The 57671-nt window shown below is 59.9% G+C and carries 46 protein-coding genes, 5 tRNA genes, 1 pseudogene and 2 riboswitches (2 of these 54 cut by a window edge); of the genes and pseudogenes, 35 read left to right on the top strand and 17 right to left on the bottom strand.

From position 1 onward, the window contains the following. The 3 genes from I6L37_RS21730 to I6L37_RS21720 all read right to left on the bottom strand — a co-directional run. On the bottom strand, positions 1–506 hold the 5' portion of the coding sequence (locus I6L37_RS21730; protein WP_216992947.1) for a tetratricopeptide repeat protein. It extends 364 nt beyond the left edge of the window; the window shows 506 of its 870 coding nt (coding positions 1–506); the start codon lies at positions 504–506; its stop codon lies off the left edge, out of view. A 109-nt stretch (positions 507–615) separates the two neighbouring features. Beyond that, complete coding sequence (locus I6L37_RS21725; RefSeq protein WP_042027187.1) at positions 616–951, bottom strand: hypothetical protein; 336 nt, start codon at positions 949–951, stop codon at positions 616–618. A gap of 113 nt (positions 952–1064) precedes the next feature. Beyond that, complete coding sequence (locus I6L37_RS21720; RefSeq protein ID WP_216992946.1) at positions 1065–1409, bottom strand: DUF2956 domain-containing protein; 345 nt, start codon at positions 1407–1409, stop codon at positions 1065–1067. Positions 1410–1676: 267 nt separating this feature from the next. Here I6L37_RS21720 and ushA point away from each other — a divergent pair, with 267 nt between their 5' ends. Further along, positions 1677–3401 (top strand): bifunctional UDP-sugar hydrolase/5'-nucleotidase UshA, encoded by a 1725-nt coding sequence (gene ushA / locus I6L37_RS21715; RefSeq protein WP_216992945.1) that lies wholly within the window; start codon positions 1677–1679, stop codon positions 3399–3401. A gap of 183 nt (positions 3402–3584) precedes the next feature. Here the strand turns inward: ushA and I6L37_RS21710 are convergent, their stop codons facing one another. Then, positions 3585–4442: a Tim44 domain-containing protein gene (locus tag I6L37_RS21710; RefSeq protein ID WP_216992944.1), complete on the bottom strand. Its 858-nt coding sequence runs from the start codon at positions 4440–4442 to the stop codon at positions 3585–3587. 363 nt (positions 4443–4805) lie between these two features. On the opposite strand from I6L37_RS21710, the gene dnaB reads away from it, so the two are divergent. The 3 genes from dnaB to I6L37_RS21695 all read left to right on the top strand — a co-directional run bounded on the left by dnaB (position 4806) and on the right by I6L37_RS21695 (position 7842). Next, positions 4806–6200 carry a replicative DNA helicase gene (gene dnaB / locus I6L37_RS21705; protein ID WP_041210543.1) on the top strand — a complete coding sequence of 465 codons (1395 nt, stop codon included), beginning with the start codon at positions 4806–4808 and terminating at the stop codon, positions 6198–6200. A 149-nt stretch (positions 6201–6349) separates the two neighbouring features. After that, entirely contained in the window at positions 6350–7423 is a 1074-nt protein-coding gene (gene alr / locus I6L37_RS21700) for an alanine racemase (RefSeq protein WP_216992943.1), read from the top strand. Next, positions 7423–7842: a secondary thiamine-phosphate synthase enzyme YjbQ gene (locus tag I6L37_RS21695; protein WP_216992942.1), complete on the top strand. Its 420-nt coding sequence runs from the start codon at positions 7423–7425 to the stop codon at positions 7840–7842. Before alr ends, I6L37_RS21695 begins: the two co-directional genes overlap by 1 nt. An 87-nt stretch (positions 7843–7929) precedes the next feature. On the opposite strand, the gene pepE is transcribed toward I6L37_RS21695, so the two are convergent. The 5 genes from pepE to I6L37_RS21670 all read right to left on the bottom strand — a co-directional run bounded on the left by pepE (position 7930) and on the right by I6L37_RS21670 (position 13087). After that, positions 7930–8655 carry a dipeptidase PepE gene (gene pepE / locus I6L37_RS21690; RefSeq protein ID WP_216992941.1) on the bottom strand — a complete coding sequence of 242 codons (726 nt, stop codon included), beginning with the start codon at positions 8653–8655 and terminating at the stop codon, positions 7930–7932. A gap of 164 nt (positions 8656–8819) precedes the next feature. After that, positions 8820–10187: an endonuclease/exonuclease/phosphatase family protein gene (locus tag I6L37_RS21685; protein WP_216992940.1), complete on the bottom strand. Its 1368-nt coding sequence runs from the start codon at positions 10185–10187 to the stop codon at positions 8820–8822. Positions 10188–10401: 214 nt separating this feature from the next. Further along, entirely contained in the window at positions 10402–11196 is a 795-nt protein-coding gene (locus I6L37_RS21680; RefSeq protein WP_216992939.1) for a heme ABC transporter ATP-binding protein, read from the bottom strand. Between the two features lie 11 nt (positions 11197–11207). Continuing rightward, positions 11208–12239: an iron ABC transporter permease gene (locus I6L37_RS21675; protein WP_216992938.1), complete on the bottom strand. Its 1032-nt coding sequence runs from the start codon at positions 12237–12239 to the stop codon at positions 11208–11210. Next, a complete protein-coding gene (locus I6L37_RS21670; protein WP_216992937.1) occupies positions 12236–13087 on the bottom strand; it encodes a hemin ABC transporter substrate-binding protein in 852 nt (283 codons plus the stop codon). The genes I6L37_RS21675 and I6L37_RS21670 overlap by 4 nt, the downstream gene beginning before the upstream one ends. Before the next feature lie 171 nt (positions 13088–13258). Between I6L37_RS21670 and hutX the strand changes: the two genes are divergently transcribed. Both hutX and hutZ read left to right on the top strand, forming a co-directional pair. After that, complete coding sequence (hutX, locus tag I6L37_RS21665; RefSeq protein ID WP_216992936.1) at positions 13259–13771, top strand: heme utilization cystosolic carrier protein HutX; 513 nt, start codon at positions 13259–13261, stop codon at positions 13769–13771. Beyond that, positions 13768–14325, top strand: a complete 558-nt coding sequence (gene hutZ / locus I6L37_RS21660; protein ID WP_216992935.1) for a heme utilization protein HutZ — start codon at positions 13768–13770, stop codon at positions 14323–14325. The genes hutX and hutZ overlap by 4 nt, the downstream gene beginning before the upstream one ends. Before the next feature lie 78 nt (positions 14326–14403). Here hutZ and I6L37_RS21655 read toward each other — a convergent pair whose 3' ends face one another. Genes I6L37_RS21655 through I6L37_RS21645 form a run of 3 tightly spaced genes read right to left on the bottom strand, consistent with a single transcriptional unit; the run spans position 14404 to position 16368 of the window. Further along, positions 14404–14787 (bottom strand): hypothetical protein, encoded by a 384-nt coding sequence (locus tag I6L37_RS21655; protein WP_026457790.1) that lies wholly within the window; start codon positions 14785–14787, stop codon positions 14404–14406. A gap of 36 nt (positions 14788–14823) precedes the next feature. Beyond that, positions 14824–15378 carry a cysteine hydrolase family protein gene (locus I6L37_RS21650; protein WP_216992934.1) on the bottom strand — a complete coding sequence of 185 codons (555 nt, stop codon included), beginning with the start codon at positions 15376–15378 and terminating at the stop codon, positions 14824–14826. Positions 15379–15402: 24 nt separating this feature from the next. Beyond that, entirely contained in the window at positions 15403–16368 is a 966-nt protein-coding gene (locus tag I6L37_RS21645; protein WP_216992933.1) for a ChaN family lipoprotein, read from the bottom strand. Between the two features lie 189 nt (positions 16369–16557). On the opposite strand from I6L37_RS21645, the gene I6L37_RS21640 reads away from it, so the two are divergent. The 15 genes from I6L37_RS21640 (at position 16558) to I6L37_RS21570 (ending at position 35780) form a co-directional block, all read left to right on the top strand. Further along, complete coding sequence (locus I6L37_RS21640; protein ID WP_216992932.1) at positions 16558–18663, top strand: TonB-dependent hemoglobin/transferrin/lactoferrin family receptor; 2106 nt, start codon at positions 16558–16560, stop codon at positions 18661–18663. A 424-nt stretch (positions 18664–19087) separates the two neighbouring features. Then, positions 19088–19606, top strand: a complete 519-nt coding sequence (gene hcp1 / locus I6L37_RS21635; protein ID WP_010634242.1) for a type VI secretion system effector Hcp1 — start codon at positions 19088–19090, stop codon at positions 19604–19606. A gap of 346 nt (positions 19607–19952) precedes the next feature. Next, complete coding sequence (gene tssI / locus I6L37_RS21630) at positions 19953–22013, top strand: type VI secretion system tip protein TssI/VgrG (RefSeq protein WP_216992931.1); 2061 nt, start codon at positions 19953–19955, stop codon at positions 22011–22013. 9 nt (positions 22014–22022) lie between these two features. After that, positions 22023–23264 carry a hypothetical protein gene (locus I6L37_RS21625; RefSeq protein WP_216992930.1) on the top strand — a complete coding sequence of 414 codons (1242 nt, stop codon included), beginning with the start codon at positions 22023–22025 and terminating at the stop codon, positions 23262–23264. A 58-nt stretch (positions 23265–23322) separates the two neighbouring features. Beyond that, positions 23323–24240 (top strand): IS5 family transposase, encoded by a 918-nt coding sequence (locus I6L37_RS21620; protein WP_216991975.1) that lies wholly within the window; start codon positions 23323–23325, stop codon positions 24238–24240. Positions 24241–24281: 41 nt separating this feature from the next. After that, positions 24282–25610 carry a hypothetical protein gene (locus I6L37_RS21615; protein ID WP_216992929.1) on the top strand — a complete coding sequence of 443 codons (1329 nt, stop codon included), beginning with the start codon at positions 24282–24284 and terminating at the stop codon, positions 25608–25610. 196 nt (positions 25611–25806) lie between these two features. Then, complete coding sequence (locus I6L37_RS21610) at positions 25807–26100, top strand: hypothetical protein (protein ID WP_216992928.1); 294 nt, start codon at positions 25807–25809, stop codon at positions 26098–26100. A gap of 432 nt (positions 26101–26532) precedes the next feature. Next, complete coding sequence (locus tag I6L37_RS21605; RefSeq protein ID WP_042025776.1) at positions 26533–27669, top strand: 3-phenylpropionate MFS transporter; 1137 nt, start codon at positions 26533–26535, stop codon at positions 27667–27669. 117 nt (positions 27670–27786) lie between these two features. Beyond that, positions 27787–31248 carry a PAS domain-containing hybrid sensor histidine kinase/response regulator gene (locus I6L37_RS21600; protein ID WP_216992927.1) on the top strand — a complete coding sequence of 1154 codons (3462 nt, stop codon included), beginning with the start codon at positions 27787–27789 and terminating at the stop codon, positions 31246–31248. A 200-nt stretch (positions 31249–31448) separates the two neighbouring features. Then, positions 31449–31536, top strand: a riboswitch (cyclic di-GMP riboswitch). Positions 31537–31638: 102 nt separating this feature from the next. Further along, positions 31639–34233: a glycosyl hydrolase family 18 protein gene (locus I6L37_RS21595; RefSeq protein ID WP_216992926.1), complete on the top strand. Its 2595-nt coding sequence runs from the start codon at positions 31639–31641 to the stop codon at positions 34231–34233. A gap of 951 nt (positions 34234–35184) precedes the next feature. Next, a tRNA-Ala gene (locus I6L37_RS21590) sits at positions 35185–35260 on the top strand. 28 nt (positions 35261–35288) lie between these two features. Beyond that, positions 35289–35364 (top strand) — tRNA-Ala (locus tag I6L37_RS21585). A 64-nt stretch (positions 35365–35428) separates the two neighbouring features. Beyond that, positions 35429–35504: transfer RNA gene (locus I6L37_RS21580), tRNA-Ala, on the top strand. Between the two features lie 62 nt (positions 35505–35566). After that, positions 35567–35642 (top strand) — tRNA-Ala (locus I6L37_RS21575). Positions 35643–35704: 62 nt separating this feature from the next. Then, a tRNA-Ala gene (locus tag I6L37_RS21570) sits at positions 35705–35780 on the top strand. A gap of 172 nt (positions 35781–35952) precedes the next feature. On the opposite strand, the gene I6L37_RS21565 is transcribed toward I6L37_RS21570, so the two are convergent. Then, a complete protein-coding gene (locus I6L37_RS21565) occupies positions 35953–38109 on the bottom strand; it encodes an ExeM/NucH family extracellular endonuclease (protein WP_216992925.1) in 2157 nt (718 codons plus the stop codon). A 295-nt stretch (positions 38110–38404) separates the two neighbouring features. After that, positions 38405–38491: riboswitch (cyclic di-GMP riboswitch) on the top strand. A 148-nt stretch (positions 38492–38639) separates the two neighbouring features. Here I6L37_RS21565 and I6L37_RS21560 point away from each other — a divergent pair. Both I6L37_RS21560 and I6L37_RS21555 read left to right on the top strand, forming a co-directional pair. Continuing rightward, the gene (locus I6L37_RS21560; protein ID WP_216994226.1) at positions 38640–41645 is read left to right on the top strand and encodes a glycosyl hydrolase family 18 protein; all 3006 of its coding nucleotides are present in this window, start codon (positions 38640–38642) and stop codon (positions 41643–41645) included. A gap of 139 nt (positions 41646–41784) precedes the next feature. Continuing rightward, positions 41785–42729: a chemotaxis protein CheV gene (locus tag I6L37_RS21555; protein ID WP_042025772.1), complete on the top strand. Its 945-nt coding sequence runs from the start codon at positions 41785–41787 to the stop codon at positions 42727–42729. An 89-nt stretch (positions 42730–42818) separates the two neighbouring features. Here the strand turns inward: I6L37_RS21555 and I6L37_RS21550 are convergent, their stop codons facing one another. Continuing rightward, a complete protein-coding gene (locus I6L37_RS21550) occupies positions 42819–43418 on the bottom strand; it encodes an arylesterase (RefSeq protein ID WP_216992924.1) in 600 nt (199 codons plus the stop codon). A 110-nt stretch (positions 43419–43528) separates the two neighbouring features. Between I6L37_RS21550 and I6L37_RS21545 the strand changes: the two genes are divergently transcribed. Together I6L37_RS21545 and I6L37_RS21540 are read left to right on the top strand one after the other, a co-directional pair. Continuing rightward, the gene (locus I6L37_RS21545; RefSeq protein ID WP_042025769.1) at positions 43529–44224 is read left to right on the top strand and encodes an ABC transporter ATP-binding protein; all 696 of its coding nucleotides are present in this window, start codon (positions 43529–43531) and stop codon (positions 44222–44224) included. Between the two features lie 55 nt (positions 44225–44279). Further along, on the top strand, positions 44280–46727 hold the full coding sequence (locus tag I6L37_RS21540) for an ABC transporter permease (RefSeq protein ID WP_216992923.1): 2448 nt from the start codon (positions 44280–44282) through the stop codon (positions 46725–46727). Positions 46728–46799: 72 nt separating this feature from the next. On the opposite strand, the gene I6L37_RS21535 is transcribed toward I6L37_RS21540, so the two are convergent. Next, on the bottom strand, positions 46800–47705 hold the full coding sequence (locus tag I6L37_RS21535) for a TIGR01777 family oxidoreductase (protein ID WP_216992922.1): 906 nt from the start codon (positions 47703–47705) through the stop codon (positions 46800–46802). A gap of 173 nt (positions 47706–47878) precedes the next feature. Beyond that, positions 47879–49060, bottom strand: coding sequence for a PLP-dependent aminotransferase family protein (locus tag I6L37_RS21530; protein WP_216992921.1), 1182 nt, complete (start codon positions 49058–49060; stop codon positions 47879–47881). 327 nt (positions 49061–49387) lie between these two features. Between I6L37_RS21530 and trmB the strand changes: the two genes are divergently transcribed. From trmB to I6L37_RS21495, 7 genes and pseudogenes are all read left to right on the top strand, one after another. Next, positions 49388–50101 carry a tRNA (guanosine(46)-N7)-methyltransferase TrmB gene (gene trmB / locus I6L37_RS21525; RefSeq protein ID WP_124239204.1) on the top strand — a complete coding sequence of 238 codons (714 nt, stop codon included), beginning with the start codon at positions 49388–49390 and terminating at the stop codon, positions 50099–50101. A 13-nt stretch (positions 50102–50114) separates the two neighbouring features. Further along, positions 50115–50447 (top strand): YggL family protein, encoded by a 333-nt coding sequence (locus I6L37_RS21520; protein WP_042025764.1) that lies wholly within the window; start codon positions 50115–50117, stop codon positions 50445–50447. A gap of 103 nt (positions 50448–50550) precedes the next feature. Beyond that, positions 50551–51471: a glutaminase B gene (glsB, locus tag I6L37_RS21515; protein ID WP_042025762.1), complete on the top strand. Its 921-nt coding sequence runs from the start codon at positions 50551–50553 to the stop codon at positions 51469–51471. A gap of 27 nt (positions 51472–51498) precedes the next feature. Beyond that, positions 51499–52791 carry a sulfurtransferase gene (locus I6L37_RS21510; protein WP_216992920.1) on the top strand — a complete coding sequence of 431 codons (1293 nt, stop codon included), beginning with the start codon at positions 51499–51501 and terminating at the stop codon, positions 52789–52791. 118 nt (positions 52792–52909) lie between these two features. After that, positions 52910–54090 (top strand): annotated as a pseudogene (locus I6L37_RS21505) (S8 family peptidase). A gap of 99 nt (positions 54091–54189) precedes the next feature. Next, positions 54190–54399, top strand: a complete 210-nt coding sequence (locus tag I6L37_RS21500; protein WP_026456840.1) for a YgdI/YgdR family lipoprotein — start codon at positions 54190–54192, stop codon at positions 54397–54399. Between the two features lie 186 nt (positions 54400–54585). Further along, a complete protein-coding gene (locus tag I6L37_RS21495; RefSeq protein WP_042025759.1) occupies positions 54586–54987 on the top strand; it encodes a DUF2541 family protein in 402 nt (133 codons plus the stop codon). Positions 54988–55058: 71 nt separating this feature from the next. On the opposite strand, the gene mog is transcribed toward I6L37_RS21495, so the two are convergent. Beyond that, positions 55059–55589 carry a molybdopterin adenylyltransferase gene (gene mog / locus I6L37_RS21490; RefSeq protein ID WP_061475634.1) on the bottom strand — a complete coding sequence of 177 codons (531 nt, stop codon included), beginning with the start codon at positions 55587–55589 and terminating at the stop codon, positions 55059–55061. 396 nt (positions 55590–55985) lie between these two features. Here mog and I6L37_RS21485 point away from each other — a divergent pair, with 396 nt between their 5' ends. The 3 genes from I6L37_RS21485 to I6L37_RS21475 all read left to right on the top strand — a co-directional run. After that, positions 55986–56318, top strand: a complete 333-nt coding sequence (locus I6L37_RS21485) for a DUF3135 domain-containing protein (protein WP_216992919.1) — start codon at positions 55986–55988, stop codon at positions 56316–56318. A 224-nt stretch (positions 56319–56542) separates the two neighbouring features. Continuing rightward, entirely contained in the window at positions 56543–57340 is a 798-nt protein-coding gene (locus I6L37_RS21480; RefSeq protein WP_042025757.1) for a threonine/serine exporter family protein, read from the top strand. Next, a protein-coding gene (locus I6L37_RS21475) for a threonine/serine exporter family protein (RefSeq protein ID WP_026456638.1) crosses the window boundary here: on the top strand, positions 57337–57671 show its 5' portion. 133 nt of this gene lie beyond the right edge of the window; the window shows 335 of its 468 coding nt (coding positions 1–335); the start codon lies at positions 57337–57339; its stop codon lies off the right edge, out of view. Before I6L37_RS21480 ends, I6L37_RS21475 begins: the two co-directional genes overlap by 4 nt.

The following is a 57671-nucleotide window of genomic DNA, read 5'->3' as shown; positions in this document are numbered from 1 at the left end:
AACAGGGTCCAGCCCTGATTGTTGTAGAGGGGGGCGAGCCAGCCGCGCACCCGCTCATCCTGGCTGCGCTCCGCCAGCTCCATCGCCAGCTGGTGCCAGCGGCTCTGCTCCTCCAGCGGGGCGGCGATGGCCACCATGTGGGCCGCATCGATGGCCAGATAGAGCTCCTTGTGTTTCAGCCCCTGTTGCCAGGCCTGTTCAAACAGCGTCCTGGCACTGGCCTTGTCGCCGGCGGAGTTGAAGGTGCGACCGCGCTCCAGCAGGACGCGAAGACGCGCCCGCGGGGTGGCATCGGTGAGGCGGGGTTCTATCTCGTCGAGCAGCTGGTGCGCCTCGGCAAACTGGCGTTGCAGCGAATGGGTGCGGGCTATCTGGGTGAGCAGCTCCAGTTCATACTGCAGGTCGGCGGCGGCGCGCGCCTCGGGCAGCAGAGCATGAAAACGCAGGGCACTGGCGGCGGGATCCTGATAATCCCACAGCGCCATGAAATCGGGCGGATTGTCCATTCGGCCTCCTTGCTGGCGATCCTGTCACCAAGATGCCTGTCGGCCATTGTTTGTACAAGGGGCGCCCGTCACAGAGCGCCCCTCGGGTCATATCGCCACAGCCGGTCTGTCAGTAGACCATGGCCAGGCTCATCAACATCAGGCCCAGAGCGGCGAAGGCGCCTTCCTTGATGGCGAGCCGGGGCACCAGCGCCTTGGGCAGGGCCGGGAACAGGCTGAGCGCAAATCCCAAACCTGGCATCAACCAGTGGAAGGCTGGATTGCGCAGGGTCGGATCGGCCGCGCCATTGATCACGATGAGCAGGATGAACAGGGTGAAGGCGGGCAGAATAAACCAGCGCACATTGCCGCTGGCCACCGCCCGCAGTGGCGAGATGCGATAGAGCAGCATGGTGACGAGAAACAGCACGAAGGGGGCGAGCAGGTAGAGCGGAGCCGGGTTCATAGCAGATGTCCTGAAAACGAGTGGCGGGATTTAATCAGCCCGGGGCGGCGATGACCAGCCATATGGGCCAGGGCTGTGAAGAAGATCCCAGGCAAAGGTTTGCAGCGCCGGGGTCAGCGCAGCCAGAGCCAGCCCGCGGCGAAACCCAGCCAGCTCAATACCAGCAGCGCCCAGGGCAGGGGATGCTGGCGGGTCACTTCCACCAGTTCGAGCGACTCGTCCTGTTCATCGAGCTGGTTTTCACTCTGCTGTTGTCTGGCTTTGGCCTGCTGCTTCTTCTGGCGATTGGCTTCGCGGGCACGCGCCTTCATCTGCTTCTTGTATTCATCTATGCCCTTCTGGATCCCCTGGGCGATCAGCTGGGTCTGCTCCTTGGTCTGCCCCGGCTTCTGGTTAGCGCGGGCAATCTTCATCGCCTCCTGCTGGGTTTCTGGGGAAATCTTGTCGTATTTGGCCATCTACTCTCTCCTCGGGCTCCGATGGGGTGGGAGAGTATGCCACAAAGGTGTGGCAAGAAGCGGCTTGCCATTCCCCGGTGCCGAATTTTGCGCGACCACTCATAAAAAGAGACGAAAAAACGGTGGAAATCCGGATGTTGAGCCAAGGATCACAATTAACGCATTTTGTGAGTCATTGATGAAAAATCGTCATCTGTTGTTTGTTATATTGGCGCCCGACCCGCCGGATCGGGTCATAAATAACAACATAATCAAGGTGATATGGATATGAATAAGAACTTCATCAGGGGCTCCGTGGCGCTGGCCGTGCTGGCTGCCCTGACTGGCTGTAATTCCTCTGGCAATGACACCGTTGCCCCCTGCACTGAAAATGTCTGCAAGCTGACTGTTTTGCACACCAACGACACCCATGGCCGTTTCTGGCACAACACCGAGAACGAATATGGCATGGCGGCCCAGAAGACCCTGGTCGAGCGGCTGCGCGCCGAAGCCAGGGCCTCCGGCAGCGAAGTGCTGGTGCTCTCCGGTGGTGACGTCAACACAGGGGTGCCCGAGTCGGATCTGCAGGATGCCGAGCCCGATTTCGTCGCGATGAACAGCATTCGCTACGACGCCATGGCGGTGGGCAACCACGAGTTTGACAACCCCCTCGATGTGCTGGAGAAGCAGCGTGAGTGGGCCCGGTTCCCCATGCTGTCGGCCAACATCTATGACAAGGCCAGCGGCAAGCACTACTTCGACCCCTACAAGGTGTTCAGGCTGGATAACGGCCTCAAGGTCGCAGTGATCGGCCTGACCACGGAAGACACCGCCCAACTGGTCGACCCCAACAACGTGAAGACCCTGGAGTTCCGCGATCCCACCACCGAAGCGGCCCAACTGGGTAAGCAGATCCGTGACAAAAATGAGGCCAACCTGGTCTTCGCCATCACTCACATGGGCCACTATGCCGATGGCCAGCATGGCAGCAATGCTCCGGGTGATGTGGAGATGGCCCGCGCCCTGCCGGCAGGCACCCTGGACGCCATCATCGGTGGCCACTCCCAGAACCCGGTCTGCATGGAGCCGGGGACGGCGAACAAGTATGCCGACTTCAAACCGGGTGATGACTGCCTGCCGGATCAGCAGAACGGTACCTGGATCATGCAGGCCCACGAGTGGGGCAAGTATGTGGGTCGTGCCCAGTTTGACTACCAGAATGGCAAGCTGACCCTCACCAGCTATGAGCTGATCCCGGTCAACCTCGTCAAACGCAATGCCAAGGGTGATCCCATCGACGCGACCGGCGCAGCCACCAAGGATCCGGCCAAGATGCAGTTCGTTCAGGACGAGATCACCAAGGATCCCGAACTCTACAACACCCTGCTCGGCTATCAGGAGAAGGGTCAGCAGGAGCTGAGCGTGGTGATTGGTTCCAGCGATGGTCTGCTGGTCGGCGATCGTGCCAGCGTGCGCAACATGCAGACCAATCTGGGACGCCTGATCACGACCGCCACCTCCAGCAAGCTGGCGACTGACTTCGGTATCGTCAACTCCGGCGGCGTGCGGGACAGCATCCCGGCCGGTGATATCACCTATCGCAGCGTGCTGCTGGTGCACCCGTTCGGCAACACGGTCAACAAGGCCGTCATGAATGGCAGTGAGCTGGCCAGCTACCTGGGGCAGGTTGCCACCAAGACTCGCAATACCGGCGGTTATGCCCAGTTTGGCGGCATCAACATGGCGGTGGATTGCCAGGCCAAGAGCGTGAACATCACCAGCATTGGTGGCAAGGCGTTCGATCCGGCGGCGATTTACAGCTTCGCCATTCCGAGCTTCAGCGCCGCCGGTGGCGATGGCTATCCCAAGATCGACACCATCAATGCCGGGCTGGTGGATGCGGCCGTGCTGAAGGAGTATATCGAGATCAAGAAGACCATCAATGTGGCTGACTATCAGCCTGCCGGTGAGGTGAGCTACCTGAACTCCACCTCTAGCGACGGTTGCAACTGATCGACGTAAATCCCGAGGCAGGGTCATCGTCATTACGCACAAAGGGCAGCCACTGGCTGCCCTTTGTTATGGTGGGGTCTGCACCTTTCGTGTCAGGCCGCGTCCCGAGGGACAGAGAGCAATAAAAAAGGCGACCCCAGGGTCGCCTCTTGATGCCGGTTTGCACTGATGGGCGATGACGCCTTACAGCTGCTCGATCCCGACGATATGCCAGGGGGCATTGTTCTTGGCCAGATCGCGCTCCAGGTGCCACACCTCCTTGATGTCCTCTTCGACCTGCTCCTGACGATCCATGTAGCGGCCGCTGAAGCGCACGCTCACCTGGGCCCAGTCGCTGCCGTAGTCGGCACGCACCAGCTGGGTATCCACATACATCACCTCGGTGTGCTGCTCACCGGTCAGCTCGGCACGCTCGGCCTTGAGCTGCTCGAACAGCTCCGGGCTCACGTACTCGCGGATCTTCTCCAGATCGTTCTTGTTCCAAGCCTCTTGCAGGGTGCGGTAGTGGTCACGGGCACCGGCCAGGAAGCCGTTCATGTCAAAGCCGGGCGGCAGGCGGAACGGCACATCGCTGTCGGCAAAGCCGGTGGCTTGCGGCGCGCTGTGGCTCTGCTCGAACTGCTGCGGGGCAGCCTGCGGAGCCTGATATCCCGCGTAGGCAGCCTGTTGCTGCTGTGGCGCCGCCATCTTGCCTTTGCGCAGGGCGCGGATCAGGAAGACAGCGCCCAGGGCCAGCAGGGCAATCAGCAAGAAGTCCATGCCCTGCATGCCTTCAAAGGCACCGCTGCCCAGCAGGTAGGCAAACAGACCGCCGGCCAGCAGGCCACCCAGCAGACCCCCCATCATGCCGCTCTTCTTCGGCGGAGTCTGGGCGTTCAGTGTCGGATTCTTGTTGTCGACCGGTTTGGCCGCAGGCTGGGCCGGCGCAGTTTTGTAACTTTTTCCAAAGGATTTGCTGCCGCCAAACTTCTTGGCCTCGGCATGAGGTGCCCCCAGGCCAATGGCCAGGATCACGGCAAACAGGGTCAGCATCTTTTTCATTTTGACTCTTTTCACTCTCGTCTGTGGGTGGGGCATGCTCCGCGTTGGCTAGCTCAGCAAGACGCATGGCAGGCTGCCTGTCCCTAAATGTGTCGCAGCTTGGGCCGATAAGTACCATGATTGGCATGAATTATTCATGAACGAGTGCCTGGCATCAGGCGTCAAGAATGGGAGCATGCAGCATGAAAAGCAGACGATTGAGTCGCAAGGAACGCAAACTGCGAAGCAAAACCAGAAGCAGCAAGGGGGAGCAGACCCTGGTCTGGCCCTTCATGATGGTGTGAATAAGCCAGAATAGGGCTCGCCGTGTCTGGCTTTCTTTTGTAAAATTCCCGTCCCCTTCCCGCTGCGGTTTTTATGTGTATGGCAGAGCAAGTGACGGCGAAAAAAGACGCCAAGACACAACAGCTGAAAGTACCTCCCCACTCTTTTGAGGCCGAACAGTCCGTACTGGGCGGCCTGATGCTGGACAACGACGCCTGGGATCGGGTTGCCGAGCGGGTGATCGACAAGGATTTCTATAGCCGTCCGCACCGCCTGATCTTCCAGGCCATGACCCGCCTCTCCAATGCGGGCAACCCAATCGACCTCATCACCTTGCAGGAGGAGCTGGAACGCTCCGAGCAGCTTGAAGAGGCCGGTGGCTTCGCTTATCTGGTGGAGATCGCCAAGAATACCCCGAGTGCCGCCAACATCAACGCCTACGCCGAAATCGTGCGTGAGCGTGCCGTGGTACGGGAGATGATCTCGGTCGCCAACGAGATAGTCGAAGCGGGCTACGAGCCCCAGGGGCGCACCTCGAACGATCTGCTGGATCTGGCCGAGAGCAAGGTGTTCCAGATCGCCGAGCAGCGCACCAGCGCCAACGAAGGGCCCCAGCCCCTCAAGCTCATCCTCGAGCAGACTGTCGACAAGATTGAAGAGCTGTTCAAGACCCCGCACAACGGGGTGACCGGCGTTTCGAGCGGCTACAACGATCTGGACAAGATGACCGCCGGCCTGCAGCGCTCGGACCTGGTCATCGTCGCGGCCCGTCCCTCCATGGGCAAGACGACCTTTGCCATGAACCTGTGCGAGCACGCGGCCCTCACCGCCGACAAGCCGGTGCTTATCTTCTCCCTCGAGATGCCCTCCGAGCAGATCATCATGCGTATGCTCGCCTCGGTGGGGCGCATCGACCAGACCAAGGTGCGGACCGGTCAGCTCGATGACGAGGACTGGGCCCGACTCTCCTCGACCATGGGGCTGCTGCTCGAGAAGGGCAAGATGTACATCGACGACTCCTCCGGCCTGACTCCGACCGAAGTGCGCTCGCGCGCCCGTCGGGTGGCGCGGGACAACGGCGGAATCAGCATGATCATGGTGGACTACCTGCAACTGATGCGGGTACCCAGCCTCTCCGACAACCGTACCCTGGAGATCGGTGAAATCTCCCGCTCCCTCAAGGCATTGGCGAAAGAGCTGCAGTGCCCGGTAGTGGCGCTCTCCCAGCTCAACCGAAGCCTGGAACAGCGGGCCGACAAGCGCCCGGTCAACTCGGATCTTCGTGAATCTGGCTCCATCGAGCAGGATGCGGACTTGATCATGTTCATCTACCGCGACGAGGTCTATCACGACGACAGTCCCGACAAGGGGATCGCCGAAATCATCATCGGCAAGCAGCGTAACGGCCCCATCGGTCGTGTGCGGCTCACCTTCCAGGGCCAGTTCTCCCGGTTCGACAACTATGCCGGCCCGGCGTTTGACGATGACTACTAAGTAAGCCGGACAGTGTTCCCGGTATCCAGAAACAGTTTTCCCGGTTCGACAATTCTGCCGGTCCGGCCTTAGACGATGACATTTGAGGGCTGACACCACCCGGTGCCTGACGCGTTGGCGCGTTATCATGCCCTCGTAAGGGAAAACAGATGAAAGCGGCTATCGCCCAAATCAATACAGCGGCCCTGCGCCACAACCTCGCCGTGGTCAAACGCCACGCTCCCCAATGCAAGATCATTGCGGTGGTCAAGGCCAACGCCTACGGCCACGGCCTGCTGCCGGTCGCCCGCACCCTGGTGGATGCGGACGCCTATGCGGTGGCCCGCATCGAAGAGGCCCTGATGCTGCGCTCCTGCGCCGTGGTCAAGCCAATCGTGCTGCTGGAGGGCTTCTTCAGCGCCGCCGATCTGCCGGTGCTGGCGGCCAACAACCTGCAGACCGCGGTGCACACCTGGGAACAGCTCGAGGCGCTGGAGCAGGCCGAGCTGCCCGCCCCCGTGGTAGCCTGGCTCAAGCTCGACACCGGCATGCACCGGCTCGGGGTACGGGCCGAGGAGATGCCCGCCTTTATCGAGCGCCTCGGCAAGTGCAAGAATGTGGTGCAACCGTTCAACATCATGACCCACTTCAGCCGCTCCGATGAGCTGGAACAACCCACCACCCGTGAGCAGATCGATCTGTTCAGCAAGCTGACCGCGCAGCTTTTGGGCGAGCGCGCCATGGCGAACTCGGCGGGCATCCTGGCCTGGCCTGACTCCCACTGCGACTGGGTTCGCCCTGGCGTCATCCTCTACGGCGTCTCGCCGTTCCCCGATACGGTGGCGGCGGATTACGACCTGAAACCCGTGATGACCCTGCGCACTCAACTCATCGCCGTGCGGGATCACAAGGCGGGCGAGCCGGTGGGGTATGGCGCCAACTGGGTGTCGGATCGCGATACCCGCCTCGGTGTCATCGCCATCGGTTACGGTGACGGTTATCCGCGCATGGCTCCCAATGGCACACCGGTGCTGGTCAATGGCCGCATCGTGCCCCTGGTGGGCCGGGTCTCCATGGACATGAGTACGGTGGATCTGGGCCCGGACGCCACCGACAAGGCGGGGGACGAGGCGGTGCTGTGGGGTGAGGGGCTGCCGGTGGAGCGGGTAGCCGAAGAGATCGGCACCATCCCTTACGAGCTCATTACCAAGCTCACCTCCCGAGTCTTTATGGAGTACGTCTGATGTGGCAGCAGCGTCTGCTGACCCTGAAGCCCCGTGCGCGGGGCTTTCATCTGGTGACCGACGAGCTGGTGGCCAAACTGCCGGAGCTTGCCGATTACCGAGTTGGCATGGCGCACCTGCTGTTGCAGCACACCTCGGCGTCCCTCACTCTCAACGAGAATTGCGATCCGAGCGTACGCGCCGACATGGAGGCGCACCTGCACCGGCTGGTGCCGGAAGATGCCCCCTACTATCGCCACACCTGTGAGGGACCGGACGACATGCCGGCCCACATCAAATCCTCCCTGCTCGGAGTGAGCCTGCTGCTGCCGGTGCGTGACGGCCGGCTGGCCCTCGGCACCTGGCAGGGGATCTGGCTCGGCGAGCATCGCATTGACGGCGGCGCCCGCAAGATCCTGGTGACCCTGCAGGGGGAGTAAGCGGCTGTCGGTGGTGTTGGGCAGAATGAAAAAGAGGGATGGCTTTGAGCCATCCCTCTCTGTTTTTGTGACTGGCAGTGTGGGTCTCTAGCGCACCCTGAACGGGGTCAGCTCGGCCAGCGGGGTTGCATCCATAAAGGCTTGCGGTTCCTGACCGTGCTTGAAGATCTTGAAGTCCTGCTCGCGGGCACTCCAGTACTCCAGGGTGTCGCCGCTCACCTGTAGCAGGCTCGCTTCGCGCAGGGCCACCACGTATTCGCTCGGGTTGATGGCGCAGAACTCGGCGAGCCGCTCATCGCGGGTCTCTCCCATGTGGCCGCTGATGCTGGCGTCCAGGTAGTGGGGGTTGATCTGCAGCGGGAACAGACCGAGGGCGGGCAACACGGCGGCGTTGCACACCGGCATGTCGTTGGTGGTGCGGATGCTCGGGGTGGCCACGTTGCAGCCGGCGCTCCAGCCCACATAGGGGACGCCACGCTCGCGCACGGCGCGCTGGATTGGCACGACCAGCCCCTGCTCGTGCAGTTGCTGGTTCAGACGCCAGGTGTTGCCGCCGCTGATGAAGATAGCCTCGGCCTGGTTGATGGCGGCCACCGGATCGTCGAAGTGATGGATGCTGATGGCCTCGACCCCCAGGCTGTCACCGAGATCCCGGGCGCGTTCATCCCAGTCGCTGCGGATCACCGCATAGGGAATGAGCAGGATACGCTTGACCTGCTTGCGGGCGAGCAGGCTCTGCACCCGCTCGCGGGCCCAGCCGAGCAGGCCCGGAAATTCGTTGGCTTTACCGTTGCTAAGAAGAAGCAGTTCCATGAAACAAGTCCTCGATGAATGAAGGCACGGGAGGATCGCCCGCCACGGCAGGGGCGACAGGAGGGCTTATTCTAGCCCGATTGGTCGCGTGGTTTTGTGATCTTCCCGACTTTGGCCGGAGAAACGATGAGGGGGCCACAGCCCCCTCGGTTGATGCGTCAGGATCAGTCGAGCTTGAGATCGACCCACACCAGGCGGTGATCCGAACTCACCCCCTTGGCGATGCCAAGCTTGGCGTCGTAAACCAGGTGGTAACCTGCCTCGAAGCTTGCCGGCCAGAACACGCCGCTGCTTGCGACCTCCAGGTTGGCGGAGGGGATGACGTGATCCAGCTGCAACCCGCTACTGCTGGTGATGCGCTCCGGCGAGGGGCGATTGTTGTTGCGCTTGCAGTCGGTGCCGCTGGCCAGGCACTCCGGGCCCCCCTCGCTGACCGGGATCAGCGAGCCATTGGTGACGGCTTGGTTCATCCGCGCATTGTCCAGCAGCGCCTTGATGGCGCTCAGATCGCCGTCGCCGGTGAGCGGATCGGCGTTGAGATCCCCGGCGATGACGAACTTGGCATCTTTGGCCAGCCCACCCTTGGTGCCCTTGTCATCCGTCATGTAGTCGAGGCCGTTGACGTAGTCATTCCAGAAGGCGATTTCGGCACGGTTGTGCTTGACGTTGTGGCGCGCCGCATTGCCGAAAATAGGCGGTGTCGGGTGGGAGATGAGGAAGTGAACCACCTCTTCCCCCTGCGGCGTCTTGATCCGCACCGGCACATCGGCGTGGTTCTTGGACGAGAGCGGGAACTGCTGCCAGGCCGCGTCGTCATACCAGGCATCGCCACACTGGCGGCTGGCCGGGATCGGGGCCTTGGGGTTACTGCAGTCATCGATGACGGGGTTGGTTTCACCGGGCATGTCCTTCCACTTGAAGGTCTGGAAGGTGCGGATCTGTTTGGTGTCGACCGGATATTTCGACATGACTGCGAAGGCGTACTGGCCGTGGTAGTTGCCAAAGCCCCAGGCATCGTCCGGCCCCGTGTTGACCTTGCCATCCTGATTGAGGTCAAAGCCGCTCATCAGACCGGTATTGGTGGCAAAACTCTGGCGTACCGGATAGCTGATAGCGGTGACGTCGGAATGCTGGGCGTGAGCCAGGTAGTTGTCGTTAAAGGCATTGAGGGCGGCCGTGTTCTCGCCTTTGCCGTCGTTGTCGAACTCGTTGAGCAGGAAGACGTCGGGGCGAGTGCGCTGGACTATCTCGGCGATATTGCGGATCTGCTGCACGTTCTTGGCGGTGGTCTTCTCTGCCTCGCTCAGGCTGGAGTCACCCTCCTGGTAGCGGGCCAGCAGGGCATCCTGAGCCGTGCGGGTCAGGGACAGTTCGCCGGCCAGCATGCCGGGGGCTGTGCGGTCGAACGAGAGATTGAAAGTGGCAAAACGGACCATGGGATCGGGGGCCTTGGAGTCGTTGTCGCTGTTGCAGCCGGCGAGCAGCCCGAGGGCGATGGCCGTGGCCAGCAGGGTTCTGTGTTTGTTCTTCATTATAATTGTTCCGTAGCATCAATGGGTTAAGCATTTTCAATGCCGCGCCATTATAGTGCTCGCTTGAGAACTGAAACCCCTTGTCTGGCAAAAGTGTGAAAGCATTCACAGCGTTTGTTGAACCTTGATGGATATCTCGCTGCCGATAAGCACAGCGACGAATCCCGACGCAATCCGGGACCCAATAGAGGGAAGTTGGTTTGGTGGCCAGCCTTCAAAGCACCATGGGCAGACCGCTGTCGGGGTGGTGGAGCACCTGGGCCGGATAGTCGTAGAGGCGGGCAATCAGCGCCGGGGTCAGCACCTCGGCCGGTGTCCCGTCCGCCATCAGTTTTCCCTGTTCCAGCATCACCAGCCGATCGGCGTAGCGGGCCGCCAGATTGAGATCGTGCAGCACCACCAGCACGGCGGTGTTGCGGCTCGCCAGGGCGCGGGCCATGGTCAGCAACTGGTGCTGGTATTTCAGATCGAGGGCCGAGGTGGGCTCATCCAGCAGCAGCAGGCGCGGTTGCTGCACCTCGTCAGGGGCTTGCCAGATCTGGGCCAGCACCCGGGCAAACTGCACCCGCTGCCGCTCGCCGCCAGAGAGGCCGGGATAGAGCCGCTTGGCCAGGTGTTCTACCCCGGCGTGGGTCATGGCGGCCAGCACTATCTCGTCGCGCCGTTTGGCCAGTTCGCTGTGGGGCAGTCGCCCCATGGCCACCACCTCCTCACACAGAAACGGAAAGTTGAGCGACGAGCTCTGCGGCAAGACGCCGACCCGGTGGGCCAGCTGGTTGCTATCCCAAAGCCGGCGATCCTGGCCAAACAGAGTGATGCTGCCTTCGTGCTCCAGTTCACCGGTCAGGCACTTGAGCAGGGTGCTCTTGCCCGCCCCGTTGGGGCCGAGCAGGGCGGTCAGGGTACCGCTCTCGAGGGTCAGATCCAGCCTGTCGAGGATCCGGCGCTGGCCGCGGCGCAGGCCAAGCTGCTGACAGGTCAGGAGGGGGGAGGGGGCAAGATGATCCATAGCAATCCGTCTTAGAGGGCGCGACGGCCCTTGATCAGCAACCAGATGAAGAAGGGGGCGCCCAGGAGGGCCGTGATGATGCCCACCGGCAATTCGGCCGGGGCCAGCAGGGTGCGGGCCAGCATGTCGGCGCCAAGCAGAAGGGCGGCCCCCAGCAGGGCCGAGAGTGGCAGAAGCCTGACGTGATTGGGCCCCGCCATCAGCCGCACCAGATGGGGCACAACCAGACCGACGAAGCCGATCATGCCGGAGACGGCCACCGCCACGCCGACGCCGGCGGCAGTGAGCAGGATGAGGCGGCGCTTGAGCGCCTGCACATCCACTCCCAGGTGGCGCGCTTCCCCCTCGCCAAGCAGCAGGGCGTTGAGCGGATTGGCATCGCGCAGGAAGAGCCAGATCAGGATCGCCAGGGTCAGCAGCGCCAGTGCCACATCCGCCGGTTTGCCCGCTGCCAAAGTGCCCATCTGCCACAGGCTCAAATCCCTCAGCATCTGGTCGTCGGCCAGATAGGTGAGCAGGCCGATCACGGCGCCGGAGAGCGCCGTGATGGCGACCCCGGCCAGCAGCATGACGGTGACCGAGGTGCCTCCCTCCCGGGTGCCGAGCAGATAGACCAGGGTCGTGGTCAGCGCCCCGCCGAGAAAGGCGAGCAGAGGCAGCAGGCCGATCCCCAGAGTGGCCTGCCACTGCTGGCTGAGGGGAGTCAGGAGCACGATGGCAAGCGCAGCCCCGAGCGCCGCACCGCCCGAGACCCCTATGATGCCGGGGTCGGCCAGCGGATTGCGAAACAGCCCCTGCATCACGGCGCCGCAGAGCCCGAGTATGCCTCCCACCGCGATGCAGAGCAGGGTGCGGGGCAGACGGATCTCCTGCACAATCAGCAGCTTGTGCGCTGCAATCCCGCTCTCCTGACCGACCAGCAGCGCCTTGATGCTCTCGCTCATGGTGAGGGCCATGGGGCCGGTTGCCAGAGAACCGAGCAGCAGCAGGGCCAGCAAGGCCGTAGTGATGGCCAGCAACCAGGGGAGGGGCAGGCGCATCATGATCCCTGCTTGATCCACTGGGCGATCTGGTTCGCCTGCTGCAGTGAGTTGAGGCTCAGCCCCCCTTGCAGGGCGTGACCGTCGATGGCGTGAATGGCCTTGCGCTTGCCGGCCGGAGTGGCCGCCAGGGCGGGCACTTCTGCCAGCACGCTGGCCGGATCGGCATACTGCTGCCAGTCGCGGCCGCTTACCAGCACCAGGTCGGGTTGCATTTCGATCAGGGATTCGGCAGAGACGGGCTTGTAGTTGCGCAGGCTGGCGACCGGATTGATGCCGCCCGCCAGTTCGATGAGGGCGTTGGCGGTGGTATCTCCACCCGCAATGCTGGTGGGTTGTCCCTTGTGCAGCAGCAGGAAGGCGACCTTGAGCGGCTTGTTCTGTTTGGCCTGGGTCGCCAGCTTGTCAGTCTGGGCCCGGATCTCGGCCTTGAGTCTGGTGCCGGCCTGCTTATCCCCCAGCAGAGCGGCCAGGGTGTCGATGCGCTCGGTGAGGTTGGCCAGGGTAGGGGCCGTTTTCAACACGTCCACCTTGACGCCGGCGCGGCGCAGTTGATCCAGCGTGGGCGCCGGGCCCATCTCGTCACTGCCGACCACCCGGGTCGGGGAGAGGCTCAGGATTCCTTCGGCTGCAAGGGCGCGGTGGTAGCCCACCCTTGGCAATCCCTTGGGCAGCGGACTGCTGACATCGGTGGCGATCAGGCTGGGTTCACCGCCCAGCGTGAGGATGAGTTCCGTGGTGGCCGGACCTATGCTGACGATACGTTCTGTTGGAGTAGCCGATACCGCCAGAGGGGCAAGGAAGGCTGAGCAGCCCAACAGGGTGAGTGCGAGGGCAAGACGACGGCCCATGCTAACCTCCGAAAAGGATCAATGAAACGGGTGTGTCGCCGAGAATATCAAGGCCACAATAAAATTGCACCGATAATGATAGCAATTATCAATTGCATTGAGTTTGGTGCTTTATTAGAGTAGCCGCCATGATGAATAGCGGGGCGAACGGGCCTCGCAGAGGGAGAGAACATGAGTATTGCACAACGCATTCATGCGATGCTGGAACAGGATCCCGGCGCTCATCCGTCAACATTGGCGGCCCAGTTGGCCGTCAGCGAGTGGGAGGTGGTGCGCCATCTGCCAGCCGAGCTGGTGACCCTGTTGCCACCGGAGCGTGCCCAGGGGCTGCTGGAGGATCTGGCCGACTGGGGGCCGGTGACCACCATAGTCGAATCGGAAGGCTCCATCTTCGAGGTCAAGGCGCCTTTCCCGAAGGGCAAGGATGCGCGCGGCTATTACAACCTGATGGGGCGTGATGGAGAGCTGCACGGCCACCTCAAGCTCGACAGGGTGGTGGGGATTGCGCTGGTCAGCAAGCTGTTCATGGGCAAGGAGGGGCACTCGTTCCAGTTCTTCGCCGAGAGTGGCCGCTGCATCTTCAAGATCTACCTGGGGCGTGACGAGAAACGCCAGCTGCTGGCGGATCAGGTGACCCGTTTCATGTCCCTGCGCCACCCGTCTCAAGAGGAAGTCAAAGCATGAGTGAGCGTCAGGAACGTCTGCAAAACCGCCTGCAACCGGAGATCCGCGAGTTTCGCGACCACTGCCGCACCCTGCAGCTGGCCACGGTCGACAGCGAAGGCAATCCCAATGCCAGCTATGCCCCCTTCGTGCTGCAGGAAGATGGTTACTATGTGCTGATCTCCGAGATCGCCCGTCACGCCCGCAACCTGCAGCAGGTGCCCAGGGTATCGCTGATGTTGATCGAGGATGAAACCGGTGCTCGCGAGCTGTTTGCCCGCAAGCGCCTCACCTTCGATGCGATGGCCGAAGTAGTGGCCCGCGACGATGTGCGCTGGGAGAAGGCGGTCGGTGCGCTGGAAGGGCGCTTTGGCGAGATTGTCCGCGGTCTCTCCAATCTCAAGGATTTCGTGCTGTTTCGCCTCAAGCCCGAGCAGGGGTTGTTCGTCAAGGGCTTCGGTCAGGCGTTTCGCGTCTCAGGCGACGAGCTGGTGGACTTCGTCCATCTGGTGGAAGGGCACAAGCGCATCGACAATGGCGCCGAGCTGACCAGCCCGGCCGATGCACCTCTCTGAGTGCCAGCCATACCATGACAAAACGGGCAGCCAGTGGCTGCCCGTTTTCATTGATATCTTGCACCGGTGCGCAGCGCCTCAATCCTGCCAGGTGCCCCTGTTCGGGAAGGCGCCACGGTCGGCCTCGGTCGCCGTCTCGTTGCACTCCCCCCGCAGCCGCCAGGAGTTCTGGCTCAGCACTATGTAACCATCGCGGCAATATTGCTTGCGGGCCAGGGTCTCGGTCAGCAGATCCTGTTGCAGCTCCTCCCGCTGCTCCAGCAGTCGCTGGTGCTGGGCGGCCGAAAGCCCGCGCGGCAGGGTGTCGTTGGGCGCGGCTTCGAAGGTGAAGCGCTTGCTTCCCTCTTCGCTGATATGGGTCAGGAACAGGGGCTCAGGCCCGTCATAACCCTGCCCGGGCAAGCCGGAGCAGGCACTGAGCAGGGGAAACAGCAGCAACAGGGTGACAGGCAACAGGCGCACGACAGACTCCGGTGAAAACTAAACGAGGCTCGCAGATTAACATGGCTGCACAGCGGGTGTTACTGCCAGCAGCTCATCCGTGCTGAGCAGGGTGACACCGCGCCCCTGCGGCAGGCTGAGGTGGCGCCACATCCAGTTGTGATGCTCGATGATCTGCGCCGCGCCCAGGTGGGGACGATCGGCCGTGGTATGGCCATCGTTCAGCACCAGCACCTCGAAGCCGTGGGAAGCCGCGCTGCGTACTGTTGTATCGACGCAGAAATCGGTGGCACACCCGCAGAGAATGAGTCTGTCGACCGGTTGTTCGGCCAGCAGGAAGGCGAGCTCGGTATCGAGGAAGCTGTCACAGCCCTCCTTGCGTACCCGGCTCTCCCCCTTGGCCGGTTGCAGCGCCGGATGCAGTTGCCAGCCCGGAGTGCCCGGTACCAGCTCGCTACCGGGCGGGCCATCGTGCTGGACGTAGATGATCCGGCCATGGTGCTGCCTTATATAGGCCGCGGCACGGTTGATATTGGCCAGTACCTGCTCCTGGCGGTAACGGGGCTCGGTGAATAACCCCTGCTGCACGTCGATGATCAGTAACACGTCCATATATGCTCGCCGTCTCCTTGATGATTAGGGTTGCAGCCACTGGCTGCAGTCACGGCTGCGGGATTGATGCAGCGCCCCCATATCTTGCTTCATCTCGGCACTGCTTTGCCAGCGTGCCGGCAGCGGCATGACGGTGACTGTCACATCGGCAGGGCGCCCGGCGGCGGGCGTGTCGCCGGTTTGCGGCACTATCAGGGCCACCTTGAGCGCCGGATTGCGGCTGGCGATGCGGCTGGCGAGCCCCAGGCCCCCCTCCACATGGAAGTTGCCGGCGATATGCATGATCTGCCGGCCCGGGTGGCTGGCGAGGTAATCCACCATGCTTTCTGCCATGGTGTCGTCCCAGCTGGTCTGGGCGGCGAAACGGCGGGCGTTGCTGTCGGCATCGCCGTGGTGCATGGAGGCCATAAACTTCTGGCGATAGGCATCACTCCCCAGCGTCAGCTTGCGAGCCAGCTGGCTGCGCCGGTTGGCGGGAAGCTTGTCCAGCCATTCGGGCCCCTCCTGGCCGACACAGCTCACCAGAGGTTTGGGGGCATTGGCGGCGATCACTGGCAGCCGATGGGTTTTGGCAAATTCCACCAGGGGGCGGTAGTCGCTTGGGTAGTTGGGCCAGGCATGGCCTTCGCGGATCAGCGCCGCTTCGCCGATGCGCCCTGCCAGATAGGCATCCAGGGTAGCCTGATCGGCCCGGCTGAACTGCTCCATGGAGAGGATTAGCTGCCGCCTTGTCTGTGCGGCGCTGTCATTCAATCCGGCCAGCAGGCGGGATTGCAGCAGATGGATGGCGGGGTGCGTGTGCAATTCGCCCACCAGTATGATGTCGGCATCGGCCACACGGGCGATGGCCTGCTCCAGAGTGAGGGGATCCTGCCGATCGCTGCTCAGTTGGTAGTCATAGAGGGTCTGCAACGATGCAGGTGGTACGGGTTGAGTGGCACAGGCCGCCAGCAACAGGGGCAGGGCGAGCAGAGGGAGTCGTTTCATCATGGATCTCACGGCAAATGGTTCGGGATGCGCAGGCATCGCGGATGAAAAACAGGATTAAAGAGTAACAGCCGCCGACAGTGTAAGAGCAAGAAGTTCGCTTTCAAATGATAATGATTCTTTTTATTGATCTTTGTTTGGTGGTGAGTAATATGCGCCTTGATTGATAACTATTCTCAACAAGGATTCGCTGTGACCCATCATAACTCACTCTCTCTGGTTGCCATGGCTGTGGCAGCAGGGCTTTCCACCCCACTCTTTGCCGCCAGCCACCAGGCGGATGAAGTCGTGGTCGTCAGCGGCTCACGGATGGAGCAAAAACTGGAAGATGTTTCCGGTCCCATCTCGGTGATCACCGCCAAGCAGATTGAAGAACAGGTAGTAACCGATGCCGCCGATCTGTTCCGCTACGAGCCGGGCGTGACCGTGCTGGGCGGTCAGGGGGATGCCCAGACCTTCATCATTCGTGGCATGGGGGAGAACCGGGTCAAGGTGGTGCGTGACGGCGTGCGCCTGAACGATGCCTACAGCAAGGGGGGCGTGGGTCAGAGCTATTTCGACACCGACATGATCAAGCAGGTGGAAGTGGCCAAGGGGCCGGCTTCTGCGGCGTATGGTTCAGATGCGCTGGGGGGCGTCATCGCCATCACCACCAAGGATGCCGGCGACTTTCTTAAAGGCAGGGACAGCTATCTGGACGTGACCAGCGGCTATGCCTCTGGCAGCCACCAGACGATGGCAGGCTTTACCGGCGCCCTGCGTACCGGCGAGGTGGAGAACCTGCTGCGCTATACTTGGCGAGATGGTGGCGTGACCCAGAATTATGACTCCAGCAAGAGCGATTTCGATATCGGTACCCACGCCCTGCTGCTCAAGAGCAAGTGGAACCTATCCGATGAGCAGTTCCTCAAGCTGACCGTCGATTACCTGACCGATGGCGAGGAGCCGGATGCCATCAAACTCAACAAGGTGGGTACCGGCACTGCCCGCGTCTTCGAGCAGCCCATCACCGACAAGCAGACCGACAACCTCTCCCTGGTGCTGGATCACGGCATCGCGCTCAGCCTCGGCTGGGCCGATCGGATGGACAGCAAGGTCTACTACTCCCGCACCAAGCAGACCCTGGATCAATATGCCTCTTCCAAGTACCCGGTCAGCCCGGGCAACCCCTATGTGACCAAGAACTCGCTGGACAACAACGAGTTTGAGCAAACTAGCGCAGGAGCCCAGCTGCAGTTCCACAAGGCGATTGGCAATCACCGCCTGGCCTGGGGGGCCGAGTACGAACACACGGACAACGAGCGATCCCGTTACAAGGGGCCCACCACCCCGGGGGATTTTGTCGGCTACAACGAGCTGAGTTTCCCCTCAACTACCAGCGAGCGTGGCTCACTGTGGGCTTTTGACGAGATCAAGTTTGGCGAGCGCTGGGTGCTGACGCCGGGGGCACGCTACGACTACTACCGCATGACGCCGGACAATGATCCTGCCTACACCGGAGACAAGCTGCACAAGTTCTCCGAAGGGGAGCTGTCGCCCAAGCTGGGCCTGGTATTCAAGGCCCATGAGGCGGCCAACCTGTTTGCCCAGTACAGCCATGGCTTCAAGGCGCCCATGTATGACACCGCCTTCTCCACCCTTAATCACCAGGCCTACGGCTATCGCATCGAGCCGAATCCGAACCTCAATCCGGAGAGCAGCGACGGCATCGATCTCGGCGTGCGCGGCAGCAGTCACGGTCTGAGCTACGAAGTCTCCGGCTTCTACAACAAGTTCGATGATTTCATCGAGATGGTGCAGGTGGGCACGGAAGGCAGAACTTCCGTCTATCAGTATCAGAACCTGAGCAAGGCTACCACCAAGGGGGTTGAAGCCAAGGCGGATTACTGGCTGAACGACATCGTCAACGTCTGGGGCAACCTGGCCTATATCGAAGGCAAGGATGGGGATGGCAACTACATCAACAGCCTGAGCCCGCTCAATGGCAGCGTAGGGGTGCGTCTCGAACAGGAGAAGTGGAACTTCAACACGGCGCTGCGTTTTGCCGACGACATGGACAAGGTTCGCAAGGACAGCAAGGGCAACGAATACGTCAAGAGCGCAGGCTGGGGCGTAGTGGACATGTATGCCCAGTTCAATCCGATGGCCGATCTGCAGCTCAACGTCGGTGTCTTCAACCTGTTTGACAAGGAATACACCAGCTATGAGCGCATCGCCGGTCGCGCCGAAGAGTCGGACAATAGCGCCATGACCGAGCCTGGCCGCAACCTGAGTGCACGGATCAAGTACGTCTTCTAAATAACAAGCAGCACACGCAGCCATGAGGGGATCAGTGATCCCCGCACACATCCCCGCCCGATCCGGCGGGGATTTTTTATTTCTGCTTCAGTGACAAGGATTGACGCGAGGCCACAGAAAAGTGGCTGGCACCTTGGTCGCACAGGGGGAATGTTGGTAATGGGGGGGTATCGAGACCATCTTGGTAGTCATAAATGCTGATATGCGCAATATCTTGCTTTCATGATGACATTTATCACTGCCATTGCAGTATTTGGTAGTTCGGGGAGCTGGTTTGCGCGAAATCTTGCGTAAGAAGTGGTGATGGGGACGGGAGTTTGTTTTTATCTATATGATATTTATATTGTTTTTGGTTTGGCATGGAGGCTGCTAATAGATTCGCTCGAGTGCTATCTCATTTCACTAATCTATCAGGAGCATATCCATGCCAACTCCATGTTATATCAGCATCGAAGGTAAAACCCAGGGCAACATCACCGCGGGAGCCTTCACCTCTGACTCCGTCGGCAACATCTTCGTGCAAGGCCACGAAGACGAGATGCTGGTACAAGAGTTCCAACACGTCGTGACCGTACCGACCGACCCGCAATCCGGCCAGCCGGCTGGCCAGCGTGTCCACAAGCCGTTCAAGTTCACCGTGGCCCTGAACAAAGCGGTACCGCTGATGTACAACGCCCTGGCTTCCGGTGAGATGCTGCCGAAAGTGACCCTGAAGTGGTATCGCACCTCCGTCGAGGGCAAGCAGGAGCACTTCTTCTCTACTGTGCTGACCGATGCCACCATCGTGGATATCGACTGCCAAATGCCGCACTGCCAGGACCCGGCGAAGTCTGACTTCACCCAGCTGATCCAGGTCTCCATGGCATACCGCAAGATTGACTGGGAACACACCGTTGCCGGTACCTCTGGTGCTGATGACTGGCGTGCTCCGATCGAGGCTTAATTCTCGATTTCTTACTTTGGTATTCCTTGTAAGTAGTTATGTGTCTTTTGGTCGGTTGAGCAACCGGCTTCTTGTACTGTGCATTTTCTCCGGTCTGCCTGTGGGCAGGCTGGAGCTTTTCTGTTTTGCCATCCCTGATGCAATGACTGCGCAGGGATGGCAAAGCAATAAAGGTGTCCTGTGATGCAGACACAATCAGCACGTGATTCATTGCCTGCCTTATCTTTGGTTGCATTTTATGAACCGGAGAGGGCGGGCGCGTGGTGTTTTGGAAGGGTCGGGCATATCCAGGTCAGACAGTGGCGAAGGCTTTGGCATTGCCGGGCCGTGACAAGGGTGAGAGAGCATGGCTAATCAAACCGGATTGCAGTTTACCGTCAAGGTGGGGGCGCTGCCCGAGGGGACCTTCGTGGTGGCCGAGTTTGCCCTGGAAGAGGCGCTGAACGGCCCGTTCCAGCTGCGCCTTGATTTGGCGAGCCCCCAGCCAGATATCGATTTTGCCGCCGTGCTGGACCAACCCTGCGAGCTCCTGGTGTGGTACCACGGCGAGCTGCAGCGCCGGGTGTGCGGGGTGGTCAGTGATTTTGCCCTGGGGGATAGCGGCTTTCGCCGCACCCGCTACCAGCTGCTGGTGCAACCGGCCCTGTGGCGGCTGGGGCTTCGCCACAACTCGCGTATCTTCCAGGCGCAAAAGCCCGATGAAATCCTCTCCATCCTCTTGCAAGAGCACGGCATCACCGACTACGCCTTTGCCCTGAAAAACGAGCACGCCCAGCGGGAATACTGCGTCCAGTACCGGGAAACCGACCTTGATTTCCTCAATCGCCTCGCCGCCGAGGAGGGGATGTTCTACTTCCATGAATTTGAGCAAGGCAAACACCGTCTCGTGTTTGCCGACGACGCGGCTGCATTAACTGCCGGCCCCGAGCTGTTCTTCAACCTCGGCAACCGTTCCCTCGAGCAAGGCGCCTATGTGCGCCAGTTCCACTACCGTGAGGCGGTGCGCACCTCGGATGTGGAGCTCAAAGACTACAGCTTCAAGACCCCGGCCTATGGGCTTTCTCACAAGAAGCTGGGGGCCGAGCTTGAGCATCAGCGCCAGAGCTATCAGCACTTCGACTACCCGGGCCGCTACAAGCAGGACCCGAGCGGCAAGGCGTTTGCCCAACATAGACTCGATGCGCTGCGCAATGACGCCGTAACAGGCCAAGGCAAATCCAACAGTGCGGCCCTGCTGCCGGGGCAGTATTTCTCCCTGACCGAACACCCAAACGCCAACCTCAACAGCGACTGGCAAATCGTCCATATCCGCCATACCGGCCAACAGCCGCAGGCGCTGGAAGAGGAGGGGGGCAGCGGCCCGACCATCTATCACAACGAATTTGGTGTGGTGAAGGCGAGCACCACCTGGCGGGCCCGTATTGGCAGCCCGCAAGCGCCCCACAAACCCATGGTGGACGGCCCGCAGATTGCCATGGTGGTGGGCCCGGAGGGAGAGGAGATTTACTGCGACGAGCACGGCCGGGTCAAGCTGCAGTTCCCCTGGGACAGATATGGCAGCTCCAATGACCAGAGCTCCTGCTGGGTGCGGGTGAGTCAGGGCTGGGCGGGCGGTCAATATGGCATGATGGCCATTCCGCGCATCGGCCATGAGGTCATCGTCTCATTTCTGGAAGGGGACCCCGACCAGCCTATTGTGACGGGGCGCACCTATCACGCCACCAACCGGCCACCCTATGAATTGCCGGCCAACAAGACCCGCACCGTGCTGCGCACCGAGACCCATCAGGGTGAGGGTTTCAACGAGCTGCGTTTTGAAGACCAGGCGGGGCAGGAAGAGATTTACCTGCACGGTCAGAAAGACCTGAACGTACTGATTGAGAATGATGCGGCCTGGCATATCAAGCACGACGAGCACAGAGACATCGACAACGAGCGGGTGACGCGCATCAAGGCCAATGACCACCTGACGGTGGAAGGTGAGAAGCGGGACCATATCAAGGGTGACCATTCGCTCACGATAGATGCCAGCATGCACCAGAAGCTGGGGCAGTCGTTGCTGGTGGATGCCGGACAAGAGGTTCATATCAAGGTCGGCGATAAACTGGTGCTGGAGGCGGGCTCCGAAATCACCCTCAAGGGGGGCGGCAGTTTCGTCAAGGTCGACCCCAGTGGCGTCAAGCTGGTCGGCCCCGGCATCAAGCTCAATGCAGGCGGCAGTCCGGGCTCAGGCTCCGGCTGGGCAGGTCAGGCTCCGGTAGTGCCCAAAGGGGTAGAAGTGGTCAAGGCTCCCGATGCGGTGGAGTTGGTCAAGGCCGTACCCACCGAAAAAGCGATGGAAGCACTGCTCAAGGAGCAGGAGCCTGTAGAGAAAAAGCCCAAGGCCTTCTACCTCTTTTCTGAATAAGGACGCAGCATGAAGTTTGCATTTCCTATCCTCACCGCAGCAGGGGAAGAGTTCAAAGACGTCAAGGCATTGACTGCGCTGATCAACGGTGAGAAATCCGGTCACTATCTGCTCGGTAATCACAACAAGTGGCACGGTGGCATTCATATCAGCGACCAGAGTGCCCCCTGGTGCAAGGATAAGTATCCCGTCAGGGCGATTGCCGATGGCAAGGTAGTGGCATTCCGGATGATGAAGGATTACTTGACCTCTGAATTTCAGGGCGAATCCCTGCGCTATTCCAACTGCTTTTGTCTGGTGCAACATGAGTATTGTGAAATCAATGCACAGACCAAGGCGAAAAATGAATTCACCTTCTATTCGCTCTATATGCATCTGCTGCCCTGGGATCACTATCAGACCGCCGATAAGCTGGTGCTGAAAAAGGGATGGAATGCGCGCAATTCCGTTCCTCATGCCAATCAGCAGCGTGCCGATGCCGCCTTGCCCCGTTTCGCGCTGCCCAAGGATACCGAATTGGAGATGGACAGCAGTACGCCATCCCAAAAGGGGAGTGTCGGGGGCAAGGAGTATGACTTCATCAGGGTGACCATCAAGAGCAAACTTTCCAATGCCCAGATGAAAGAGGCCGAGAAGGCGGGAGTATTGGTCAGTGAAGGGAGCTCGGTCTGGATCGCCAATAGTCCGGACGCGGTCGAGGCGATTAAACCCAATCTACCGAGCTGGCTAGATGACCAGATAGAGGCCGAATTACTGAAGAATATGGCGGGGCGTGCCGATCCCGTCCCGGATGACAAAAGCGGTCGTCTGATGGCAGGCAGTGGCTGCGTCTCACTGCCTGTGGGTACCAAAGTGCAGTATGATGCGCACCAACTCGAATTCCATTGGATGGGTGACAAGGCGCGCAAGATGGCGAGATGCAACTATGTGACGCCGAGTGTGGAGGGTGCACCAGGTCGCTGTGGTGTTGCCTGGGTGTGCGTCGAGGATGAATTTATCAAGGTGAATGTACGCGTCCCCTCCCATCTCGGCGAGCTCTATGTGCTGCCTTCGCCAGTCGCTATCGCGGCGGGTGACACCATGGGTTACCTCGGTCTGGTGGAAACGCCGGGTTCCCTCATCGGAGGGAAACAAAGCAAGCATCAGGTCCATCTTGAGGTATTTACTCAGGACCCTCGTCTTGACGATGTGCTGGCCAACAAGGCCGGTACCAAGGGGGGCGGCGTTGTTGCCCAAATCGATGAAGCTTGAGTGGAACTAACTGAGGACTCGGTGATCTGATCATCACCATCCTCTTCAAGTCTGCATTATGGGCACGTCGCTTCACCCCATCACCAACTGGCCTAAATACAACAAGTCTTTGATTAATCGTGGTTCACTCACCTTCTGGGTTGATGCCGAGGCCATGAGCAACTGGTTTCACCACGACCATCATGGACGGCGGGGCCGTAGCCAGCTCTACACCGACCAAACCATCGCCACCTTCCTGATGCTCAAGGGGATGTTCAACCTCACTCTGCGGGCAACCCAGGGACTACTAGACTCCCTGTTCGAGTTGATGAATGTGCCGTTGTGTGCACCGGACTATAGCTGTGTCAGCAAGCGAGCACGTACGGTGACAGTGGCCTATCGACAGCCCCCAAAGGGACGCATTACCGACTTGGTTATCGACTCAACCGGGCTGAAGGTGTTTGGTGAAGGCGAGTGGAAGGTCAGAAAACACGGCGCCGAAAAACGGCGAGTCTGGCGCAAGTTGCATCTGGCAGTAGACCCGGTAACCCACGATATCGTGGCGGCGGAGGTGTCATTAGAAAATGTCCATGATGCCGAGGTGTTGCCGACCTTGCTCAATCCACTGCGGCGCAAGCTGGGACGAGTTTATGCAGATGGCGCCTATGACAGCAAAGCCAGCCATCAGCTTATCTCGCGCAAAGGGGCGACAGCCTGTATCCCGCCTCGCAAGAGCGCGGGGTTATGGAAAAAAGGACATCCAAGAAATGACGTTGTGCTGGTGATACGCAAGGAAGGGCTGGCGCACTGGAAGAAGATATCGGGGTATCACCGTCGCTCACTGGCAGAGACGGCGATGTATCGGTTCAAGCAGTTGCTGACGGGGAAAATCAGTCTGCGTAACTACAATGGTCAGGTGGGAGAAGTCATGGCGTATGTCAGCGCCATAAACAAACTGAATACCTTGGAACTACCTGTCAGACAGCCCCGAGTGTAGCGGTCACCCAGGGCAGGCGAAGTCATGACTTTCTGGCTAATTTGGGAAACAACGCCAAGGGGGGCACTACCTATGCCAAGATTCCGGCGGATCTGATCCTCCATGAGATGAAGAACAGGGTGTGGGTCGCCACCGATGGCAAGAGTCAGGAAGAATTGGTTGAATCCCCCAAGATAGAGAAAGATGCGGCAAAGCAGGAGTGGGTCTGCATCTCATCAGGGAAATATGTCAAGAAAGAGCAAGTCGAGCTGCTGAGTCAACATGATTGGCTGAAGATTGGTTTTAAAAAGGTCGATGGTTCAGGCTCCGACGGCTATCTGGATCCCGAGGCGCCACCGACCTTTTTTAGCGATTTGGTCAACAGCTTCGATACCGACAAGAGTGGCGAGCTTAGCAGTGAAGAGATTAAGGCTGCCTTGCAAAATAGCGGCAATAGAGAACAGCTGAACAAGCTTATCGTCAAGCATCCCAGTGAGTGGTATGAAAAATCGTCAGCCAGTAGTTATCTATGGTTGGACAAGTTGATGGCCAAAATTGGCTTGCCTGATTTTGACCAACTGGTGGATCACGAAAAGCAGCGCATTGATAAGCTGGAATGGATGCAGAGTGCTACCAAGTTGAAATTTGACAAGGAGGTTTTTCATATTTATCCGCTGTCAATTTTACAAAAAAATATTCACTCTTTGTCAATAACTTATGAACAGTTGCATTCTATATTTCCTAAGGCTAGTAAAAAAGACTTAGATATTGTCCTAGATGAGGTGAATAGTAACCTCGAACGGTTCAAATTAAATACCAGAACTAGACAAAGACATTTCTTCTCCCAGATAAGAGGTGAAGTTGGTGTGACAATGGAAGGGAGAACTGAAAGTTGGGAATATTCTCCTGCCGTTCTGAGGTCATTTAGTAGTTACTATAAAGCTAACCCACAAGAATCAGAGGTTGACGGATACAAAAAGGACTCAAAGGGTAGCATAATTCGGAGAGCGGATCAGCAGGCCATAGGAAGAAAACACTTCCAGAAGCTGAATGGAAATCGAGCATCCAATCCGAATGATGGATTCAATTTTAGAGGTAGAGGATTAATACAGATAACTGGTTACGAAAAATATAATGGCTTTAAGTCTGATTATGCATCTTATTGGTCGGGAGATGTCCCTGATGCAGTAGAACAGCCGAACATTATAAATACAATGCCGACCGCAATTAGAAGCGCTTTGTGGTTCTGGTTTAAGTACAAAGTTTATTTATGTGATAATGGTAATGGTTTTGGTGATGTGCCAACTGTGACAAAACGAGTAAATGGAGGCAGTGTGGGCCTCGATGAGCGAAAAGAAGCGTATAAAATCATAGAGACTATTTTAAAATGAAATATCCATCTATATTGCTTATTACAATTTCAGCGTCATATGTTATTAGTGCAAATGGTAACGAAATTAACTTATGCAAATCTGACGAGATAGAGATCGCTGCATGTCAGATAGATGAACCCAAAGAGAGATTGATATCATTTTGCTTAGACAAAAAAAGAGATGTGGTCAATTATAGGTTTGGTAAAAAAAATCTATGGAGTTAACCACTAAATTCACGAATGAAAATCAACTCCAGAGGTGGACTGATGTAGGAACCTATACGGTCTATCTTGGATTTAAACGTGGTGAGTATTCATATTCATTTGGCATTCCACAAGAAACAATAAATGCTAAAGCATTCTTATCTATTAAGAGAAAGGGAGAACGTCTTGGGCATGATAAATTATGCGTAGGTAACTCTTTTGGGGATAAAAACATATCTAGCAATGCCATAATTGATATTGATGATGAGGATGTGAGAAACAGTAGTTTCGATTTTCCTAAATAATGTTTTCATATGGCTCCAATTTAAGGTTGAAGCCATATAATTGAGAGGAGTAAACGTACAGCTTGTACTGTTCTAGTTATCACCTGACACCGGCCTAAAGCCGGTGTTTGTATACGAAACTTTAATGTGAACTTCCTGCAGTATCAATTTCAGACCTTTTTTAACATGTGGTAGGGAGGCTAGCCATCCCATTATTTTTGGTGATGGCCATATTATCCGCTAGGTCGGTTGCAGCAGATAAAAAGAAACCCGCCGGCGGCGGGTGGAAGGATTGCAACACTAACCAGGAGGAGGTGTTATCCAGTAGACCCTACCCCTGCGTAATAGTTCAATTTTATTGAGTTTTTTCATTTTTGATGTCGACTTTGCATCGGGATCTGGGGCTCTGGATCGGTTATCATTCCGGTCCCGTCATCCGGTTGTTGAGGACTTATGCCCGCATTCTCCTGGTTAGCGCTCTTCTTTGGCGCGTTTTACTTTGTCTACGGTGCCTATCTGCCGTTCTGGTCGCTCTGGCTGGAGGGGATAGGGGTGAGCGCCGAGATGATTGGCCTCTTGTTGGGGGCGGGGATGGCGATCCGCTTTGCCGGCAACCTGATGGTGATGGGGCAGATCAAGGGGGCGGGTCACCTGCTGCCAGTGACGCGGCTGCTCTCCCTGCTCAGTCTTCTGGCGTTTCTCGGGTTTTATCTCAGCCACAACCTCTGGTGGTTGGTGGCGCTGACTCTGGTGGCGAACTTTATCTACCCGACCCTGATGCCGGTGGGGGAGGCGCTGGCTACTCGCATGGTGGTGCAGGCCCATCTCGACTATGGCAAGGTGCGCCTGTGCGGCTCCTTCGCCTTTATTGTCGCCTCCACCCTGGTGGGGGCCCTGGTGGGCAATTTTGGCAGCGACTGGATCTTGCACACCATGGTGGCCGGCTTGCTGCTGATGCTGCTGCTCAGCTGGTTGCCGATCCAGCCGGTGCCACAGGATATTCAGGGTGAGCGGGAGCGATCCTCCCTGCTGGATACCCTGAGATCTCCCCAAGTGCGCCGTTTCTTGTTGATCACCGCCCTCCTGCAGGGCAGTCACGCAGCCTACTATGGCTTCAGCGCCATTTACTGGAAGGCACAGGGCTACAGCGGTACCACCATAGGTTATCTGTGGGCGCTGGGAGTGGTAGCCGAGATCTGCATGTTCGCCGCCGACAAGCGCTTCCTGCAGCGCTACGGGGCCCAGATGTTGTTCACAATCGGTGCCATCGGATGTGTGGTGCGCTGGACCCTGCTGGGCGCCTCGACCGAGATCTGGGTGCTGGTGCTTGGGCAGTTGCTGCACTCGGTCACCTTCTGTGTCAGTCATCTGGGGGCGGTACGCTTCATGACGCGAATGTTGCCCGCCGAGCAGATGATCCCCACCCAGTCTCTCTATGCCGCCATTGGTCTCGGCATGACGGTGGCCGCGTTGATGGCGCTGTGCGGCGTGTTGTTCGAGCCCCTCGGCGGCAGCATCTTCTTCCTGATGGTGCTGGTGGTGCTGCCAGTGTTCTTCTTGCGTCTCAGGCCACAAACGGTGGCTGCCTGATGAGGACGTACGTGGCAGGAGGGCCATGTGCTTATCCTGCCCCCATGACTTTTGACCGCCGTCTCTCTAGACTGGCGGTGGTTTGAACCAATTTCCAGGATGGACAAGGGGTTATAGATGCACCAGGGATGGCTGCTGATCGGATTGTCGCTCGCCTATCTCGGCTTGCTGTTTTTGATTGCCTTCGTGGCGGACAAGCACAAACGCCACCGGCTCAAGGGGCAACCCCTGCTCTACAGCCTGTCGCTGGCGGTCTATTGCACCTCCTGGACTTTCTTCGGGACGGTCGGACAGGCCAGCGAATCCCCTTGGTCGCCGGTGCCCATCTATCTTGGCCCCATGCTGGTGTTCCTGTTTGGCTGGCGCCTGCTGGCCCGCCTCATCCTGGTGGCCAAGCGCGAGCACATCACCTCCATCGCCGACTTTATCGCCGCCCGTTACGGCAAGTCCCAGCATCTGGCCATGGTGATCGCGCTGATCGCCATCATGGGCATACTCCCCTATCTGGTGTTGCAGCTTAAAGCCATCGTCACCGGGCTGGATCTGCTGATGGCCAACTCGGTGCCTGCCGGCCCTGCTGGCAATACCGCCGAGCTGGCCCTGGGGGTCACCCTCTTATTGGCCCTGTTCAGCATACTGTTCGGCACCCGCCATCTGGATGCCACCGAGCATCACAGGGGCATGGTGGTGGCCATCGCCTTCGAATCCGTGGTGAAACTGCTGGCCTTTATCGCGGTGGGAGGCTTCGCCCTCTGGCTCATCCTGAGTCAGCCGAGCCCGGAGCACACCCAGGTCACCAGCGATTTCCTGGATGCCGTGGTGTCCGTCTCGCCCGGCAATCTGCTGGAGCTGGCCATCTATACGGTGCTGGCCATGTGCGCCGTCATCTGCCTGCCGCGCCAGTTCCATGTGACCGTGGTGGAGAACAACCAGGGCCAGGACCTGCACTGGGCGCGCTGGATATTCCCCCTTTATCTCTTTGCGATGGGGCTCTTCATCTGGCCGCTGGCGCTGGCGGGCAAGCAGTGGGTAGGGGCGGACATGGCCTCCGACACCTATGTGATCAGCTTGCCGATGGCCCTCGGTTTCGACGGCATGGCGATGCTGGCGTTTCTCGGTGGTACCTCTGCTGCGACCGGCATGGTGATCGTCTGCACCATCGCCCTGGCCATCATGGTGAGCAACGATCTGGTGCTGCCGGTGCTATTGCGCCGCTTCTGGCAGCAGGGGCGGGACGAGCGGCTGGTGCGTCTGCTGCTGCGGGTGCGCCGGGGGGCCATTTTGCTGATCCTGCTGGCGGCCTGGGGGCTCTACCTCTGGCTTGGGGATCTCACCAGCCTGTCGCGCATCGGCTATCTGTCGTTTGGTGCCGTTGCCCAGTTTGCTCCCGCCCTGCTGCTCGGTCTCTACTGGCGACACGGTAATCGCAAGGGGGTCTATCTTGGCCTCGCCCTCGGGGTCAGCCTCTGGTTCATCACCCTGCTGGCGGAGAGCGGCCTGCTGGCCGGTTCGCCGCTGGAGGCCCTGCTGGCCCCTCCCGACTGGCCCGCGTTTCGCGATCTGAGCCTGGGGGCCTGGTGCATCTTCCTGAGCCTGCTGCTCAATGTCATCGGCTATGTGGCCGGTTCCCTGCTGTCGCGGGCGGCGGTGAGCGAGCGGTTGCAGGCGGCCAACTTCGTCGGCAATGCCAGCCGGGATACCACGGCACTCTATCAGGCGCGGGTCTCGGTCAAGGAGCTGGAGATGCTGGCGGCCCGTTTCGTCGGCTCCAGCCGGGTCAAGCGCGCCTTTGGTCGCTTCGCCGGGGAGCATGGCGGCACCCTGGCGCCCCAGATGCAGGCCTCCGCCGAACTTATCGCCCACACCGAGCGGCTGCTGGCGGGGGTGTTTGGCACCTCGTCGGCCCGGCTGGTGCTTGCCTCGGCCCTGCAGGGGCGCAACATGCAGCTCGAGGAGATCGCCACCATAGTGGACGAGGCTTCCGATGTGTTTCGCTTCAATCGCGGCCTGTTGCAGGGGGCCATCGAACACATAGGGCAGGGGATCTCGGTGGTGGATCGGGAACTCAAGCTGGTGGCCTGGAACCGGCGGTATATAGAGTTGTTCCGCTACCCCCCCGGGCTTATTCAGGCGGGGCGCCCCATTGAGGAAATCATTCGCTACAACGCCCAGCAGGGGCTGTGCGGCCTTGGAGACATCGAGGATCAGGTGGCCCGTCGGGTCGCCTTCATGAAGAAGGGGAGCGCCCACATCTCGGCCCGCGAGCGCCCCGACGGCCGGGTGATCGAGATGCAGGGCAACCCCATGCCGGCCGGCGGCTTCGTCATGACCTTCACCGACATCACCCCGTTTCGCGACGCCGAGCGGGTGCTGCGCGAAGCCAACGAACTGCTGGAGGCGCGGGTGGCCGAGCGTACCCACGAGCTCTCCGAGCTCAACCGCCAGCTGCTGCTGGTGAACCAGCAGGTGGAGCGGGCCAACCACTCCAAGAGCCGTTTCCTCGCGGCGGTCAGCCACGATCTCACCCAGCCGCTGAATGCGGCCAAGCTGTTCACCTCCTCCCTGCTGGAGATGCTGCCCGGCGAAGGGGAGCCGGCCCGCATCGCCCGCCATATCGACGATGCCCTGGGGGCGACCGAGGATCTCATCAGCGATCTGCTCGACATCTCGCGCCTCGAGGCGGGCAAGTTCAAGGCCAAGAAGCTCGACTTTGCCCTGCGGGAGGTGTTCGACAACCTCAAGGCGGAGTTTGGCGTGCTGGCCCAGGCGGGGGAGATCCACTTCTCGGTGGTGGAGAGCAAGCTCGCCGTTTACAGCGACGTGCGTCTGCTGCGCCGGGTACTGCAAAACTTCCTTACCAATGCGTTTCGCTACAATCCGGGTGGCCGGGTGCTGCTCGGTTGTCGCCGGGTGGGGGACAAGGTGCGCATCGAAGTGTGGGACAACGGTCCCGGCATTCCGCAGGACAAGCAGGAGGCGATCTTCGACGAGTTTTCCCGCCTCGATCACTCCCGCACCACCCGGGAGCAAGGGCTTGGATTGGGGCTAGCCATCGCCCGCGGCATCTCGCTGGTACTGGGTCATCAACTCACATTGCGCAGCTGGCCGGGAGCTGGCTCGGTGTTTGCCATCACCCTCAATCAGGCGACCCGCCCGGTCACGCCCCAGTTGCCGGTGGCGCCCGTGGTGCGCGACAGCCAGCTGGAGGGGGTGCGGGTGCTCTGCATCGACAACGAACGGGATATTCTGGTGGCGATGGCCTCCCTGCTGGAACGCTGGGGCTGCGAGGTGCGCTGTGCCCTCAACCAGAGCGAGGCCGAGGGGATAGTGGCGGAGGGCTTCGTGCCGAGGCTGGTGCTCTCCGATTACCACCTGGATGATGACAAGACGGGATTGCAGGCACTGGATGGGCTGCAGCAGGCTCATGGCGACCATATCGGTGGCATCATCATCAGCGCCGATCGTAAGAGCGAATTGCAGGCGCAGATCCGCGAGCAGGGTTATGGCTACATCAGCAAGCCGGTCAAACCGCTCAAGTTGCGTGCCCTGATGAACAGCCTTTTATTGCCGCCGCAGTGAGCAGGCTCACAAAATTAATCAAATCATGAAACTGTTCGGTGCGATATGAAGGGGCGGGAATGGCGAGGATTGCCGCATCAATCCTCACCAAATCATGCTTTTTGCCAAACCTGAGTCCCATCTCCTGTCATTTCTGCTAGGTAGCGGTCCGGATCGCCCCCCTCTATAGTCGGGGGGCGATTTTTTATGTCGCGAATGAAGTGTGTTAAGGGCAAACCGATTGAAAAGTCGGGACGCAAAGCTTCCGGTCTAAGGGTCAGCAGTACCTAAGATAGCGGGGCCACCACAGGTCGTTGTGCTCCTTTTGCCAAGGGGGAGCTGCTGTCAGCATTACCTGTCAGGGGCGTCGCCCTTTTCGTTGCAAACATAACGAGATAGGGAAATACAACAATGCCAAGTCCAAAACCAACCATGCTGGCCCTCGCGGTCGGTCTCTTCTGTGCATCTTCCGCCTACGCCGCGCCGCCCGGCAAAGCCACCATCGGCTGGGGCCCCACCAAGTTTTCCATCATCGAGGTGGATCAGGCCGCGACCTCCTACAACAACCTGGTCAAGGTGAAGGATGCCGCCGATGTCGAGGTGAACTGGAATCTCTGGAGCGGTGATCTGGGCCAGACCGCCAAGGTCCTGCTCGATGGCCAGGAGGTGTGGTCCGGCCCCTCCGCTGCGTCCGGCAGCGCCACCTTCAAGGTAAAAAAAGGGGGCCGTTACCAGATGCAGGTGGCCCTGTGCAACGCCGACGGCTGTACCCTCTCCGACAAGAAGGAGATAGTGGTGGCCGATACCGACGGCAGCCACCTGGCCCCGCTCAAGACGTCATTGCAGGAGAACAACAAACCTTACGCCAACAAGTCCGGCAAGGTGGTCGGTACTTACTATGTGGAGTGGGGCGTTTATGGCCGCAAGTTCACAGTGGACAAGATCCCGGCCCAGAACCTGACGCACATCCTCTACGGCTTTACCCCCATTTGCGGCGGGGATGGTTTGAACGACAGCCTCAAGGAGATCGAAGGAAGTTTCCAAGCGCTGCAACGGGCCTGTGCCGGCCGCGCTGACTTCAAGGTGGCGATCCATGACCCCTGGGCTGCCGTCCAGATGCCGCAAAGCGGCCTGACCGCCCACGATGAGCCCTACAAGGGCAACTTCGGTGCCCTGATGGCCCTCAAGCAGGCCTACCCGGATCTGAAGATACTGCCGTCCGTGGGGGGCTGGACCCTCTCCGATCCCTTCTACTTCCTCGGTGACAAGACCAAGCGCGACACCTTCGTCGCTTCGGTGAAGGAGTTCCTGCAGACCTGGAAATTCTTCGACGGCGTGGATATCGACTGGGAGTATCCGGGTGGCCAGGGTGCCAACCCGAAACTCGGCAGCCCGACCGATGGCGCCACCTATGTGGCTCTGATGAAGGATCTGCGCGCCATGCTCGACGAGCTGGAAGCCCAGACGGGTCGCAAGTATGAGCTCACCTCCGCCATCGGTGCTGGTGGCGACAAGATTGAAGACGTGGATTACCGCGCGGCCCAGCAGTACATGGATCGCATCTTCCTGATGAGCTACGACTTCAACGGTGGCTGGAGCAATACCGAGCTTGGCCACCAGACCAACCTCTATCCGGCCAGCTGGGATCCCGATACCAAGTACACCACTGACAAGGCGGTCAAGGCGCTGCTGGGGCAAGGGGTCGAGCCTGGCAAGCTGGTGGTGGGCGCGGCCATGTATGGCCGTGGCTGGACCGGTGTGAGCGGCTATCAGGCCGGCAACCCCTTTACTGGTACCGCGACCGGCAAGGTGAAGGGGACCTGGGAAGATGGAGTGGTGGACTATCGCGATATCGTCAACAACCGCATGGGCAGCGAGTGGGAGAAAGGCTACGACGAGGTGGCCGAAGGGCCCTACGTGTTCAAGGCGTCGACCGGCGATCTCATCACCTATGACAACGACCGCTCGGTCAAGGCCAAGGGGCAGTACGTGCTGGCCAACCAGCTCGGCGGCCTCTTCTCCTGGGAGATCGATGCCGACAATGGTGACATCCTCAACGCCATGCACGAGGGACTGGGCCACGGCGAGGGCATCACGCCGCCTGCCAACAAGCCGCCGGTGGCCAATGCGGGCAGTGATCTCGCTGTCACCGGCCCGGCCGAGGTGACCCTCAATGGTGCCTCTTCCCACGATCCGGAAAGCGGTGCCCTCACCTACAGCTGGAAGCAGGTATCAGGCCCGCAGGCCACCCTGCTCGACGCCAGTCAGGCCAAGGCCCGGGTGGTGCTCGATGGCGTGACAGCCGACATCAATCTGGTGTTCGAGCTGACCGTCACCGACGATCAGGGGCTCTCGGCCAGCGATCAGGTGGTAGTGACCAACAAGGCGCCCCAGCCCAACCTGCCACCCGTGGTGACGGTACCGGCCAGCGCGACCGTGGAGTCGGGCAAGCAGGTGACCATCAAGGCCAGCGTCTCCGATCCCAACGGCGATGCCCTGACGTATCAGTGGAGCGTACCGGCTGGCCTCAGTGCCACCGGGCAGGATAGCCCCACCCTGGTGGTGACCGGTCCGAGCGTGACCAGTGACACGGCTTATGACCTGACTCTGACGGTATCCGATGGTGCCCTGGATGCCAGCGCCAGCAGCCGGCTGACCGTCAAGCCCGCCAGCACGGGTGGCGGTTGCGAGGTCAGCGATCCGGATGCGGCCAACTGGCCAGCCTGGCAGGCGAGCCAGACCTACAACAGCGGGGACAAGGTGAGCCACAACCAGCTGGTGTGGCAGGCCAAGTACTGGACTCAGGGCAATGAACCGAGCCGTACGAGCGACCAGTGGCTGCTGGTGAGCAAGGTTCAGCTGGGCTGGGATGCCAATGTTGCCTACAACGGCGGCGATCTGACCAGCCATAATGGCCGCCAGTGGAAAGCACAATACTGGACCCGTGGCAATGAACCCGGCAAGCATGAAGTCTGGCTGGACGTTGGTGCCACCAGTTGCAACTGATCCTGGTCCATGAAGGCAGGCTCTGCCGCAAGGGATGGCAACCCGGTGCTATGGTGACCGACGGGGTATGTGAGTGACATTGCTGCTTACATCCTGTCCCACAGGGAGCGTCGGCCGCCAAGCCTGACCGGGGAGACTCGTCAGCTGTGAGGCCTTGCCTTGAGCCGAGCCAATCATGGTAGAACCGTAACACTATAAAAAGATGGGGCCTGTGGGCCCCATCTTCATTTGCTGGAGTTCAGGTTTGGCCGTAGAGAGGTTGGCCAGGACAGGACAGCACCCTGGTGGCGCTGCGAGGGGATGTAATTATGTAATTTTACTACTAGGTGTGTGTAATGTTGTCAGCCGTTCACGCGCCATAACGGAAGTAGTACTGGCGGGTTGACGGGGCATACGCGTCTTTCTCGACGACGCCATTTTTGCGGGTCGCACCTTTTAGGTGGAACAGTACAGCCAGATTCTCAAACATGATTAACCTCATCGCTCTGTTATTTATGATTGGTTGTGTGACCTTGGTCACGGTTTGATCCTAGGAGTATCTGTGAGCTGGTTCAACTTTTTGTGTTGTAAATTTACATAAATCATGGAAAGGGTTTTCAAATTCAAAAGCCCTTATGGAAAGGCTTTCATGTCGCCCGTTACAACGCCTGTTACAAGAGGGGCCTGGTGTCCCGGATTGGGAAGCGGAGTCCTTCAGGCTAAGTCGGGAGAAACGGGATAAAACAGCCAGGCATTATGAGGCACTGACCAGTAGGCATTTCATTCTGGCATTACGCCTGTTTTGTGACCAAAAACAGTGAGATAGCTGACCTCTTGCTGGTTAAATCGACGAACTGCTGTAATTTTGACTAAACGCGCTTGTGGGGATTATTTTAGGGTTGACAGCAAAGCGGGTGATGCCTATCATGCGCCTCCGTTGCCGGAGATAACTTCGGTGGCCCGAGGTGAGTTGGGGTTATAGCTCAGCTGGGAGAGCGCTTGCATGGCATGCAAGAGGTCCGCGGTTCGATCCCGCGTAGCTCCACCAAATTCTTCTCGGACAATCTGGAATCAAAGGGGTTATAGCTCAGCTGGGAGAGCGCTTGCATGGCATGCAAGAGGTCCGCGGTTCGATCCCGCGTAGCTCCACCAGATTCTCGATTGTAAATTGCAGTACCCAGGGCAGTGTGGTGTGTACACCCAGGCCGACCTTTGTGGGGTTATAGCTCAGCTGGGAGAGCGCTTGCATGGCATGCAAGAGGTCCGCGGTTCGATCCCGCGTAGCTCCACCATTATTGAAGCCGACAGGCTGACGACAAGCGGCATCCAGAACCGTTTGTCGGGTAGAAAATTTGGGGTTATAGCTCAGCTGGGAGAGCGCTTGCATGGCATGCAAGAGGTCCGCGGTTCGATCCCGCGTAGCTCCACCATTATTGAAGCCGACAGGCTGACGACAAGCAGTGTCCAGAACTGTTTGTTGGGTAGAAAATTTGGGGTTATAGCTCAGCTGGGAGAGCGCTTGCATGGCATGCAAGAGGTCCGCGGTTCGATCCCGCGTAGCTCCACCATCTTCTTATTGGAAGAACGCCAAAGGCCACCGCATTGCGGTGGCCTTTTTGTTTTTCCTTACCCGTTATTTTTCCCTTGCTTCCCATACGTCGTGCCACTCACAGAACCCGGGGGGCGAAAAAGCCCGCGGCAGGTGCGGGCTTTGGGGCATGACAATGGGCGTCACCGTGTTTAGCGGCGGCGTCGCCAGGCCAGCGGTAACAGGGCCAGCAAGCCCAGGCCAAGGGCGCCGCCACCTGACGAGGAGCCTGGCTTGGCCGCATCGCTGCCCAGTTTGAGATCAACGATGACGGGGTCATGGTCGGAGGCGCTGAACGGATTGTCGGATTTGATCATATCGCCGGTGAAGCTGCGACCATATTCGAACAGGTTGCTCTCGAACGAGTTGATATGCCAGTCGGCGACCCCGAGTACCTTGCCGGCCAGCGCCGGATTGGCGAGGGCGTAGTCCAGGGTGCCGAGCTCGGCCTCATAGCTGTAGGAGATGGCTTTCTCCTTGTTGAATTTCACGTTCAGATCGACCAGACCGTAGCTGCGAGTCACCTCCTGTCCCAGCTGCTCATAGGGCTGTTCGCCGAGATAGGTGTGGGAGGCCGAGACAATCTTGCGCTCGCTGGTGGCCGGGTTGTAGTCGGTCAGCACCCGGATTGGATCTTCCTTGGCGTAGGAGTTGAAATCCCCCACCAGCAGCACCTGATCGGACAGCTTGCTGACCGCATCCCCCAACACCTTGGCGGCGGTGACCCGGAACTCGGTGCATTTGCCCTGCAGATCGGCGGGTTCGCTCTTGCCATCACCATTCTCGTAGCAGCCGGAGCCCTTGGATTTGAGGTGGTTGACCACCAGGGTCAGTGGCTCCTTGCTGCCCTCGACGGTGAACGTCTGCACCAGAGAGTCACGCTGGGAGGCGCGCTTGGCGATGCCACCCACTGTGTAGCGCTGTTCCGGCATCTGGATGAAGCTGGCATCGCCGGCGGGAGTGAGCAGGGCGGGGCGGTAGATCATGGCAACCATGATGGCGTCACCGCCGAAGAACTTGCCCTCGGTGAGAGCCGTGGCTGGCAGGCGAACATAGGCATAATGCTTGCTCGCGTCTTTTTGTGCCTGGTTGAGACGGGTGACCAGATCATGGAGGGCAGAGGTATCGTCGAAGCCGTTGTTCTCCATCTCCATCAGACCGAGCAGGTCGGCATCCATCTGGGTGATGGCGTTGACAATCTTGGTGCTCTGTTTCTGGAAATCCTCCAGACTCTTGGCGCCCCGGTTGCAGCCCTTGGCGCTGTCCGCATCAGCCTGATCCTGGCACAGTACGTTGAGGGCACCGCCCACGCTGGAGTGGCTGGTGAAGTAGTTGAGCACGTTGAAGCTGCCGATCCGCAGATCCGAGCCTGCGATGCGATCCGGTGCATTCTGGCGATCGTTGTCACTGGTGCGCAGCAGATCTCCTATGGTGATGGTCTGCTCCCGAGGGACGATGAGACGATACTCGCCGAAGCTGTAGCCCACCATGGCCTCCAGATTGACCGGCGCATCGCCGATCCGCAGGTAACCCTGCTCCGGCTCCCAGGCGGGCAGCCAGGGCAGTGTGCCGTTAGCGGCCTTGAAGTCTGATTCCAGGAACACCCGATTGCCGGCATTGGCCGAGGCCAGTGCCTTGGCCTCGCTGCTGCCAGCCACATGCAGCTGGGTTGGCTTCATCAGCGGTGCCTGGTGGGCGAGCACCAGGTTGTTGCGTTTGGCGGCATAGTCATAGCTGAAGTTGCGGCTCACCTTGAGCAGGCTGTCGGCATCGAGGCGCACCCGCATCCCTTCGTGGCGCTCCAGGGACCGTGCGAGGTTTTCCCCTTCCAGTACCCGCAATGGCACGGCGGCCGGGGCTTGTGTCTGGGTCAGGACCTGCAGGCGCGGGGTAGTGCCGTCAAACACGGGCTTGAGCTGGGTGTGGCCGTAATACTCCTCGACCTTGGCCTCCAGGCAGACTTCGGCGCCCGGCTTGATGTCCGGGTACTTGCTGGCGAAGCTCTTGTCGTTCAGATAAACAAAGATGCCGTCCGAGGTCTGGGGATTGCCATCGCCCTGCACATCCAGCAGGTAGAACCCCTTGTTGAGGTTCTCGCCAAGGGCGGAGACCACGGCCTTGACCGTGACGCTCTGGGGGCTCACGAAGCTGTCGTCGGGCACCAGAGGGCTCTTGTCGCCACTGCCCTGGATGGCGGGGACAGGAGTTAAGGACGCATCGGCCGGGCAGGTGAATCCAGCCGCGTAGAGAGACGGGGACGCAAGCGCCAGCCCCACGGCCAGCGATAGCAGGGTACGTGTACCTTTCATAGGTGTTCCTTTTTTATTTTTGCCAGTATTTCCATAGCCTTGGCTCCTTGACCAAGGGCGCGCATTGTCACATTTCCGGCATGTCATACCAGTGAGCCAACGCACATAACCGGGATGTCGGCGCCTGAGATATCCCTTTTTTTGACTTGGCTAACACACTGAAATAAATGATAAAAATGTTATCTGTATGCGCGATTGGAGCTAGGTGACCGGCGTCGGTCACATAATTTTCTTTGAAAATGAAGATTGAGTGTGTGGTGGTTAATTCCTATACTTGATCCGTTCCTAACGGAACCCAGGTAAAGGGCAAACCGGTAGCGATGCCGGGACGCAATGCCTCCGGTCTGTCTGGGTAGTCAAGACAGATAGCGGGGTTTCCCTGGGTGACAGTCGTGTCTGTGGCGCGTCCATCGCCAGTTGTCTGCACCTATCACGCAGGTTGCGATTGTTCTTTGTCCTGGTGACCCATGCCAAGACAAAACAAGGAAGATAACAATATGCAACAAACCTTAAGGCCCAGCCGGCTCGCCATGCTGGTGGCCCTTGCTGCCATGCCCGCCTGGGCGTTGGCGGCGTACCCTGCCTATCAGGCCGGCACGGCCTACAAGGCTGGCGATGTCGTCAGCAACGTCGGCAACCTCTACGAATGCAAGGAATTTCCCTACTCAGGCTGGTGCGGTGCGTCTCCCTATCACTACGAACCCGGTGTGGGTTCGGTCTGGGGTGATGCCTGGAAACTGTTCAGCGAGGGGGGCGGTAATCCGGATCTGGGGCTTGTCGTCAGCTCGCCCGCCGTTGGCAGTGCATTTGACGAAGGGGCAGAGGTTGCGCTGGCGGTGACCCTGAGTGGCAACAGCAGCGCGCTGGCGAAGGTCGAATATCTGATCGATGGCCAGCCGGTGGCGCAAGTGAGCGCCTCTCCCTGGTCAGCCAGCTGGGTCGCCAGCGGAGTGGGGGCCCATCAGCTCAAATCCCGGGCGCTGGACAAGGACGGCAAGGTGCTGAGTGAGGCGGACGCCAGTTTCAGCATCAATGCCGTGGTAGCGCCAGAAGCGCCCAAGGTGAACATCAGCAGCCCGGCCAATGGTGCCAAGGTGACCCTGGGCCGCAGCGTGGCGGTGAGCGGCAGTGTGACTGACGCCAACAACGACGTTGCCAAAGTCGAGCTGTTCGTCGATGGCAAGAAGGTAGGAGAGGACACCAGCGCGCCCTGGCAGGTAAGCTGGATCCCGCAAGCCAAGGGGGCGGCGGCACTCAAGCTGGTGGCGACCGACAAGGCAAACCTCACTGGCGAATCAGCCTTGGTCGATGTGCAGGTGGAAGAGGCGGCCCTGCCGCCCACCGGTGGCAACCTCTCCTGCGACATCCGCCAGATCTACCGCCCGGACGGCTACGAGTGCATGGGGGATGACCATGCCCGCCGGGTTATCGGTTACTTCACCTCCTGGCGCACCGGCAAGAACGGCCTGCCCGCCTATCTGGTCAACGATATTCCCTGGGACAAGATCACTCACATCAACTACGCCTTCGCGGCGGTGGATGAACAGAGCCATACCATCAAGGTGGATGACTCCGCCACCAAGATGACCTGGGACGGAGTGCCGGGCGCCGAGATGGATCCCGAATTCGCCTACCAGGGCCACTTCAACCTGCTCTCCAAATACAAGAAGCAGTACCCGGACGTGAAGACCCTGATCTCGGTCGGTGGCTGGGCCGATACCCGCGGCTTCTACACCGCCACCACCAAGGGCGACTGCTCGGTCAACACCGCCGGCATCAACGCCTTTGCCGACTCGGCGGTGAGCTTCATCCGCCAGTACGGTTTCGATGGGGTGGATGTGGACTACGAGTACCCCACCTCCATGAAGGATGCGGGCAACCCGAACGACTTCCCGCTCTCCAACCAGTGCCGCGCCAAGTTGTTTGCCAACTACGAGGTACTGATGAAGACCCTGCGTGAGCGGCTCGACAGCGCCGGCACCGAGGATAGCCGCAAGTACATGCTCACCATCGCCTCGCCGGCATCGGCCTATCTGCTGCGCGGTATGGAGAACTTCCAGGTCACCCAGTATCTGGATTACGTCAACCTGATGACCTATGACTTCCACGGTGCCTGGAACCACTTCGTCGGTCACAACGCGGCCCTGTTTGACAACAATGCCGACCCCGAGCTCTCTCACTGGGGCGTCTACACCCAGGCCCAGTTCGGCGGCATCGGTTATCTGAACGCGGCCTGGTCTGCCCACTACTTCCGCGGCGCCCTGGCGGCCGGCAAGATCAACGTGGGTGTGCCCTATTACACCCGCGGTTGGCAGGGGGTGAGCGGCGGTACCCACGGCCTGGGTGGCAAGGCGGCCTTGCCGAGCCAGAACGAGTGCCAGCCGGGCACAGGTGGCAGCACGATTCCGTGCGGCAATGGGGCGGTCGGCATCGACAACATCTGGCACGATCTCGACAAGAACGGCAAGGAGATCGGCGGTGGCGCCGTGCCCATGTGGCATGCCAAGAACCTGGAGCACGCGGCCAGCCTCGGCATCACTACCTTGCCGAGCTATGGCACGGCCTGGGGTCTGGATCCCAACAATCCGGCACACGTGATGCAGGGGCAATATGTCCGTTACTACGATGACAAGGCCCATGCGCCCTGGCTGTGGAACGAACAGAAGAAGGTGTTCCTCTCCACCGAAGATGAAGAGTCCATGGGCCACAAGCTCGACTACATCATCAAGCGCGGTCTGGGCGGCGTCATGTTCTGGGAGATGGCGGGTGACTACGCCTTCGATCCGGCCAAGAACGAGTACGGCATGGGCAGTACCCTGACCACCCTTGCCTACGAGAAGTTTGCCAAGGCAGCGCCCTACAATACCCAGCAGAACGATCTGCCGGCGCCGAGTGCCCAGCTCGACATCGGCGTTAGCCTCTCTGGCTTCAAGGAAGGGGACTCCAACTACCCGATCAACCCGAAACTCAAGCTGGTCAACAAGTCGACCCAGACCATTCCGGGCGGCGCCAGAATCGAGTTCCTGGTCCCCGCCTCCACCTCTGACACCATCACGGATCAGAGTGGCATGGGGCTCAAGGTGGTCGAAAGCGGTGGCAACGACAACTCGGAAGGCATCGCAAACGAGAAGGACTTCCACAAGGTGGCCATGAACCTGCCGGGCTGGCAGACCCTGGCACCGGGAGCCGAGGTGGAAGTGGCGATGACCTACTATCTGCCGGCCGCCGGCGTACCGAGCGGGATGCGCATCATCAGCGGCAGCCAGACCATAGGTCTCAAGGCCGAGTTCCCGACCCTGCCCGAAGCGGTACTGGGCACGGGTGGCACTGGTGGCGGTGGTTCCGATGGTTCGACCTGCAGCAGCCAGAACGTGGATCCGGCCTCCTACCCGGCCTACCCGAGCTGGCCGCGCGGCGATCACGCCAGCGGCGGCGATCGCATCACCCACAACAAAGCGGTGTGGCAGGCAAACTGGTGGACCAGCAGTGAACCCAAAGCCGGCGACGGCAGCTGGAAGTCAGTCTGTAGCTATTGATTTTAAAATCAATGTGATAAGTGAGGCTTCGGCCTCACTTTTTTTGTCTGATTGGTCGCTCTGCTGGAAAAAGCGTCTGCCTTTCCTGGCCGCTGCTCTCTATAATAGAGTCGATTAATAATCAGATGGATGTCAGCATATGGCGAGTATATTGGATTCAGTTGATCAACGAACCCAGCTGGTGGGCGAAAACCGCCTGGAGTTGTTGATGTTCCGCCTCGGCACCCGCCAGATGTTTGCGATCAACGTCTTCAAGGTGAGGGAGGTAGTCAAGCTGCCCCACCTCAACAAGATGCCGGGTTCCCACCACAACATCAGCGGCGTGGCCAATATCCGGGGTACCTCGATTCCGGTCATCAACTTGCGCAGCGCCATCGGCATGCGCCCCATGCCCATCGATAGCGAATCCAACCTCATCATCACCGAATACAACCGCACCATTCAGGGCTTTCTGGTGGGGCAGGTGGCCAATATCGTCAACATGACCTGGAAGGATATTCTGCCGCCGCCGCGTTCTGCAGGGCGGGCCAACTACCTGACCGCCATCACCCGGATCCCGGAGGATGGGGTCGATCAGATCGTCGAGATTATCGACGTGGAGAAGGTGCTGGCGGAGATCATCACCTATGACATCCGTATCTCGGAAGAGGTACTGGATCGGGAGATCCTGCCCGAGATGCACGGTCGCAAGGTACTCATCGTGGATGACTCCAGCACGGCCCGCAATCAGGTACGTGAAACCCTGGGGCAGCTTGGCCTTGAGGTTATCGAGTGTCAGGATGGCTTGCAGGCCCTCACCCTGCTCAAGGGGTGGTGCGATGCGGGCAAGAAGGTGACCGACGAGATCCTGCTGATGATCACGGATGCGGAGATGCCGGAGATGGATGGCTATCGCCTGACCCACGAGGTGCGCAGCGATGCGCGCATGGCCGACCTCTTCATCACCCTCAACACCTCCCTGAGCGGCAACTTCAACGAAGCAATGGTCAAGAAGGTGGGGTGTGACCGCTTCATCTCCAAGTTTCAGCCCGACTTGCTGGTCGGAGTGGCGCAAGAACGCCTGCGCCAGGTGCTGGAGCAGTAAATTTCGTGTGTCTTTGATAAAACAAACATCCCGCCCTGGCGGGATGTTTGTTTATGGGAAGAGTGACAGGTTGGAGTGGGGCTATGGCTTCAGCGCTCTAACAGAGGCTCGATGAAACGGGCCACCTTGTCGCGGATCTGCGGCTGGGCGGCTGACGTCGGATGGATGCCATCGTTCATCATGAGTTCAGGGCGCAGCGCAATATCATCCATGAAGAAGGGGAGCAGCGGCAGTTTGTTGGCCTCGGCCAGTTCCGGGAAGATCTGCTCGAACTGGCGCAGATAACGGGCGCCATAGTTGCGCGGCAGCTGGATCTGGGTCAAGACCACGCGCGTCTGGTTGGCCTTGGCCAGGACAATCATGTCGGCCAGGTTCTTGCGGGTGATGGCTGGCGCGAAGCCGCGCAGGCCGTCATTGCCCCCCAGCTCGATCAGCAGCCAGTCCGGCTGGTGTTCTTCCAGCAGGGCGGGCAGGCGGGCCAGTCCCCCCTGGGTCGTTTCGCCGCTGATGCTGGCGTTGATCAGGGAGTGCACAGCCCCTTCATTTTGCCACTTCTGGTTGAGCAGGGCAGGCCAGCTCTGCTGGGCCTGCATCTGATAACCGGCACTCAGGCTGTCCCCCAGCACCAGCAGGGTCTGGGCCTGAACGGATGAAATCAGGAAACAGAGGGCAAACAGAATACGCGCCATAACATCAACTCCCTTCAGTGATTGGCATTAAAAAAGGACAAGGGCCTGCACAGGGTGCCGACACCCTATGGTGGCGGTCACCAAGGCCCTGAATAAACAGGATACGCAGCATGAGTTCAACACCCATTATCGTCGTCAGGAGCCTGGGCAAATCGGTTCGCCTCGGCCAGGAGAGCCTCACCATCCTTGAAGGGATCGATCTGCAAGTCAATAGCGGCGAGACGGTGGCCCTGGTGGGGGCGTCCGGATCGGGCAAATCCACCCTGCTGGGGCTGCTGGCAGGCCTCGATCTGCCGAGCCAGGGGGAGATAGAGATCCTCGGCAAATCCCTCGGCGAGCTTGATGAGGAGGGGCGGGCGCGGCTGCGGGCCGAGCAGATCGGTTTCGTATTCCAATCCTTCCTGCTGCTGCCCACCATGACAGCCCTTGAAAACGTGATGCTGCCGGCCGAGCTGCGCGGCGAGCGGGAGTGCGAGCAGAGGGCCCGCGAGCTGCTGGCGGCGGTGGGCTTGAGTGAACGGCTGCACCATCTGCCGCCCCGCCTCTCCGGTGGCGAGCAGCAGAGGGTCGCCATCGCACGAGCCTTCATGACCCGGCCCAGCCTGCTACTGGCTGACGAGCCGACTGGCAACCTCGACAGCAAGACGGGCGAGAAAGTGATAGAGCTGTTGTTCGAGCTCAACCGCAAGCACGGCACGACCCTGGTGGTGGTGACCCACGACCACGAGCTGGCCCGGCGCTGCCAGCGCCAGATAGTGATGGCGGCTGGACGGCTGGATGGGGCAGCCGAAGGAGTGGAGGCATGAGACGATCCGGGACGGCATGCCTGCCTGTTTGGCTAGTAAATGGAGGTCAGGGGGAATGATGCAGTGGCGACTGGGATGGCGACTGCTTCGCCGGGAGGGATTCAACGGCGAGTTGCGCTGGTTTGTGCTGGCGCTGGCCCTGAGCGTGGCTTGCGTGTTGAGCGTGGCGCTGGTGGCCGATCGGCTTGATGCCGGCCTCAAGGCATCGGGCCGCGACTTTATCGGGGCGGATCGGGTGCTGCGCACCGCCACGGCCATGCCGGATGGCTGGTTGCAGCAGGCCAAAAATGACGGATTGGCGGTGCAGACTACGGTCAGCTTCAACAGCATGCTGTTTCATGGTGAGGCGCTGCAGCTGGCCTCCATTCGGGCTGTGCCGGACGGTTTTCCCTTCTACGGCAAGCTGGAGTTGACCCCGCAGCGTTCTCCCGCGCCTGGGGAGATCTGGCTGTCGGCCCGGGTGATGCAGCTGCTGGCGGCCAAGCCGGGGGACGAATTGGAGGTCGGCAATACGGTGCTGAAAGTGGCCGGGCTGCTGGGTGAGGAGCCGGATCAGGGCTTCAGCCCCTTCCTGCTGGCGCCCAGGGCCCTCATTCACAGTGCCGATATCGAGGCGACCGGCGCCCTGTTGCCCGGCTCGCGCCAGCAGTGGCGCTATCTGTTCCAGGGCTCGCGGGAGTCACTGGCCCGCTACGAGCGCTGGCTGGAGCCAAAGCTGCAGCCGGGCCAGAAGTGGATCAAGCCGGATGACGGCGAGTCCCGGGTGGGGCGCTCGCTCGCCAATGCGGAGCGTTTCTTCCGGCTGGCCTCCTTAAGCGGCGTGCTGCTGGGGGCGCTGGCCATGGGGATCGCAGTGCGCCACTTTGCCGAGCGCCAGACCAATATGGTGGCGCTGCTCAAGACCCTGGGGGCTTCCCGTGCCAGCCTGTGGCAACTGATGAGCGTGCTGCTGCTCTCCCTGACCCTGATTGGTGCCCTGCTTGGCCTGCTGGCGGGCACTGTGATGCAGTGGGTCACTCTGCAGCTGTTGGGGGAGTTGCTGCCCCCGGATCTGCCGCCTCCCTCCTGGCGCCCCTTCGCCCTCGGGGTGGCGGTCGCCTTCTTCATCACCCTGTTGCTCGCCTTCGTACCCTTCCTGCGCCTGCTCAAGGTGCCGCCCCTGCGGGTATTGCGCCGCGAGCTGGAGGCGAGCGTTCCCCCCTGGCTGGCGTTGCCGGTGGGGGTGCTCGGCCTGTTTGCCCTGGTGTGGGGCTTTACCGCCGACGTGCGTCTGGCGTTCGGGCTGGTCGGGGGCATGGGATTGCTGATGGGGTTGCTGGCGCTGCTGGCCGCCGGTCTGCTGCGGCTGGGGGCCAGGGTCAATGGCCCTCACGCCCTGCGTCTGGCACTGGCCCATCTCTCCCGGGAGCGCAGCAGCGGCCTGTTCCAGCTGGCTGGCTTTGCCCTGGCACTCATGCTGTTTGGCCTCTTGTGGGCGGCGCGCGTCGATCTGCTGGACGAGTTCTCGGCCCGTTTGCCCGCCGATGCCCCCAACCGGTTTTTGGTCAATGTGGCGGAACATGAGCGCGAGGGGATCCTGGCCGATCTGGCGGCGGCGGGCGCGGTCACCTCGGACTTCTACCCCATGGTGCGTGGTCGCCTGACTCACATCGCCGGCGAGGCGGTGGGCGAGGGGGCTGCCAGCGGCCGCGAGGGGGTCGATCGGGAGCTCAATTTCACCACTACCAGCACCCTGCCGGTCGACAACCAGTTGGTGGCTGGGCGCTGGTTTGATGGGCCCGGGGAGGTGTCGGTGGACAGTGAACTGGCCAGCCGGCTCGGCATCAAGCTGGGGGACATGCTCGGTTTCACTATTGACGGGCGCAGCTTCGGGGCTCGAGTGACCAGCCTTCGCAGCATCAAGTGGGACAACATGCGCCCCAATTTCTACATGATCTTCTCGGAGGATCTGCTCTCCTCCTTCTCCCGTACCTGGCTCGGCAGCTACCGCTTGCCCGCCGCCGGGCGCGCCGCCGAGGTGGAGATCATCCGCCGCCATCCCACGGTCAGCCTCATCGACGTAGATGACTTGATCGCCCGCTTGAGCCAGGTTTCCGAACAGGTGAGCCGGGCGCTGGGATTGATGCTGGGGCTGGTGACGGTGGCGGCGTTGCTGGTGCTGCTGACCCAGACCCAGGCCAGCATGGCCCACCGGCGCCGCGAGCTGCTGCTGATGCGCACTCTGGGGGCCGGTAGCGCGCTGCTCAAGAAGATGCTGCGCTGGGAGCTGGTAGCGAGCGGTGCTCTGGCGGGGCTGTGCGCCGCCATGGTGGTGGAGCTCTGCTCCTTCGGCCTGCAGTGGTGGTGGTTCGAGGGGCAGTGGCAGTTTCACTGGGCCATCTGGCTGACCTTGCCGGCCCTGGGGGCCGTGCTGGTGACGCTGGCCGGGCAGGGGATGCGCCGTCAGCTGCTGGCGGGCACCCTGAGCGATCGCTTGCGCGGCCTGGGGCAGGGCTTGCTGTAAGCGGTGGTAGACCTATTTACAGCCAATAAAAACAACCCGGCCAATTGGCCGGGTTGTTTGGTATCGGGTGTGCTAGCGGGGAGATCTCAGCAGATTGGTGAGGGCCTGGGGGAGTTCAGGGTAAGTGAAGTGAAAACCGGCCTGCTGCAGGCGGGCGGGCAGCACGTGTTGCCCGGTCAGCAGCAGATCCGATGCCTCTCCCATCATCAGGCGCAGCAAGGTTGCGGGCACGAAAAAGAGATGGGGGCGGTGAAGGGTGTGCGCCAGAGCCTGGCTGAACTCCCTGTTGCTGACCGGATGGGGAGCGGTGCCGTTGAAGATGCCGTCGCACTCGCCGTGCTCCAGCAAAAACAGGATGGCGCGCACCAGATCCTGCACATGGATCCAGCTCATCACCTGGTTGCCGGCGCCCATGGGACCGCCGAGACCAAACCGGTAGGGGGGCAGCATTTTGGGCAGGGCGCCGCCATCGGTGCCAAGCACCAGCCCGATCCGCACGATGCAGACCCGGGTCAGGCGGCTGCAGGCCTCCTGAGCCAGGGTTTCCCACTGCTGGCAGAGCTGGTGGGTGAACTCGTCGTGGGGCGTCTGACACTGCTCATCCAGCGGCGCATCGTCTTGCCTGCCATACCAGCCGATGGCGGAGGCGTTGATCAGCACCTTGGGGGGCGTGGTCGAGAGCTTGATGAGATCCACCAGCTGTTCGGTCAGCAGCCAGCGGCTGTCGCAGAGCAGCTGCTTGCGCTGCTCGCTCCAGCGTCCGGCGGCGATGGGCTCCCCCGCCAGGTTGATGACAGCATCCACGTCATTGAGATCGTCGAGCCTGTCCAGGCTGTCGAGCACCTTGATGTCGTGACCCAGCAGGGTATAGGCGCGGCTGCCCTGGCGGCTCAATACCACCACCTCGTGGTTTACCTTGAGATGGGCCACCAGTCGACGGCCGATAAAGCCGGTGCCCCCCGTGATCAGAATCTTCATCGCTGCGCTCCCTAATTCGTTGTTTTCACTCTAATCAGCTCTTGGGCATTGAACAAGTGGCCGCAGGTTCATCATTCTCTGCCTGCTCTGTTACCGCAGCGGGATGCGGGCGAAAAAAAACCAGCGGATCACTCGCTGGTTTCAGGAACGTGCTCGCCATCATGGCGGCGCTATCAGAGCATGCGGGTGAGGGCGCGGCAGAGGCGCTTGACCCCCTCTTCGATGGTCGCCTCATCCACGCAGGAAAAGCTCAGGCGCAGGGTGTTCTGGAGCTCGGGGCGCACGTAGAAGGGGGCGCCGGGCACGAAGGCTACTTTTTCCTTGATTGCCTCGTCAAACAGCGCCATGGCGCTGACGCTCGGCGGCAGGGTCAGCCAGAGGAACATGCCCCCTTCCGGTCGGGTGTAGCTGACGCCGGGCGGGCAGTGACGGGCCAGGGCAGCCTCCATGGCGGCGCGCTGGCGGCCATAGACCTCCTTGATCTTTTCCAGATGGGCATCCAGCGAGTTGTCGCAGAGGAAGCGGTGCAGCACCTGCTGGCTGAAGGCGTTGCTGTGCAGGTCTGTCGCCTGCTTGGCGATGGTGACCTTCTTGCGCAGCCAGTCCGGCACCAGCATCCAGCCGAGGCGGAAGGCCGGGACGACGGTCTTGGAGAAGGAGCCGAGCAGCACGGTATTGTTCGGCGCCAGCTTGGCGATAGGGGGCAGGTGCTCGCCCTCGAAACGCAGCTCGCCGTAGGGGTCGTCTTCCACCATCAGCAGCTCGTGGCGCACCAGCCGCTCGGCCAGCGCCTCGCGGTTGGCGCGGTTGTAGGAGACGCCGCTCGGGTTCTGGAAATTGGGCACACCGTAGAGCAGCTTGGCATTGGAGCCGCTGGCCAGCAGCTCGTCCAGCGCCGCCAGATCCAGCCCTTCTTCACCGAGGGTGATGGGCTTGAAAGTGGGCTGATAGACGGAAAACGCCTGGATGGCGCCAAGATAGCCAGGTTCCTCGATGATGAGGTCCTGCTCCTCGTCGATCAGTACCTTGCCCAGCAGATCCAGCGCCTGCTGGGAGCCGCTGGTGATGAGGATGTTGTCCGGGTTGACCTGCATGCCGTGGCGGCTCAGATAGCGGTCGGCAATGTATTGGCGCAGCGGGGCGAAACCCTCGGTGGCGGCATACTGCAGGGCGGCGGCACCCTGCTCGCGCAGCACGTCCTGGCAGGCCTGGTCGATGGCCTTGACCGGGAACAGGTGCGGGTTGGGCAGGCCGCCGGCGAAGGAGATGATCTCCGGGTTGGCGGCAACTTTAAGGATTTCGCGGATAAAGGAAGGCTCGACTTTTTCGAAACGCTGGGCAAAAAACGGCTGCATAGGACTCTCTCTGGCATGATGAGCGGTCACTCCATTCGACCGCCAAGTTATCCGGTTGTATCAGATTTAAAAAATGAGGCAATGGCTGTAACAATATTCGCCAAAAAAGAGCCGGTTTGGCGCCGTGGCGGCGGCCACTGCCCATGACTGCGAGATCCGCGGGCGTGGATGGAAGATTTGTTGTGCGAAACACTTGCGCCCAGTGACTATCTTGGGATAATTCGCTCCCCTGTTTTCGCCAGGCGATGAAATAACGAGCGTCGAGCCGTCCTTGCGCTGAGCGGATCCAAGACGTATTACCCGGATTGATGAAATAACGAGACAATTATGCCTGTGACCCAAGATGTATTTAACGAAGACGGCAAGTTCATGCGCAAGATCCGCAGCTTTGTCCGTCGCGAAGGCCGCCTGACCAAAGGGCAGGAGAAGGCCCTGGAAGAACTCTGGCCGGTCATGGGCATCGATTTCGCGCCAGAGCCGCTCGATCTGGTCGCCCTGTTTGGCCGCGAAGCGCCGGTAGTGCTGGAGATCGGTTTCGGCATGGGCGCCTCCCTGGTGGAGATGGCCAAGAACGCCCCCGAGAAAAACTTCATCGGCATCGAAGTGCATACCCCGGGTGTAGGTGCCTGCCTGGGTACCGCCCAGGAAGCGGGCGTCACCAATCTCAGGGTCATTTGCCACGATGCGGTCGAGGTGCTGGAGCACATGATCCCGAACGGCTCTCTCGCCTGCCTGCAGCTCTTCTTCCCTGACCCCTGGCACAAGAGCCGCCACCACAAGCGCCGCATCGTGCAGCCGGCGTTCGCCCAGGCCATTCGTCAGAAGCTGGCCATCGGTGGTGTCTTCCACATGGCCACCGACTGGGAAAATTATGCCGAGCACATGTTGGAGGTGATGAGCGCCGCCGAGGGGTACGAAAACACCTCTGCCACCGGCAACTGGGTGCCGCGTCCCGACTGGCGTCCGCTGACCAAATTCGAACAACGGGGCCATCGTCTTGGTCACGGGGTTTGGGATCTGATTTTCAAACGTGTCAACTAACTAAGGAGCTATCATGGCCAATCGTAGCCGCCGCCTGCGTAAGAAACTGCGCGTCGATGAATTCCAGGAAATGGGGTTCGACATCGGTTTCAACTTCCCGGTCGGCACTGCCGAAGAGACCATCGATGCGGTAGTCGATGCGATGATCGATGAAGTGATTGAACCCCGCAAACTGGCCTTCGCCGGTTCCGGCCACCTGGCCTGGGAAGGGATGATCTGCACCCAGCAGCTCGGCAAGTGCACCGAAGAAGATCGCGCCGCCGTCAAAGCCTGGCTGGAAGCCAAGGGGATGGAAGCTGTGGTGGTCAGCGAGCTGTTTGACCTCTGGTACGGTGAACCGGCCTAATCATCTCTTGCCCATGGTGGGCAGATAGACAAATCCCGCCGCTGGCGGGATTTTTGTCAGTGGACCCGGGTTCTTCGCAGCCGTTTTAGTCATGGAATCGCTTATGGTGTTGTCATCCGAATTACTGGCCAGCATTCTGGAAGAGGTGCGCCCGCTGCTGGGGCAAGGCAAGGTGGCCGACTACATTCCCGCCCTGGCCCAGGTGCCCGCCGATCGGCTCGGCATGGCGGTCTGTACCGTGGAGGGAGAGCTGTTCACCGCAGGTGATGCCTTCGAGCCCTTCTCCATCCAGAGTATCTCCAAGGCCCTGAGCCTTACGCTGGCCCTCACCCTCTATCAGGAGGAGGAGATCTGGGCCCGGGTGGGCAAGGAGCCGTCCGGCCAGCCATTCAACTCTCTGGTCCAGCTGGAATTCGAACAGGGTATTCCCCGCAACCCCTTCATCAATGCCGGTGCTCTGGTGGTGAGCGATCTGCTGGAGACCCGCCTGACCGCCCCGCGCCAGCGCACCCTGGAGCTGGCCCGCCGTCTTTCCGGCAACCCGGCCATCATGGCGGATCAGATAGTGGCTCGCTCCGAATACCAGCACTCCGCCCGCAACGCCGCCATCGCCTACCTGATGAAGGCTTATGGCAACTTCGAAAATGAAGTGGACAAGGTGCTGCAAAGCTACTTCAATGCCTGCGCGATCCGTATGAGTTGCGTCGATCTGGCGCGGGCCTTCATCTATCTGGCCAACCGGGGTGTGCCGCTCGGTGAGACGACGCCGCTGCTGCCGGCCCGTACCACCAAGCAGGTCAATGCCCTGCTTGCCACCTGCGGCCTCTATGACGAGGCCGGTGATTTTGCCTATCGGGTGGGGATGCCGGGCAAATCCGGGGTCGGCGGCGGCATTATTGCCCTCATCCCGGGTGAGTTGTGCGTCTGTGTCTGGTCGCCCGAGCTCAACAAGGCCGGCAATTCGCTGGCGGGCACGGCGGCGCTGGAGTTGCTGGCCGAGCGCCTGGGCCGCTCCATTTTTTAACCTTGTTCAATGAATCGAGAGATCATCATGAAACGATATCTTCGCTCTCTGCAGGCCGCACTGGCGACCTTGCTGCTCTGGTGTGCCTGGCCCGTCCTCGCCGCCGAATTGCCGTCGCTCACCCTGACCGATGCCAAGGCCAAGCAGGCGGTCATCCTGGATACCCGTGCCAGCTACTTCTATCAGGGGTGGCCAATGGAGGGCGAGCAGCAGGGTGGCCATGTGGCCGGGGCCGAACTCCTCTCCGCCGACTGGAAATACAGCGATGAAGAGTGGCCCAAGGCGCTTGCCGCCAAGGGACTGAAAACCGATCGCCCGGTCGTTCTCTACGGTGCGCCGCGCGAGGTGGCCGAAGTGGCCCGCCTGCTGCGCCAGCAGGGCATCAAGCAGCTGTTCGAGCTGCAGGATTGGCAGAGTGTCCCGCGCGAGCATCTGGTTCGCTGGCAGCAGCTGGTCTATCCGCAGTGGCTGGCTGATCTGCAGGCCGGCAAGCCGGTGGTTGCCGCGCCGAAAGGGGAGTGGAAGTTGTTCGAGGTGGATTGGGGGGCACCCAAGGCCTACCTCATCAGCCATATTCCGGGGGCGGGGTATATCGACACCAACCGCCTGGAGGAGGAGCCGCTGTGGAACAAGGTCTCTGACGAGGCGCTCAAGAAGCTGCTGCTGGAAAATGGCATCCGTCACGATACCACCGTCATCCTCTATGGTCGCAACACCATGGCGGCGGCCCGGGCGGCCCACCTGATGATGTATGCCGGAGTGGAAGATGTGCGGCTGCTGGACGGTGGCCTGGAGGCCTGGTTTGGCCAGCATCTGCGCACTGAAACCGGCCTGCCCAACACCTTTGCACCGGTCAAAGAGTTCGGGGCCACCATTCCTGTGCATCCCGAGTACCTTACTACTCTAGCCCAGGCCAAGGAGCTGCTCAAACAGCCCGATGGTGCCTTGGTCAGTGTTCGTACCTGGGACGAGTTTGTCGGCAACACCTCGGGTTACAGCTACATCAAGCCGAAAGGGGACATCCCGGGTGCCAAGTGGGGGCGTGGTGGCGTGGATGCCAACAGCATGAGCGACTTCCACAACCCGGACGGCACCATGAAACCGGCCGGCGAGATCCTCGCCATGTGGGATGAGTGGAACATAGAGCCGACCCAGCAGGCCGCCTTCTATTGCGGTACCGGCTGGCGCGCTTCCGAGGCCTTCTTCTACGCCTGGCTGATGGACTGGAAGCGGATCAGCGTCTATGACGGTGGCTGGTACGAGTGGAGCATGGATCCCAGGAATCCCACGGTGACCGGTGAGCGTCAGCCCGCCAAGTAATTGATAATCGTGAAAAGGCCGGGCATCTGTCCGGCTTTTTTTATCCCGGTTCGTGTCAGCGACCGCGGAACACTACACTTTTTGCGAAGAGATATCAGATCGACGTGAGGAGTGACTGATGAAACGGATATGGATAAGTCTGCTGGTGGCAGGGATGTTGTGGCAGGGGGCCATGGCCGCAGAGCGGGCCCGCTATTTGGTGCAGATCAAACCGGGTGCCAGCGACTCCGTGCTGGCCCAGAGTCGGGGGATGGGGGCGAGCTGGCACTGGCGCTGACGGAGCAAAATGCCCTGGCACTCTGGTTGCCGTCGACGGCAGTCACAGCCTTGGCGCGTAATCCCAACGTGCTCTGGGTTGAACCGGATGCCAAACGTTATGCCAGTGCCGAAACGCTGCCTTACGGCATTCCCATGGTCCAGGCGCCGCAGCTGAGCGATGCGGCGGCCGGGGAGGTGCTGGTATGCATCATCGACTCGGGTTACAGCGGCAATCATCCCGACTTGCCGCATGGGGCTCAGGTACAGGGCAGTGACAATGCCGGTACCGGCAGCTGGAGCAGCGACGAAAATGGCCACGGTACCCATGTGGCGGGCACCATAGCCGCAGTGGGTGGCAACGACATGGGCGTGGTCGGGGTGCTGCCGAACCAGAGCGTGCCGCTGCACATCATCAAGGTGTTTGGCGCCAATGGCTGGGCCTATACTTCCAACCTAGTGGGGGCGCTTAACGCCTGCCAGCAGGCAATGTCCAGCCGTGGTTTTACCCGCATGGTCATCAATATGAGTCTGGGGGGGAGTGTCCCCAGCAAGACCGAAGAGAGAGCCTTCAACCAGGCCTACAGCCAGAATGTGCTGAGCGTGGCGGCGGCAGGCAATGCCGGCAATACCAGCAAGTCCTATCCTGCCTCCTACAGCAGTGTGGTGAGCGTGGCAGCCATCGATGCCAACAAGCAGCTTGCCTATTTCTCTCAACGCAACGATCAGGTGGAGCTGGCGGCACCCGGTGTCTCAGTGATGTCGACCGTGCCGGGCGGTTACGCCTACTACAGTGGCACTTCGATGGCGACCCCCCACGTGGTCGGGGTGGCCGCTCTGGCCTGGTCGCAGCGGCTGGAGTGCAGCAACGATCAATTGCGCCAGACCTTGCGCCTCAGCGCTCAGGATCTGGGCTTGGCCGGACGGGACAACAGCTATGGCTACGGTCTGGTGCAGGCCAAGGCGGCGGCGGATCGGCTGGTGCTCGGGTGTGACGGCAGCACTAGCAGCACGGGCGGTGGCAAGCAAGGTGGACGCAAGTAGCTGATAGTTGGCTAAAATCCCTCAGGCTTGGCGATTCTGGACTAGGCTTCAAACACCGCCCTCGGTGTTGAGGGAGAACACAGGGAGATGAGACTGGTGATGAAACAACTGATGATTATCCTGGTATGTGCATTCGGGTTGGTGGCGTGCAGTTCCCAATACATCATGAGTACCAAAGACGGGAAAATGATCACCACCGACAGCAAGCCCAGGCTGGACGAGAGCACCGGCATGTATCGTTATTACGATGAAGAAGGGCGTGAGGTGATGATCAAGAAGGATGACGTCACCCAGATCATGGAGCGCTGATTGCCATCAGTGGTCACAGGGGCTGCCCATGGGCGGCCCCTGTCATTTTCGGGCCTCTCCCCCGAAATGATTAATTCGCTCACGCTTTGTTATTAGTGGATGATTTTTCAGCAATATTTATTAATCAGGTACAGCTGCCGTTATGGTTGCGCCGCTATCATGACGCTCCGTTTTATTGGAGGTGTTATGTCCCTGATGTCTGTCCTTAAATCACGTTTTTCCGTCCGAGCCCTGCTGGGGGGCGCCTTGCTGGCCGTTGCATCGAGCAGCTACGCAGGCGATGACCAATTTACCCTGGGACGGACCATACTGCTGGGGGCCGGGGATCATGGCGCAACCATCCCTTTGGTGATCTGCCGTCAGACCAAATATATCAAGGTGAAAGCCGAGCGGGATTTGACCCTGGAGCGTGTGGTGGTGACCTATGGTGGTGATCGCACCAAAACCATCTATTTTGATCGGGAAATGCGTGGCGAGAAAGAAACGGAGTGGCGCTCGCTGGGTTCACGTCGCTGCGTGAAGAAAATTGAAGTCTATGGTAATTCCGAGCGTAGCAAGGCAGGCGTAAAAGTATTTGGTCGCAAGTAAACGAATACTGCCTGGATATTAATTTTCTTGTTCCGTGAATATGGCGAGCCAGATGGCTCGCCATTTTTTTATTATTTTTTCGGACGGAAGGGTTTGATGACACTTTCATCGCATTCGAGATAAGGCCCTTCCATCAGATCGATGCAGTAGGGGATGGCGGGGAAGACGGCGTCCAGGCACTCACGGATGGACTTTGGCTTGCCCGGCAAGTTGACGATCAGGGTGTCATCCCGCAAGCCGGCGGTCTGGCGGGAGAGAATGGCGGTTGGCACAAACTTGAGAGATTCGGCCCGCATCAGCTCGCCAAAGCCGGGCATCATGCGATCGCATACCGCTTCGGTGGCTTCCGGGGTGACATCTCGCTTGGCCGGGCCGGTACCGCCGGTGGTGACCACAAGGCAGCACTCCTCTTCATCCGCCAGGCGGATCAGGGTTGCCTCGATCTGATCCTGCTCATCCGGGATCACCTGGTAAACAGGCTCCCACTCCGAAGTCAGGTAGGCGTTTAGGGTGTCGATGATGGCCTTGCCGGAGAGGTCTTCATAGATGCCGGCACTGGCACGATCGCTGACAGTAACGATACCGATTTTTGCCTTGCTCATGGTCTGCTCTTGGTTGCGCTGAATAAGTGGAAAATAAAATAGCATAATCAGCAAGATAAGTTAAACGATGGTAGCTTGGGCAGCGATGCTTGATTGAAATATAAGTGTCGAATGAAGCAAAAATAATGAGGCTGGTTCGTTTGGTCGCACTAAAAGAGGAGCGGGATAATACAAAATTGTATAAGTGGAACCGAGTTCAGGATTGAATTAATAATTTATTGAAATGTATCGATAATTACAGGCTTTGCTGTCAGTTTGAGTCTTATTGTTTCTGGCAAGGCGCACTTTTGGGAGTGAACCCGGGATTGTTCAGGAGTATATAAAAACGAGAGAGGCCGATGATGAGCCGTCGTCTTTTCTCAGTCCATATTGCGGTGCATGATGGAGGGCATATTTATGGAATTGCCTGATTTCGATACCCTGAAAGAGCTTGCCGCCACTGAGCCGGCCCAACTCGAGACGATACTGCAGCAACAGATAGATGAGTTGATGGCCCGGGCGGGGCCTGAGCAGCAGCGTCGTCTGCTGGGCCTGCAGTTCCAGATTGATGGCCAGCGCCGTCTGGCAAAAAACAATCTCGACAGCTGCATCCGGATTGCCAATATGATGAAAGACTCCTTTTATTTGATGCAAACCGAAATGATGCAATTCAAGGAAGAGGAGATATCGGCTGAAAACGATAGCAATAGCAAAATAATCCGGCTGGCAGATTATCAACGCATTAAATAATCTCCTGTAGTTTGTTTTTACCTGATTAAATATAGCAAGCCTGACAGGAATATAGTCGAGGAGGGGGTTCTGTTGTTATTTATAAGATGACTTGTAATGAAGTTGTGATTGCCTTGGCATTATTTAATAAATAGTGACGGTATGTCACTGATAGCAGTAGATGAATAGCGGCAAGAAGTAAGTTAGTATGACCAAAGTTTTAATTGCTACGACTCGAAGGGATTATGAGAAGTATCACGCCAAGGCGGGTGCTGTCGCGGGAGCAGCAGACCGAGATCACCCGCATTATCGTCAAGGTGGGTCAAATGCTGGCCCAGTTTGGCGCAGAGAGCCGCATCATAGAGCAGACCACGGTTCGGTTGGGGTTGGCGCTGGGGCTGGAGAGCGTCGAGATGGCCATCTCCTCAAGCGCCATCGTGCTTACCAGCCTCTATCAGGGAGGATGCGTCACCACCACCCGCAGAGTACGGGAGCATGGCATCAATATGCAGGTGGTGTGCGAAATCCAGCGTATCTGCATCATGGCGGAAAAAGAGTTGATTGGTGCCCGGGAAGTACGCCAACGGCTCGAGGCCATAGTGCCGTTTCACTACCATCCCTGGCTGGTGGTGCCCATGGTCGGGCTATCCTGCGGCGCGTTCAGCCTGCTGTTTGGCGGTGACTGGCCCATCTTCCTGGTCACCTGTTTCTCCTCCGCCGTGGCGATGCGGGTGCGTCAGCTGATGGCTCGCCATCACCACAGCCCCTTGATCAACTTTGCCGTGACCGGCTTTATCGCGACCCTGCTCTCCTCTAGTGCCACCTTCTTCCATTGGGGTGAGCAACCCTATCTGGCCATGGCGGCCAGCGTGCTGCTGCTGGTGCCGGGCTTCCCGCTCATCAATGCGGTCTCCGATATGGTGAAGGGCTATTTCAATATGGGGCTGGCCCGCTGGGGCACGGCGACCCTGCTGACCATCAGCGCAGCCATCGGTATTATCCTGGCGATGACGGTGACCGGAATCTGGGGGTGGAAAGTATGATGGATCTGCTCTGGCTGCTGGCCAAGGATGCCTTTTGGTCGGCCATACCGGCGGTGGGTTTTGCCATGATCTTTAACGTGCCGCCGCGCATGCTCAAATATTGTGCCATGGGCGGGGCGCTGGCCCACAGCCTGCGCACCCTGCTCATCCATTACGGCATGACCATCGAATGGGCTACCCTGGCGGCGGCGACCACGGTCGGGTTTGTCTGCGTCTACTGGTCACGCCGCCTGCTGGCGCCCCGCCCCGTATTCAGCGTCGCCTCCATTATTCCAATGATCCCGGGCAGCTATGCGTTCAAGACCATGATTGCGGTGGTTGAGCTCAATAT

Origin of the sequence: Aeromonas sp. FDAARGOS 1407, assembly GCF_019048725.1 — a bacterium.
Classification (GTDB): domain Bacteria; phylum Pseudomonadota; class Gammaproteobacteria; order Enterobacterales; family Aeromonadaceae; genus Aeromonas; species Aeromonas enteropelogenes.
This window is presented reverse-complemented; position numbering and strand designations above follow the sequence as displayed.

Bases quoted from the DNA above. Each gene is read 5' to 3' on its own strand.
- I6L37_RS21495 (WP_042025759.1), top strand. From the start codon at position 54,586: ATGTCCCTGATGTCTGTCCTTAAATCACGTTTTTCCGTCCGAGCCCTG.
- I6L37_RS21530 (WP_216992921.1), bottom strand. From the start codon at position 49,060: ATGCAGCCGTTTTTTGCCCAGCGTTTCGAAAAAGTCGAGCCTTCCTTT.
- glsB (WP_042025762.1), top strand. From the start codon at position 50,551: ATGGTGTTGTCATCCGAATTACTGGCCAGCATTCTGGAAGAGGTGCGC.
- I6L37_RS21650 (WP_216992934.1), bottom strand. From the start codon at position 15,378: ATGGACGTGTTACTGATCATCGACGTGCAGCAGGGGTTATTCACCGAG.
- I6L37_RS21500 (WP_026456840.1), top strand. From the start codon at position 54,190: ATGAAACAACTGATGATTATCCTGGTATGTGCATTCGGGTTGGTGGCG.
- dnaB (WP_041210543.1), top strand. From the start codon at position 4,806: ATGGCAGAGCAAGTGACGGCGAAAAAAGACGCCAAGACACAACAGCTG.
- tssI (WP_216992931.1), top strand. From the start codon at position 19,953: ATGGCTAATCAAACCGGATTGCAGTTTACCGTCAAGGTGGGGGCGCTG.
- I6L37_RS21545 (WP_042025769.1), top strand. From the start codon at position 43,529: ATGAGTTCAACACCCATTATCGTCGTCAGGAGCCTGGGCAAATCGGTT.
- I6L37_RS21565 (WP_216992925.1), bottom strand. From the start codon at position 38,109: ATGAAAGGTACACGTACCCTGCTATCGCTGGCCGTGGGGCTGGCGCTT.
- trmB (WP_124239204.1), top strand. From the start codon at position 49,388: ATGCCTGTGACCCAAGATGTATTTAACGAAGACGGCAAGTTCATGCGC.
- I6L37_RS21535 (WP_216992922.1), bottom strand. From the start codon at position 47,705: ATGAAGATTCTGATCACGGGGGGCACCGGCTTTATCGGCCGTCGACTG.
- I6L37_RS21725 (WP_042027187.1), bottom strand. From the start codon at position 951: ATGAACCCGGCTCCGCTCTACCTGCTCGCCCCCTTCGTGCTGTTTCTC.
- I6L37_RS21520 (WP_042025764.1), top strand. From the start codon at position 50,115: ATGGCCAATCGTAGCCGCCGCCTGCGTAAGAAACTGCGCGTCGATGAA.
- I6L37_RS21720 (WP_216992946.1), bottom strand. From the start codon at position 1,409: ATGGCCAAATACGACAAGATTTCCCCAGAAACCCAGCAGGAGGCGATG.
- ushA (WP_216992945.1), top strand. From the start codon at position 1,677: ATGAATAAGAACTTCATCAGGGGCTCCGTGGCGCTGGCCGTGCTGGCT.
- I6L37_RS21550 (WP_216992924.1), bottom strand. From the start codon at position 43,418: ATGGCGCGTATTCTGTTTGCCCTCTGTTTCCTGATTTCATCCGTTCAG.
- I6L37_RS21645 (WP_216992933.1), bottom strand. From the start codon at position 16,368: ATGATGAAACGACTCCCTCTGCTCGCCCTGCCCCTGTTGCTGGCGGCC.
- I6L37_RS21680 (WP_216992939.1), bottom strand. From the start codon at position 11,196: ATGGATCATCTTGCCCCCTCCCCCCTCCTGACCTGTCAGCAGCTTGGC.
- alr (WP_216992943.1), top strand. From the start codon at position 6,350: ATGAAAGCGGCTATCGCCCAAATCAATACAGCGGCCCTGCGCCACAAC.
- I6L37_RS21485 (WP_216992919.1), top strand. From the start codon at position 55,986: ATGGAATTGCCTGATTTCGATACCCTGAAAGAGCTTGCCGCCACTGAG.
- I6L37_RS21710 (WP_216992944.1), bottom strand. From the start codon at position 4,442: ATGAAAAAGATGCTGACCCTGTTTGCCGTGATCCTGGCCATTGGCCTG.
- I6L37_RS21625 (WP_216992930.1), top strand. From the start codon at position 22,023: ATGAAGTTTGCATTTCCTATCCTCACCGCAGCAGGGGAAGAGTTCAAA.
- I6L37_RS21510 (WP_216992920.1), top strand. From the start codon at position 51,499: ATGAAACGATATCTTCGCTCTCTGCAGGCCGCACTGGCGACCTTGCTG.
- I6L37_RS21610 (WP_216992928.1), top strand. From the start codon at position 25,807: ATGGAGTTAACCACTAAATTCACGAATGAAAATCAACTCCAGAGGTGG.
- I6L37_RS21555 (WP_042025772.1), top strand. From the start codon at position 41,785: ATGGCGAGTATATTGGATTCAGTTGATCAACGAACCCAGCTGGTGGGC.
- I6L37_RS21605 (WP_042025776.1), top strand. From the start codon at position 26,533: ATGCCCGCATTCTCCTGGTTAGCGCTCTTCTTTGGCGCGTTTTACTTT.
- hutX (WP_216992936.1), top strand. From the start codon at position 13,259: ATGAGTATTGCACAACGCATTCATGCGATGCTGGAACAGGATCCCGGC.
- mog (WP_061475634.1), bottom strand. From the start codon at position 55,589: ATGAGCAAGGCAAAAATCGGTATCGTTACTGTCAGCGATCGTGCCAGT.
- I6L37_RS21560 (WP_216994226.1), top strand. From the start codon at position 38,640: ATGCTGGTGGCCCTTGCTGCCATGCCCGCCTGGGCGTTGGCGGCGTAC.
- I6L37_RS21620 (WP_216991975.1), top strand. From the start codon at position 23,323: ATGGGCACGTCGCTTCACCCCATCACCAACTGGCCTAAATACAACAAG.
- I6L37_RS21670 (WP_216992937.1), bottom strand. From the start codon at position 13,087: ATGGGCCGTCGTCTTGCCCTCGCACTCACCCTGTTGGGCTGCTCAGCC.
- I6L37_RS21595 (WP_216992926.1), top strand. From the start codon at position 31,639: ATGCCAAGTCCAAAACCAACCATGCTGGCCCTCGCGGTCGGTCTCTTC.
- pepE (WP_216992941.1), bottom strand. From the start codon at position 8,655: ATGGAACTGCTTCTTCTTAGCAACGGTAAAGCCAACGAATTTCCGGGC.
- I6L37_RS21600 (WP_216992927.1), top strand. From the start codon at position 27,787: ATGCACCAGGGATGGCTGCTGATCGGATTGTCGCTCGCCTATCTCGGC.
- I6L37_RS21480 (WP_042025757.1), top strand. From the start codon at position 56,543: ATGAGAAGTATCACGCCAAGGCGGGTGCTGTCGCGGGAGCAGCAGACC.
- hutZ (WP_216992935.1), top strand. From the start codon at position 13,768: ATGAGTGAGCGTCAGGAACGTCTGCAAAACCGCCTGCAACCGGAGATC.
- I6L37_RS21540 (WP_216992923.1), top strand. From the start codon at position 44,280: ATGATGCAGTGGCGACTGGGATGGCGACTGCTTCGCCGGGAGGGATTC.
- I6L37_RS21695 (WP_216992942.1), top strand. From the start codon at position 7,423: ATGTGGCAGCAGCGTCTGCTGACCCTGAAGCCCCGTGCGCGGGGCTTT.
- hcp1 (WP_010634242.1), top strand. From the start codon at position 19,088: ATGCCAACTCCATGTTATATCAGCATCGAAGGTAAAACCCAGGGCAAC.
- I6L37_RS21685 (WP_216992940.1), bottom strand. From the start codon at position 10,187: ATGAAGAACAAACACAGAACCCTGCTGGCCACGGCCATCGCCCTCGGG.
- I6L37_RS21675 (WP_216992938.1), bottom strand. From the start codon at position 12,239: ATGATGCGCCTGCCCCTCCCCTGGTTGCTGGCCATCACTACGGCCTTG.